General features: G+C 69.5%; 54 protein-coding genes and 1 pseudogene (1 of these 55 running past the window's edge). 25 read left to right on the top strand and 30 right to left on the bottom strand.

What is annotated here, in order from left to right:
• The 6 genes from ABD844_RS49875 to ABD844_RS49850 form a co-directional block, all read right to left on the bottom strand.
• Positions 1–805 carry the 5' portion of a sigma-70 family RNA polymerase sigma factor gene (locus ABD844_RS49875; protein ID WP_344896203.1) on the bottom strand. 98 nt of this gene lie to the left of the window's left edge, so only the first 805 of its 903 coding nucleotides appear in the window; its start codon is at positions 803–805; the stop codon falls past the left edge of the window.
• Between the two features lie 411 nt (positions 806–1216).
• A complete protein-coding gene (locus tag ABD844_RS49870; RefSeq protein ID WP_344896200.1) occupies positions 1217–1540 on the bottom strand; it encodes a hypothetical protein in 324 nt (107 codons plus the stop codon).
• A gap of 108 nt (positions 1541–1648) precedes the next feature.
• Positions 1649–2362 carry an SMP-30/gluconolactonase/LRE family protein gene (locus ABD844_RS49865; RefSeq protein WP_344896197.1) on the bottom strand — a complete coding sequence of 238 codons (714 nt, stop codon included), beginning with the start codon at positions 2360–2362 and terminating at the stop codon, positions 1649–1651.
• Positions 2359–2730, bottom strand: a complete 372-nt coding sequence (locus tag ABD844_RS49860; RefSeq protein WP_344896194.1) for a hypothetical protein — start codon at positions 2728–2730, stop codon at positions 2359–2361. The genes ABD844_RS49865 and ABD844_RS49860 overlap by 4 nt, the downstream gene beginning before the upstream one ends.
• A 150-nt stretch (positions 2731–2880) precedes the next feature.
• A complete protein-coding gene (locus ABD844_RS49855) occupies positions 2881–3528 on the bottom strand; it encodes a response regulator (RefSeq protein ID WP_344896191.1) in 648 nt (215 codons plus the stop codon).
• Positions 3519–5060, bottom strand: coding sequence for a sensor histidine kinase (locus ABD844_RS49850; RefSeq protein WP_344896188.1), 1542 nt, complete (start codon positions 5058–5060; stop codon positions 3519–3521). The genes ABD844_RS49855 and ABD844_RS49850 overlap by 10 nt, the downstream gene beginning before the upstream one ends.
• Positions 5061–5448: 388 nt before the next feature.
• On the opposite strand from ABD844_RS49850, the gene ABD844_RS49845 reads away from it, so the two are divergent.
• Both ABD844_RS49845 and ABD844_RS49840 read left to right on the top strand, forming a co-directional pair.
• Entirely contained in the window at positions 5449–5931 is a 483-nt protein-coding gene (locus tag ABD844_RS49845) for a SigE family RNA polymerase sigma factor (protein ID WP_344896185.1), read from the top strand.
• Entirely contained in the window at positions 5928–6944 is a 1017-nt protein-coding gene (locus tag ABD844_RS49840) for a hypothetical protein (RefSeq protein WP_344896182.1), read from the top strand. The genes ABD844_RS49845 and ABD844_RS49840 overlap by 4 nt, the downstream gene beginning before the upstream one ends.
• 24 nt (positions 6945–6968) lie before the next feature.
• On the opposite strand, the gene ABD844_RS49835 is transcribed toward ABD844_RS49840, so the two are convergent.
• Together ABD844_RS49835 and ABD844_RS49830 are read right to left on the bottom strand one after the other, a co-directional pair.
• Complete coding sequence (locus ABD844_RS49835) at positions 6969–8165, bottom strand: MFS transporter (RefSeq protein ID WP_344896179.1); 1197 nt, start codon at positions 8163–8165, stop codon at positions 6969–6971.
• Between the two features lie 639 nt (positions 8166–8804).
• Positions 8805–9965: an ROK family protein gene (locus ABD844_RS49830; protein ID WP_344896176.1), complete on the bottom strand. Its 1161-nt coding sequence runs from the start codon at positions 9963–9965 to the stop codon at positions 8805–8807.
• 222 nt (positions 9966–10187) lie between these two features.
• On the opposite strand from ABD844_RS49830, the gene ABD844_RS49825 reads away from it, so the two are divergent.
• Genes ABD844_RS49825 through ABD844_RS49800 form a run of 6 tightly spaced genes read left to right on the top strand, consistent with a single transcriptional unit; the run spans position 10188 to position 20262 of the window.
• On the top strand, positions 10188–11645 hold the full coding sequence (locus ABD844_RS49825) for a sugar ABC transporter ATP-binding protein (RefSeq protein ID WP_344896173.1): 1458 nt from the start codon (positions 10188–10190) through the stop codon (positions 11643–11645).
• A complete protein-coding gene (locus tag ABD844_RS49820) occupies positions 11642–12640 on the top strand; it encodes an ABC transporter permease (RefSeq protein ID WP_344896170.1) in 999 nt (332 codons plus the stop codon). Before ABD844_RS49825 ends, ABD844_RS49820 begins: the two co-directional genes overlap by 4 nt.
• Positions 12637–13575, top strand: a complete 939-nt coding sequence (locus ABD844_RS49815; protein WP_344896167.1) for an ABC transporter permease — start codon at positions 12637–12639, stop codon at positions 13573–13575. Before ABD844_RS49820 ends, ABD844_RS49815 begins: the two co-directional genes overlap by 4 nt.
• Positions 13565–14776 (top strand): ABC transporter substrate-binding protein, encoded by a 1212-nt coding sequence (locus tag ABD844_RS49810; protein ID WP_344896164.1) that lies wholly within the window; start codon positions 13565–13567, stop codon positions 14774–14776. Before ABD844_RS49815 ends, ABD844_RS49810 begins: the two co-directional genes overlap by 11 nt.
• A 2-nt stretch (positions 14777–14778) precedes the next feature.
• Positions 14779–15612: a sugar phosphate isomerase/epimerase family protein gene (locus ABD844_RS49805; protein WP_344896161.1), complete on the top strand. Its 834-nt coding sequence runs from the start codon at positions 14779–14781 to the stop codon at positions 15610–15612.
• A gap of 54 nt (positions 15613–15666) precedes the next feature.
• Positions 15667–20262 carry a ThuA domain-containing protein gene (locus ABD844_RS49800; protein ID WP_344896158.1) on the top strand — a complete coding sequence of 1532 codons (4596 nt, stop codon included), beginning with the start codon at positions 15667–15669 and terminating at the stop codon, positions 20260–20262.
• Between the two features lie 575 nt (positions 20263–20837).
• Here the strand turns inward: ABD844_RS49800 and ABD844_RS49795 are convergent.
• The 3 genes from ABD844_RS49795 to ABD844_RS49785 form a co-directional block, all read right to left on the bottom strand.
• Entirely contained in the window at positions 20838–21377 is a 540-nt protein-coding gene (locus ABD844_RS49795) for an NUDIX domain-containing protein (protein WP_344896155.1), read from the bottom strand.
• A 139-nt stretch (positions 21378–21516) separates the two neighbouring features.
• Positions 21517–22854 carry a methyltransferase family protein gene (locus tag ABD844_RS49790; RefSeq protein WP_344896152.1) on the bottom strand — a complete coding sequence of 446 codons (1338 nt, stop codon included), beginning with the start codon at positions 22852–22854 and terminating at the stop codon, positions 21517–21519.
• Complete coding sequence (locus ABD844_RS49785; protein WP_344896149.1) at positions 22851–23735, bottom strand: hypothetical protein; 885 nt, start codon at positions 23733–23735, stop codon at positions 22851–22853. Before ABD844_RS49785 ends, ABD844_RS49790 begins: the two co-directional genes overlap by 4 nt.
• Before the next feature lie 62 nt (positions 23736–23797).
• On the opposite strand from ABD844_RS49785, the gene ABD844_RS49780 reads away from it, so the two are divergent.
• On the top strand, positions 23798–24466 hold the full coding sequence (locus ABD844_RS49780) for a TetR/AcrR family transcriptional regulator (protein WP_344896249.1): 669 nt from the start codon (positions 23798–23800) through the stop codon (positions 24464–24466).
• A 23-nt stretch (positions 24467–24489) separates the two neighbouring features.
• Here ABD844_RS49780 and ABD844_RS49775 read toward each other — a convergent pair whose 3' ends face one another.
• Both ABD844_RS49775 and ABD844_RS53535 read right to left on the bottom strand, forming a co-directional pair.
• The gene (locus tag ABD844_RS49775; protein ID WP_344896146.1) at positions 24490–24699 is read right to left on the bottom strand and encodes a hypothetical protein; all 210 of its coding nucleotides are present in this window, start codon (positions 24697–24699) and stop codon (positions 24490–24492) included.
• Positions 24600–24923: a S8 family serine peptidase gene (locus tag ABD844_RS53535; RefSeq protein ID WP_425568796.1), complete on the bottom strand. Its 324-nt coding sequence runs from the start codon at positions 24921–24923 to the stop codon at positions 24600–24602. Before ABD844_RS53535 ends, ABD844_RS49775 begins: the two co-directional genes overlap by 100 nt.
• Before the next feature lie 132 nt (positions 24924–25055).
• On the opposite strand from ABD844_RS53535, the gene ABD844_RS49770 reads away from it, so the two are divergent.
• Entirely contained in the window at positions 25056–26060 is a 1005-nt protein-coding gene (locus tag ABD844_RS49770) for a WD40 repeat domain-containing protein (protein ID WP_344896143.1), read from the top strand.
• Positions 26061–26590: 530 nt separating this feature from the next.
• Here ABD844_RS49770 and ABD844_RS49765 read toward each other — a convergent pair.
• Positions 26591–27373, bottom strand: coding sequence for an SDR family oxidoreductase (locus ABD844_RS49765; protein ID WP_344896140.1), 783 nt, complete (start codon positions 27371–27373; stop codon positions 26591–26593).
• Between the two features lie 91 nt (positions 27374–27464).
• On the opposite strand from ABD844_RS49765, the gene ABD844_RS49760 reads away from it, so the two are divergent.
• The gene (locus tag ABD844_RS49760) at positions 27465–28052 is read left to right on the top strand and encodes a TetR/AcrR family transcriptional regulator (RefSeq protein ID WP_344896137.1); all 588 of its coding nucleotides are present in this window, start codon (positions 27465–27467) and stop codon (positions 28050–28052) included.
• A gap of 153 nt (positions 28053–28205) precedes the next feature.
• Positions 28206–29630, top strand: coding sequence for a leucine-rich repeat domain-containing protein (locus ABD844_RS49755; RefSeq protein WP_344896134.1), 1425 nt, complete (start codon positions 28206–28208; stop codon positions 29628–29630).
• Between the two features lie 77 nt (positions 29631–29707).
• On the opposite strand, the gene dmpG is transcribed toward ABD844_RS49755, so the two are convergent.
• From dmpG to ABD844_RS49740, 3 genes are read right to left on the bottom strand one after another with little or no spacing between them, the layout of a single operon-like run.
• Positions 29708–30709 carry a 4-hydroxy-2-oxovalerate aldolase gene (gene dmpG / locus ABD844_RS49750; RefSeq protein WP_344896131.1) on the bottom strand — a complete coding sequence of 334 codons (1002 nt, stop codon included), beginning with the start codon at positions 30707–30709 and terminating at the stop codon, positions 29708–29710.
• Positions 30706–31614: an acetaldehyde dehydrogenase (acetylating) gene (locus ABD844_RS49745; RefSeq protein WP_344896128.1), complete on the bottom strand. Its 909-nt coding sequence runs from the start codon at positions 31612–31614 to the stop codon at positions 30706–30708. Before ABD844_RS49745 ends, dmpG begins: the two co-directional genes overlap by 4 nt.
• A complete protein-coding gene (locus ABD844_RS49740) occupies positions 31611–32444 on the bottom strand; it encodes a 2-keto-4-pentenoate hydratase (protein WP_344896125.1) in 834 nt (277 codons plus the stop codon). The genes ABD844_RS49745 and ABD844_RS49740 overlap by 4 nt, the downstream gene beginning before the upstream one ends.
• A gap of 128 nt (positions 32445–32572) precedes the next feature.
• Between ABD844_RS49740 and ABD844_RS49735 the strand changes: the two genes are divergently transcribed.
• From ABD844_RS49735 to ABD844_RS49700, 8 genes are all read left to right on the top strand, one after another.
• Positions 32573–33322 (top strand): IclR family transcriptional regulator, encoded by a 750-nt coding sequence (locus tag ABD844_RS49735; RefSeq protein WP_344896122.1) that lies wholly within the window; start codon positions 32573–32575, stop codon positions 33320–33322.
• A 44-nt stretch (positions 33323–33366) separates the two neighbouring features.
• On the top strand, positions 33367–34113 hold the full coding sequence (locus tag ABD844_RS49730; protein WP_344896119.1) for an IclR family transcriptional regulator: 747 nt from the start codon (positions 33367–33369) through the stop codon (positions 34111–34113).
• 110 nt (positions 34114–34223) lie between these two features.
• Positions 34224–35090: an alpha/beta fold hydrolase gene (locus ABD844_RS49725; RefSeq protein ID WP_344896116.1), complete on the top strand. Its 867-nt coding sequence runs from the start codon at positions 34224–34226 to the stop codon at positions 35088–35090.
• Positions 35091–35173: 83 nt separating this feature from the next.
• Positions 35174–36514 carry an MFS transporter gene (locus ABD844_RS49720; protein ID WP_344896113.1) on the top strand — a complete coding sequence of 447 codons (1341 nt, stop codon included), beginning with the start codon at positions 35174–35176 and terminating at the stop codon, positions 36512–36514.
• 58 nt (positions 36515–36572) lie between these two features.
• Positions 36573–37796: an NAD(P)/FAD-dependent oxidoreductase gene (locus ABD844_RS49715; RefSeq protein ID WP_344896110.1), complete on the top strand. Its 1224-nt coding sequence runs from the start codon at positions 36573–36575 to the stop codon at positions 37794–37796.
• 19 nt (positions 37797–37815) lie between these two features.
• Complete coding sequence (mhpA, locus tag ABD844_RS49710) at positions 37816–39513, top strand: bifunctional 3-(3-hydroxy-phenyl)propionate/3-hydroxycinnamic acid hydroxylase MhpA (protein WP_344896107.1); 1698 nt, start codon at positions 37816–37818, stop codon at positions 39511–39513.
• Positions 39510–40460 (top strand): 3-carboxyethylcatechol 2,3-dioxygenase, encoded by a 951-nt coding sequence (locus tag ABD844_RS49705; protein ID WP_344896104.1) that lies wholly within the window; start codon positions 39510–39512, stop codon positions 40458–40460. The genes mhpA and ABD844_RS49705 overlap by 4 nt, the downstream gene beginning before the upstream one ends.
• A gap of 227 nt (positions 40461–40687) precedes the next feature.
• Positions 40688–40894 carry a hypothetical protein gene (locus ABD844_RS49700; RefSeq protein WP_344896101.1) on the top strand — a complete coding sequence of 69 codons (207 nt, stop codon included), beginning with the start codon at positions 40688–40690 and terminating at the stop codon, positions 40892–40894.
• A 16-nt stretch (positions 40895–40910) separates the two neighbouring features.
• On the opposite strand, the gene ABD844_RS49695 is transcribed toward ABD844_RS49700, so the two are convergent.
• Positions 40911–41804, bottom strand: coding sequence for a LysR family transcriptional regulator (locus ABD844_RS49695; protein ID WP_344896098.1), 894 nt, complete (start codon positions 41802–41804; stop codon positions 40911–40913).
• Between the two features lie 121 nt (positions 41805–41925).
• On the opposite strand from ABD844_RS49695, the gene ABD844_RS49690 reads away from it, so the two are divergent.
• Positions 41926–42327 (top strand): nuclear transport factor 2 family protein, encoded by a 402-nt coding sequence (locus ABD844_RS49690; protein WP_344896095.1) that lies wholly within the window; start codon positions 41926–41928, stop codon positions 42325–42327.
• Positions 42328–42355: 28 nt separating this feature from the next.
• Complete coding sequence (locus ABD844_RS49685; RefSeq protein WP_344896092.1) at positions 42356–43663, top strand: FAD-binding oxidoreductase; 1308 nt, start codon at positions 42356–42358, stop codon at positions 43661–43663.
• 186 nt (positions 43664–43849) lie between these two features.
• Here the strand turns inward: ABD844_RS49685 and ABD844_RS49680 are convergent.
• The 3 genes and pseudogenes from ABD844_RS49680 to ABD844_RS49670 all read right to left on the bottom strand — a co-directional run.
• Positions 43850–44369 (bottom strand): annotated as a pseudogene (locus ABD844_RS49680) (transposase); the annotation flags it as partial.
• Between the two features lie 401 nt (positions 44370–44770).
• A complete protein-coding gene (locus ABD844_RS49675; RefSeq protein WP_344896089.1) occupies positions 44771–45400 on the bottom strand; it encodes a Rid family hydrolase in 630 nt (209 codons plus the stop codon).
• A gap of 14 nt (positions 45401–45414) precedes the next feature.
• Positions 45415–46929, bottom strand: a complete 1515-nt coding sequence (locus tag ABD844_RS49670) for a flavin monoamine oxidase family protein (protein WP_344896086.1) — start codon at positions 46927–46929, stop codon at positions 45415–45417.
• 560 nt (positions 46930–47489) lie between these two features.
• Here ABD844_RS49670 and ABD844_RS49665 point away from each other — a divergent pair.
• A complete protein-coding gene (locus ABD844_RS49665; protein WP_344896084.1) occupies positions 47490–48218 on the top strand; it encodes a YncE family protein in 729 nt (242 codons plus the stop codon).
• Here ABD844_RS49665 and ABD844_RS49660 read toward each other — a convergent pair.
• The 6 genes from ABD844_RS49660 to ABD844_RS49635 form a co-directional block, all read right to left on the bottom strand.
• Positions 48141–48422 (bottom strand): DUF6223 family protein, encoded by a 282-nt coding sequence (locus ABD844_RS49660; RefSeq protein WP_344896081.1) that lies wholly within the window; start codon positions 48420–48422, stop codon positions 48141–48143. The genes ABD844_RS49665 and ABD844_RS49660 overlap by 78 nt on opposite strands.
• Before the next feature lie 311 nt (positions 48423–48733).
• Complete coding sequence (locus tag ABD844_RS49655) at positions 48734–49105, bottom strand: hypothetical protein (RefSeq protein WP_344896078.1); 372 nt, start codon at positions 49103–49105, stop codon at positions 48734–48736.
• A gap of 50 nt (positions 49106–49155) precedes the next feature.
• A complete protein-coding gene (locus tag ABD844_RS49650) occupies positions 49156–49668 on the bottom strand; it encodes an alanine racemase (protein ID WP_344896075.1) in 513 nt (170 codons plus the stop codon).
• 183 nt (positions 49669–49851) lie between these two features.
• Entirely contained in the window at positions 49852–49980 is a 129-nt protein-coding gene (locus ABD844_RS49645; protein WP_344896072.1) for a hypothetical protein, read from the bottom strand.
• A gap of 195 nt (positions 49981–50175) precedes the next feature.
• Positions 50176–51255, bottom strand: a complete 1080-nt coding sequence (locus ABD844_RS49640) for a Mur ligase family protein (RefSeq protein ID WP_344896070.1) — start codon at positions 51253–51255, stop codon at positions 50176–50178.
• Positions 51256–51439: 184 nt separating this feature from the next.
• The gene (locus ABD844_RS49635) at positions 51440–52924 is read right to left on the bottom strand and encodes a UDP-N-acetylmuramoyl-L-alanyl-D-glutamate--2,6-diaminopimelate ligase (RefSeq protein WP_344896068.1); all 1485 of its coding nucleotides are present in this window, start codon (positions 52922–52924) and stop codon (positions 51440–51442) included.
• Between the two features lie 825 nt (positions 52925–53749).
• Here ABD844_RS49635 and ABD844_RS49630 point away from each other — a divergent pair.
• Positions 53750–54460 carry a hypothetical protein gene (locus ABD844_RS49630; RefSeq protein WP_344896066.1) on the top strand — a complete coding sequence of 237 codons (711 nt, stop codon included), beginning with the start codon at positions 53750–53752 and terminating at the stop codon, positions 54458–54460.
• 506 nt (positions 54461–54966) lie between these two features.
• On the opposite strand, the gene ABD844_RS49625 is transcribed toward ABD844_RS49630, so the two are convergent.
• From ABD844_RS49625 to ABD844_RS49615, 3 genes are all read right to left on the bottom strand, one after another.
• Positions 54967–55725, bottom strand: a complete 759-nt coding sequence (locus ABD844_RS49625; protein ID WP_344896063.1) for a hypothetical protein — start codon at positions 55723–55725, stop codon at positions 54967–54969.
• Positions 55726–55977: 252 nt separating this feature from the next.
• The gene (locus ABD844_RS49620; protein WP_344896060.1) at positions 55978–56373 is read right to left on the bottom strand and encodes a peptidase inhibitor family I36 protein; all 396 of its coding nucleotides are present in this window, start codon (positions 56371–56373) and stop codon (positions 55978–55980) included.
• 113 nt (positions 56374–56486) lie between these two features.
• On the bottom strand, positions 56487–56948 hold the full coding sequence (locus ABD844_RS49615) for a recombinase family protein (protein ID WP_344896057.1): 462 nt from the start codon (positions 56946–56948) through the stop codon (positions 56487–56489).
• A gap of 337 nt (positions 56949–57285) precedes the next feature.
• Here ABD844_RS49615 and ABD844_RS53530 point away from each other — a divergent pair.
• On the top strand, positions 57286–57671 hold a 386-nt coding region (locus ABD844_RS53530; protein ID WP_425568795.1), incomplete at its 3' end, for a DUF6247 family protein.

The following is a 57671-nucleotide window of genomic DNA, read 5'->3' as shown; positions in this document are numbered from 1 at the left end:
TGGCGACGATGCGGTTGCCCGCGACGGTGAATACCAGCACAGCGAACGGCTGGTCGTCGACGGTGACCAACGCGCCGACCGCGCCGTTGACCAGCACAGGTTGCAGCCGCCCGCCGTGCGGGCCGCGGGTTTGCCTGGCCACGGCCGCCGCGCCGCGGACGACGACACGCTGCCCGTCGGCGCCGAAGTCGGAGGTCAGGACGACGTCGGGATCGAGGATCTGGACGAGGGCGTCGAAGTCACTGGCCCGTGAGGCCGCGTAGAAGGCGTCGACCACCTGCCGCTGCCGCACCAGATCCGGGTCGGGCGACGGGAACTCGGCGCCGTTCACCCGGCGCCGTGCCCGGCTGGCCAACTGCCGCGCGGCGGCCGGCGTGCGGCCCACGATCCCGGCGATCTCGTCGAACGGCAGCTCGAACATGTCGTGCAGCACGAACGCCAACCGCTCGGCCGGACTGAGCCGGTCGAGCACCACGAGCAGGGCCAGCCCCACCGAGTCGGCCAGCAACGCCTCCTGCTCGGGGTCAAGATCGCTGTCCAGGATCACGACCGGCTCGGACAGGCGCGACTCCTCCCGCCGCTGCCGCCGGGAACGCAGCGTGTGCAGGCATTCCCGGGCCACAACGGTGGTCAGCCAGCCGCCGAGGTTGTCGATCTGGTCCGCGTCGGACCGGCAGAGCCGCAGCCAGGCGTCCTGGACGGCGTCATCGGCCTCGGCCATCGAACCCAGCATCCGGTAGGCCGCCGCCCGCAACCGGGGCCGGTGCTGCTCGAAACGCTCGGCCAGCCACTCGGTCTCCTCCATCGGTCGCATCATCCCCTCGTCAAGGCTCAAAGACATGAACCCGCGAAGGCACCGAATGTGACAGCAAGCCGGCCCAGGACCATCGAACAAGCCACTGAGGTCGCCCGACCTGGTGCACATGTCTCCGTACTCGGTGGAGCACGAACGATCTTGACGCGACACGAGCCGCGGCAATCGTCGCAGCGTCGAGGAAGAGCCCCGACAACCAGCCAGGAGCCCTCACCATGACCCCGCTTGTACGCACCCTCGCCAAACCCCTCACGGAGATCGTCATCGGGCTGAAGAGTCACCGTGACCCTGGCGGCGGCCCTTGATCCCGGCAAGACCCGTTCTGTCGGACCCACCTGTCAGGATCGCCCGTATGAGCACGCGACCCCCCACGTCCGCCAGAGCGGACGTGCACGTGCTCGCTCACCCGTCGGATCCCCGGAGAGGTGCGGGCATGATCCGCGCCTGGGTGCCGTTCAGGGTGCCGAGTAGCCACTGGTCCCGCCAGGGGACGACGTTCGTGGGGGCCTCGGTGAAGCCGACGAACTGCCGTTGCACCTCGCCGCCGATGGACAGGACGAGGATGGAGCCGTTCCGTACCGCGTCGGGGTCCTGTAGGAGGGTGGCGGGAAGGCGCGCGACGGTGTGGCGGGCCCACAGGTGGGGCAAGACGTAGCGGTCCAGTACTGCCACGCGGTCGTACATCGGCACCAAGAGGCGGTCGGCGTCGAGCGTGAGGCCGTCCATGATGCCGGGAACGTCGTCGGCGAACGGCTCCGCGCTCCCCGCCTTCTCCCCGGCGAGCCAGAGTCTGGTGATCCGGTACCGCGTCGATTCCGCGATCAGCAGGCTCCGCTAGTCAGGGGTGACGACGATGCCATTGGGGAAGTACAGGCCGGACAGCAGTTCGGTCGCGATGCGCGTGGCGGGGTCGTAACGGATGACCCTTCCGTGGGCACGGCCCTCCAGGAAGTCGAACAGGGAGAAGGAGGTCCGATCCCCCATGGTCGAGCTGTTGTACTTGGCGGTGGAGTCGGACAGGTAAACGGCGCCGTCACGGCCGATCGCGAGATCGTTCGCCGAGCGGATCGGCTTACCGGCTGCGGAGTCGGCGAGCACGGTGACGGCGCCCGCAGGTGAGACGGACTGGAGCCCGACCCCGTGGTTGGCCACGATGAGGTGGTCGCGGGCGTCGAACGCGAGCCCGAGCGGTCGCCCGCCGACCTCGGCGAACGGCTCGGCGCCTGCCGTGCCCGGCCGGATGCGCAGGATCTGGCCCGTCTTCGTGCCGACGAAGATCTCGCCGCCGCTGTTCACCGCGATGTCCTCGGGGGCGTCCGCGGGTGCGATCGCCCGTACGGAGGTCGCGGCGGTGCGGTCCACCCGGCCGGGAGGGACGGCGGTCCCCGGGCCGGGTCGCCAGGCGACCGGTTCGAACGGTCGGGCCGGGGGTTCGGCCAGGAGGAAGAAGGCCGCACCTGCGGCGACGGTCAGGGCGAGCGCCGAGCCGACGATCCGGGTGACCCGTCGGCGCGGGAATCTGGGCGTACCGGTGCGCGGCCTGCTCACAGGCCCGCCTTGGACGCGTCCCGTCCGGAGGCGGCCGGGACGGGGATCGCCGGCGACCTGCTGAGCAGGGCCGCCATGAGCACGGCGACCACCACCAGGGCCAGGTTCGGCCAGGCGAAGGCGCCGCGTACCACGTAACTGAAGATCGAGACCGTGATGACCCCTGCCGCCCAGCCGAAAGCGAAGATCATCCCGGTGCGGGCGTGCCGGCTCGGCAGGACGCCGGACCCCGCGAGGAGCACGGCCACGGCCACATCGGGCCACAGGAACATGTTGGCCGGCCGGTGTGCTCCGTCGAGGGCCAGGTACACAACCATGATCAGGCTCATGATGGCGGCGACGTATCGGGCGACGGTGACGACGTACACGGGAGGCTCACTCTCATTCGGTCGGCCGCCATCGGCAGGGCGACCACGCTCACCGGATGAGTGTGTCGGCGGACTCTCGCGGCGAGAAGCGAGCCTGCCCGCACCCACGGGCGTGCCACCCGTCTCCCCGTGGTGCGGTTACCCGCACCTTCAGGCGTTCAGGTAGCGCAGCACGGCCAGCACACGCCGGTGGTCGTCGGGCCGCGCGGGGAGGCCGAGCTTGGCGAAGATGCCGGTGCAGTGCTTTTCCACGGTTCGTTCCGCGATGACGAGGCGCTCGGCGATGGCCTGGTTGGTACGGCCCTCCGCCATCAGGGCGAGGACGGCGCGCTCCCGGTCCGTCAGGCTGTGCAGGGGATCGTCTCCGCTCGCGTGCCGCCGCACGAGCTGCTCCACGACGATCGGGTCGAACGCCGATCCGCCCCTGCCCACCTGCCGGACCGCCGCGGCGAACTCGGCCAGGTCCGACACCCGGTCCTTGAGCAGGTAGCCGAGCCCGCGGGCGCCGCCGGCCAGCAATTCCACCGTGTAGCTGACGCGCACGTACTGCGACAGGACGAGGACGCCCGTGGCCGGGTAGGCTCGCCGGATCTCCTGGGCGGCGCGCAACCCCTCGTCGGTCCGCGTGGGCGGCAGGCGGATGTCGACGACGGCCACGTCGGGCCGCCGCGCCGCCACCTCCGCCAGCAGTGCCGATCCGTCCTCCACTGTCGCGATGACGTCGAACCCCGCCTCGCTGAGCAGCCGTGCGACGCCTTCGCGCAGCAGTGTGTTGTCCTCCGCGATGACTACGCGCACGGCAGCATCGCCTCGATCCGGGTGCCTTGACCGGGAGGGCTGTGCACGTGCAGGCTCCCGCCGTTCGTCTCGACCCGGCCGGTGAGCCCGCGCAGGCCCGACCCCCGTTCGGGGTCCGCTGCTCCGCGCCCGTTGTCGCTGATCTCCACCGACAGCCAGCCGCTCGCCCGGCTGATGCTGACCGACGCCCGGTCGGCCGCGGCGTGCTTGGCGAGGTTCGCCAAGGCTTCGGCCACCACGTAGTAGGCGGTGGTCTCCACCTCCGCCGGCAGGTCGCCGGAGACGTCGGACGAGACGGCCACCGGGACGGGCGCCACGGCGGCCAGCTCGCACACCGCGCCCACCAGGCCCCGCTCGGTGAGGATCGGCGGGTGGATGCCCTGGGCGAGCGCGCGTACCTCGTCCAGGGCGGCGAGGGCGGTGTCCCTGGCTTCGCCGATCAGCGGGCCCACCCGTTCTGGACGCGACGCCAGCGCGGCTTCGGCCAGGCTGAGCGTCAGCGGGATGGCCAGCAGCCGCTGCTGGACGCCGTCGTGCAGATCACGCTCGAGCCGGCGGCGCTCGGCTTCGGCGGCGCGTACCAGATGGGCCCTGGAGTCGGCGAGCTGGCGCAGCCTGGCCCGCAGGTCAGCGGTCAGGCGCTCGTTCTCCAGGGCGAGCGACGCGGCGGCGCACGCCGCCTGGATCAGCTCCGGGTCCTCCAGCAGGGCGGGGTCATGAGCGAGTACGGCGAGCGGGCCGTCCCTGTCCACCTTGGTCACCACCTGATCAGGCCCTGCGCACAGCGGGCTTCCCTCGACGTCGAGGTACCCCTTCGACTCCTGCACCCAATAGCCCACGCGCAGGGTCGGGTCATGCAGCGTCTCGGCCAGCGCGGTCTGGAGGGTCGCCGGGTGGGGTTCGCTGTTCAGCCGCACCACCAGGCCGGCGACACCGCCCCGGTCCATCCGGCGGCGCAACAGGCTCCAGAGGATGGCCAGCGGAACTGCGGCGAAGGCGGCCCGAGCGGACAGGGCGAGCACCGGGGCCGAACCACCCGTGACCATCAGGGGTTTCCACACCACGAACAGAGCCGTGGCGACGACCGCGGCCACGAGTACCGGCGTGAGCATGCGACGCCGGGCCACGCTGCTGTTGCGCAGCCGCAGCACCTGCATGGCGATCACGGCCGCGCCGACGAGCACGAGCGCCGGCGTTCCCACGTCGCCGATCACCTCGGCGGCCTCCCGCCCGGCGACGTGTCGCACGCCCATGACGACGACACACACATAGCCCTGGGCGACCACGACCCGGGGCATCCGGCTCCCCAGCGTGCCCGTGGGAAAGGCCATGACGAGGTGTGCCAGCAGCGCCGGCCAGGCTCCCACCGTCACGGCGAGGACCTCGCGGGGAACGGGGAGCGGAAGCTGGTAAAGCGTCCACAGCACGCCCTCGGCGACCAGCAGCGGCCCGAGCCGACGGCCGGATCTCGACCGCCACGCCACGACACCCGCGACGAGGAAGGCGGCTGCGGCGAGGGCCGACACCAGCACGGCGGCCGGCGATAAGGCGTCGACGTTCAGGGTCAGGGCGTCGATCGGGGATCGTCCTTTCTCGCTGCTCCCATCCGCCCGGAGGAGAAGGGGCGAGCGTCTGCCCCAAGAATACGCGTGAGGCCCGACGATCTCTGGGATCAGACGCGCTGCGACACCGTCGGCTCACCACGTCGATAACGGCTTGTCCGGCCCTTGGCACCCGAGAAGGGTCGGGGTCGGCGCCGGCGAGAGTTGCTTCAGGAACGAATACGAGAGGCTCTGAGCTGGGCCAACGGTCTTTTCCCCGCCCGCCACCGATTTTCCCTGGATTGCAGCCCACCATCGGGCAACCCACCGCCGCGGCCGATGCGTCTGTACCGTCAGCAGACCGACGGAAGGCAACTAGGTGGCCGACAGGGCAATATTTCAGGACTTCGTGGTGGCGCGGTCCGACCGGCTCCTGCGCTTCGCGTACCTCCTCACCCACGACTGGGCCACTGCCGAGGACCTCCTGCAGGAATCCTTGGCCAAGGCGTGGTTCGCCTGGCCGGGCATCGACGAGCCGGAGGCGTACGTGCGGCGCGTGCTCATCACGACCTACACCTCGTGGTGGCGCCGGAGGTGGCGCCGGGAGCTGCCCAGCGACGGCCTGCCGGATCAGCCGGTGCACGACCAGGTGGCGGACGAGCGGGCGGCGCTCTGGCAGGCGGTGGGCCGACTGCCCGCCCGGCAGCGCGCGGTGATCGTACTGCGGTTCTACGAGGACCTTCCGGTGGCCGAGGTGGCCCAGCTCATCGGCTGCAACCCCGGGACGGTCAAGAGCCAGACCGCCAAGGCGCTGGCCAAGCTGAGAATCGACGAGTCGGTGGTTAAGGAGCTGCAGAGGTGACCATAGAGAATCTCCGCGACGTACTGCGCGAGCACGCCGACCTGCTGCCGCCGCCGAACCCGTCGCGCGACGAGCAGGTACGCGACCGCGTGCGAAGGACCCGGGTGCGCAGGCGGATCGCGGTGGGCGCGATGGGCGCGGCCGTCGTGGCGGCGGCGGTGGCGCTGGCCGTGCCGCTCCTGCCCGCCACGACGCAGCCCGAGACCACTACGACGGTCTCGGGCGGGCCCATGCCTGTGCTGCCGGAGCAGTTCACCTCGGCGGACGGCACAGGTTACCGGCTCGTGGGCAGGACCGCGATCGAGAAGACGGGCGATGCCAAGGTCACGCTCAAGGTCCCCTACACCGGCAAGCCGCTGGACGTCGGCGGCATGTGCGTGGGGCCGGACAACACACCGCCGCGAGTCGAGGTCGAGGGGTCTCGGCTGCGCCGGCCGGTCTCGTTCACGAACTGTGATCGGGAGCTGCGGCTGCACCCGCTAGATGTCCCCGAGGGCGCCACGGAGGTGACGGTCACTTTCAACACGGTGACCTCAGGCTGGGGCTGCGTTCAGGAGGACCCGGGTGGTCCGTGCGTCACCCAGACGCCTGCGCATGGTTCGTGGGCGCTGGGCGTGTACGAGTGGACGCCGCCCACACAACCAGTCGCCCCCGAACCACTGCGAAACATCCCCGACCGGCTAGGCGAGTGGCAGCTCACCGAAACCAGAAGCGGCCTCTGGCCGCAGGACACCACGGCCACTTTCGAGGTCGGCGGCCAGGCGGGCAGGGTCGCCCTCGACAAGCTCTGCTCGGGCGAGCTGGCCACGCGGCTGCAGTTCAGCTTCAAGGTGAACGGCCAGAGCGGGGGTGTTACCAGCGCTTGCGGTGTCTGGACCTCAGGCGAGTTCCCGATGGCGATGGACGAGCTCGACCTGACCGAGCCCACCACCATCACCGTGGAGCTGTCCATGGCCGGTCAGTCCACCAACCGCCCGGTCCGGTGGTCGGTCGGCCTGTTCGAACGATCGTAGGAACAGGTCCGCCACGCCGCTTCGCTACGTCACCGGAGTGGAGGACGTCTCGCGGTTGAGTTCTGTGGCGCGGGTCATCTCGGCGTCGATCACGGCAGTCTGTGGCCAGGTTCGTACGGCGACCGCCATCACGAGCAGGCCGCAGACGCCCCACACCCCCACCACGACCGGCACGGTGAAGCTCTCCGCCAGCGCGCCCGCGACGAGCACGGCGACGGCGAACGAGAGTTGAATGCCTCCCTGCATGACGCCGAACGCGCGGGCGCGGAAGCCGTCCGGAAGCACGCTCACGAACAGGCCGTTGAGCGGCACGATCACCGTGGCGGTGACCCCGGTGCACACCCCCAGCAGGAACACGACGATCGCCGGAGGATCCGCCAGTGCGGGCACCAGGAACACCGGGCTGATCAGCAGCACCGGCTTGATCAGCTTCAGCCGCCGCGACGGCGCCATCCCACGCACGACGAAGGCGCCGATGACGGTGCCGATCGGCATCGCGGCCATCAACAGGCCCGCGGTGCGCGAGTCTCCGCCGAGTTCGGCGGCCCAGGCGGCGGCCAGTCCTTCCGGCACGATCTGGATCGCGACCATGCTGAACACCACCAGGGCGATCGGCCGCATGACCCGATGCCCGAACACCACCCTGATGCCGTCGCCGGTCTCCTTCAGCAGCGACCGGCCAGGCGTCGCGGCCACTGCCACGGGGCGGGACCGCACACCGCGCCACAACAGCAGGGCCGAAACCCCGAACGTCGCCGCGTTGATCAGCAGCGCGACGCGCCCGTCGACGGCGGCGGTCACCCCTCCGAGCGCGTACCCGGCCACCTGGGCCGCCTGGCCCGCCATGTTCTGCACCGAAAGACCCACGACGTAGCGGTCCCCGGTCAGGATCTGCGCCACCATGGCCGAGCGGGCCGCCTCGAACGGAGGCGTGAGCAGCGAGGAGACGAGCAACAGGAGCAGCAGCACCGCCAGCGGCAGCCCGGGCAGGACCATGAACGCGACCAGAACGAGCCGGACCACATCACACAGGATCATGACCCGCCGATACGGATACCGCTCGGCGAGCGCGGCCAGCACCGGCCCTCCCGCCACCCAGGGCAGATAGCCGACGGCGAAACCCGCCGCGGACAACAGCACCGAGCCCGTGTCACTGAAGATCAGAACGGCTACGGCCACCTTGGCGAAGTAGTCGCCGATCCAGGACAACACCGCTGCCATGAACAGACAGCGATACTCCGAGACCCCGAAGACCTCACGAAACGTGGCAGGCCGATCCGCCGGCACCGGCTTCCCTCGACGACCATCGACCTCGGGCTCGTCCACGAGCGCTCATGCCCCCTCATGACACGAAAGCAGGAAACGTGTGGCCCGGCATGCGCCGGGCCACACCCTCATCTGATGTCAGCCCCAGCTGGAGTCACGACGCATCACAATCACCCCGATCCGCTGATCGTTGGCCATGTCCGACAAAGTATTATGATCATAGTTAAATAGCACTTTGCGCAAGCCCTTCTGATCAAGCACACGACCGCGCTGCGGCCGCGCCGCTTCACCCACGGTGGTCCCAATCACCCCACGTGCCGTGCCATCGAGGCACTCGGCGATGCCGAGGCCAGGCCGTCCAGGTGTTGGCCACGATCAGCTCGCGCCTCTGCCGGCGCTGGTCACGTTCGCCGTGGTGTCAGGTATCGCCTTGCTCGGGCTCAGGTCCGCCAGGCCGGCCGAGCGCAGGCTGGATCGGAAGGAGTGGCCCAGAGCGGCCTTCGGTTTCTGCTTATGGCTCTTGCTCTGGTGTTGCGGCTCAGATGAGGGAGCACATTCGGTTCGGCCCAGCTCTTGGGCAGGCAGCACGCGCTGTCAGACGCCCACCGTCTGGTCGACGGACTCGGGTGCCAGAACGTGCTCGATGACCATCACGGCGGCGCCGGCCACCCCCGCGCGATCTCCCAGGCTGCTGGTACGGATGTCGAGGCGCTGTGTGGCCAGGGGCAGCGAGCGGCCGTAGATCACCTCGCGGACGCCCGCGATCAGATGGTCACCGGCCTCGGCCAGGTCTCCGCCGATCACGATCTGCGCCGGGTTGAAGAAGTTCACGATCGAGGCCAGCACGTGGCCGATGTCGCGGCCGCTCTGCCGGACGAGCCGGATCGCTCGGGCGTTGCCGGCCCGTACGAGCCGTACGACGTCGCGGCTCCCGGCGGCGTCGAGCCCGTCCTCGCGCAGCCGCGCGGCCAGAGCGCCGCCGCCGGCCACCGCCTCCAGGCAGCCGAGGTTGCCGCAGAGGCACGGGACGTGCTCGGAGCCCGACACCTGAATGTGGCCGATGTCGCCGGCCGCGCCCCTGGAGCCGCGGTGCAGGCGGCCTTCGGAGATGATGCCGCAACCGATGCCGGTCCCGACCTTGGTGAAGATCAGGTGCTCGATGTCCGGGCTGGCGGCCCAGTGCTCGCCCAGCGCCATGATGTTCACGTCGTTGTCGACGAACACCGGGGCGTCGATACGGGAGCCCAGCCAGTCGGGCACGGGAAAGCCGTCCCAGCCGGGCATCAGCGGCGGGTTCACGGGCCGTCCGCTGTCATGCTCGACCGGTCCCGGCAGGCCGACGCCGATCCCGCAGACGTCGGCCATGCCGTTGCCCGACTCGGCGAGCAGCTCGATGCAGGTCTCGAACAGCCAGGCCAGGCAGGGTTCCGGGCCCTGGTCGATGGACAGGTCGGCGGTCCGCTCCGCGAGCACCGCGCCGCCGAGGTCGGTGATGGCGACCTGCGCGTGCGTGACGCCCAGGTCGGCGGCGAGCACGGTCCGCGCGCGGGGGTTGAAGGCGAACGCCGTGGACGGCCTGCCCCGGGACGGGACGGCGTCTCCCGCGGGCACGATCCAGCGCTGGTCGAGCAGGGCGTCGAGCCGCTGGGTGAGCGTGGATCTGGCCAGGCCGGTCAGCTCTACCAGCTCGGCGCGGGTGCGCGCCTGACCGTCGCGCAGGATCGACAGCAGCGCTCCCGGTGTGGCCTGTGCCAACTCCGCTCCCCTTTGATGCTCACTCTTTCGCTTTATGTCGTATTCTAGCTGACTTTTGCTTGACCATCGCCATAATACGAGTTTAGCATCCGGAAATATGGAGGACATTGGCCGCAAATCGGCCGATAACCAACGGACAGGCCGCACCAGTTCTGCCCGCCACACCCCTCACCTCCACCGGTGTCCCGCCCTCAGTCCCCCGATCACAGGGGGGTGGGCGGGATGCTGACCATGACCGGCATCGGCAAGAGCTTCCTCGGTGTACGGGTGCTGGGTGGCGTGGATCTGACGGCCTCGGCCGGTGAGGTGCACGCGGTGGTGGGCGAGAACGGCGCCGGCAAGTCCACGCTCATGAAGATCCTGGCCGGGGTGCACGCCCCCGACGAGGGCACGATAGAGATCGACGGCCGCCGCGTCTCGTTCGGGCATCCTCTGGAGGCCCAGCGTGCCGGGGTGGCGATCATCTACCAGGAGTTCAACCTGCTGCCCGAGCGCAGCGTGGCCGAGAACGTCTTCCTCGGCCGCGAGCCGGTGCGGCGGGGCCTGGTCGACCGCGCGGCGATGGACGCGGCCACCGCCAAGCTGCTGAGCGAGCTGGGCGAGGACTCCTTCGGCCCCCGAGAGCCCGTCAAGCGCCTGTCGGTCGCCCAGCAGCAGGTCGTCGAGATCGTCAAGGCGCTGTCGCTGGAGGCCAGGATCGTCGTGATGGACGAGCCGACGGCCGCGCTCGCCGAGCACGAGGTCGAGTTGCTGTACCGGCTGGTGAGGCGATTACAGCAGCGCGGCATCGCGCTGCTGTACATCTCGCACCGATTACGTGAGGTGTTCGACCTGGCCGACCGGGTCACCGTGCTCAAGGACGGCGCGCTGGTCGCCACCGTCCAGACTGCCGAGGTGACCTCCGACGCGCTGGTCAGGCTCATGGTCGGGCGCGACCTCGGCACCTACTTCCCACCCCGCGCCGACCCAGTGGCCGACCCGGTGGGAGAGACGCGGCTGCGGGTCAGCGGCGCGGGCAACGACCGGCTGCACGACATCGACCTGGAGCTGAGGGCGGGCGAGATCGTCGGTGTCGCCGGGCTGCAGGGCTCCGGACGTTCCGAGCTGGCCAAGGCGCTGTTCGGCGCCGAGCCGTTCACCCGCGGCGAGATGACGCCGGTGCGCCCGCGCTCGGTGCGCGAGGGCGTGGCCGCGGGCATCGGGCTGGTGACCGAGGACCGCAAGGCCGAGGGCCTGGCCCTGCGCCAGTCGGTACGCGACAACGCGCTGCTGGCGGCCCGCGCGGGCGGCCACCGCGGCGGCCGCGACGGGATACGTGAGCTGCTGGAACGAGTACGGCTCAGGCCGCCGCGCCAGGAGCAGGAGGTCCGCTTCCTGTCCGGCGGCAACCAGCAGAAGGTCGTCCTGGCCAAGTGGATGACCCTCGCCCCGAAGGTGCTGCTGTTCGACGAGCCGACCCGCGGCGTCGACGTGGGGGCGAAGGCGGCCATCCACGACCTGATGCGCGAGCTGGCCCGCGAGGGCACCGCGATCATGATGATCTCCTCCGAACTGCCCGAGCTGATCGGCATGAGCGACCGCATCGTGGTCCTGCGGGAGGGCCGCGTCGCCGGGACGCTCCCGGCCGGTCCGTCCGAGGAGGCCATCATGCGCCTGGCCGCCGGCGAGGTGGTCGCATGAGCCCCAGCGCGTTCGCCGTGCGCAGGGCCAGGCTGGCGGCGCTGTCCACCCCGACACGGGTGGTCTTCCTGGCCCTGGCCGGGTTGATCCTGACCGGATGGGCGCTGGTCGCCGCGGACGGCGGGCAGTTCCTCACGCTGGAGAACGTCGTCGGCGTGCAGCAGCGCTCGGCGGCACTGGGGATCGTGGCGGTCGGGCAGACGCTGGCCATCCTGGCAGGCTCGCTGGACCTGTCGGTCGCCTACCTGATCAGCCTCACCTCGCTGGTCGCCGCGGAGACCATGGCGGGCCAGGACGGCGGCATCGTACCGGCGCTGGCCGCCGTCGCCGGGGTCAGCGTGCTCGTCGGGCTGGTCAACGGCCTGGTGATCACCAAGCTGAAGGTGCACGCGTTCATCGCCACCCTCGGCGTCGCGCTGATCATCAAGGGCATCGTGGACCACCTGTACGACGGACCGGCAGGACGGGTGCCCGAATCCTTCCAGCACCTCGGCTACGACCGGATCGGTCCCGTGCCGGTCTCGGCGCTGCTGTGGGCCGGGGTCGCGCTGGTGGCCTGGTTCCTGCTCAGCAGGACCAGGTACGGCTACCGCGTCTACGCCGTCGGCGGCGACGTGGAGGTGGCCCGGCTGTCCGGGGTGCGCACCGACCGCGTGGTGATCGTCACCCACATCCTGTGCTCGCTCTGCGCCGGGATCGCCGGCCTGCTGCTGGCCGCCAGGCTCGGCGCAGGAGCCCCGACCGTCGGCACCGACGGCGGCTACGACCTGGAGTCGATCGCCGCGGTCGTCCTCGGGGGCACCGCGCTGGCCGGCGGCAGGGGCGGGGTGGCCGGGACGGTCGGCGGCGTGCTGCTGCTGGCCGTGCTCGACAGCGTCTTCAACCAGCTAGAGGTCAACTCCTTCGTCAAGGACGTGGTCCGCGGCGTGGTCATCGTGGCCGCGGTGGCCGTCTACGCCCGCCGCAGCGGCCTGCTCGGAAGGAGACGGTCATGAGACGCGCGCTGCCGATCCTCGCGGTGCTGCTGGTGCTGCTGGCCGCGATCGCCGTCGCCAACCCGTACTTCCTGGAGCCGGGCGGGTTCCTGGCCTTCGTCAGGCGGGCGGCGCCGCTGGTCATTCTGGCCGCCGGGCAGTACTTCGTGATCGTCTCCGGCGAGTTCGACCTGTCGGTCGGCTCGCTGGTGACCGCCGAGGTGGTCGTCGCCGCCCGGCTCATCGACGGTGACGAGGCGGCGACCTGGCCGGTGCTCACCCTGCTGATCGTCCTCGGCCTGCTCGTCGGGCTCGTCAACGGGGCGGTGACGACACTGCTGCGCGTGCCGTCGTTCATCACCACGTTGGGCATGATGCTGATCCTGTCCGGCGCGGTCTTCCTGTGGACGGGCGGCGCGCCGCGCGGCGCCCTGTCGCAGGGCTTCCGGATCTTCGGCAGGGAGGCCGGCTGGGCCGTGCTGATCCTGCTGGTCTTGGCCGTGGCGGCGATCCTGCTCACCCGCTCCGACTTCGGCAGGACCCTCATCGCGACCGGCGACAACGAGCGGGCCGCCGCGCTGTCCGGCGTGCGCGTGCACCGGGTGCGGATCCTCGCCTTCGTCCTGTCCGGCGTGGCCGCGGCCGTGGCGGGCATCCTGCTCGGCGGTTTCGCCGGGGTCTCGGCCCAGACCGGCCAGGGGCTGGAGTTCCAGGCCATCACGGCGGTCGTCCTCGGTGGCGTCGCGCTGGGCGGCGGGCGGGGCTCCGTCGTCGCCGCGATGGCCGGCGCCCTGACCCTCGAGGCGCTGTTCACCCTGCTCAACCTGTACGGGATCTCGGGGGCCCTGGAGTTCACCGTGCAGGGCGTCATCATCATCGCCGCCGTGGCGGCGGGAGCGGTACGGCTGCCGTTCCTTCACCTCCGGAGATCCAAAGGAGACGCACATGCGACCTAGGTCCCTCGTCCTCGCCGGTGCGGCGCTGGCGATGCTCGCCTCCGGCTGCACCACCGACAAGCCCACGGCCACCTCGGCCACCACGGGGCCGGCCGCGTCCGCTTCCTCGGCGGCGCCCGCCGCCGGCACGGGTGAGCAGTCGAAGTTCTTCGTCCAGGCCGACTACGACGCCCAGCTCGCCATGCGCTCGCAGACCGCGCAAGGACCGCAGGACAAGCCCTGGGAGCAGGCCATCTCCCCGCAGATGGCCGACACGGCCAAGCACAAGAAGACCGGGCCGTACGAGATCTGCTTCTCCAACGCCGCGGTCAACAACCCCTGGCGACAGGTGGGCTGGAAGTCCATGCAGGCCGAGGCGGCTCAGCACAAGGAGATCTCCAAGCTCACCGCGCTGGACGCCGAGGGCAAGGACGACAAGCAGATCTCCGACATCTCCGAGCTGTCGGCCAAGGGCTGCGACGTGCTGATCATCTCCCCCAACACCACGGCCACGCTCACCCCGGCGGTGAAGGCCGCCTGCGCCAAGGTCCCGGTCATCGTCTTCGACCGCGGAGTGGAGACCGACTGCCCGGTGACGTTCATCAAGCCGATCGGCGGCTACGCCTTCGGCGCCGACGCCGCCGAGTTCCTGGTGGAGAAGGTGCCGGCGGGCGGGAAGGTCCTCGCGCTGCGCATCAGCCCCGGGGTGGACGTGTTGGAGACCCGCTGGTCGGCGGCGAAGGTGGCCTTCGACGCCAGCGAGCTGGAGGTCGTCGGCGTGGAGTTCACCGACGGCGACGCCGCCAAGGCCAAGAGCATCGTCAGCGACTACATCCAGCGCCACGGCAAGATCGACGGCGTGTGGATGGACTCGGGCGCGACCTCGGTGGCCGTGGCCGAGGCGTTCGAGGACGCGGGCCTGCCCGTTCCGCCGATGACCGGCGAGGACCAGCAGGACTTCCTGCGCAAATGGAAGGATGACGGGCTGACCGCCATCGCCCCCACCTACCCCACCTACCAGTGGCGCACGCCGATCATCGCGGCACTGAAGATCCTGGCGGGCGAGGAGGTCCCGAAGGCGTGGAACCTTCCCCAGCCCAAGATCACCGCCGCGAACCTCGACACCTACCTGCAGCCCAACATGCCGCCGCTGCACTACGCCCTGTGCGGCTGCGAGAACCTGCCCGGCTTCCCGGAGACCTGGGGCGGGACGAAGGGGTGAGCATGTTCCCGGCAGGAGTGAACACCTGGGTGTGGGTCTCGCCGCTGACCGACGACGACCTGGCCCGGCTCGTACCGCAGGTGGCCGCGTGGGGGTTCGACGTCATCGAGCTGCCCGTCGAGCGGCCCGGCGACTGGGACCCCCACCTGGCGGCCGACCTGCTCGCCCGGCACGGCCTGGCCGCGTCGGTGGTGCTGGTCATGCCGCCGGGCCGCGAGCTGGTCGCGGCGTCGGCCGAGACCGTCCGCGAGACCCAGGACTACCTGCGCCACTGCGTGGACGTGGCGGTGACGGTCGGCTCGCCGGTGATCGGCGGTCCCGCCTACGCCTCGGTCGGGCGTACCTGGCGGATGTCGGCCGGCGAGCGGCGCGGCGCCTACGCCGAGTTGCGCCGCAACCTCCTGCCGGTCGCCGGGTACGCCCGCGAACGCGGCGTGTGGATCGCGGTCGAGCCGCTCAACCGCTACGAGACCAGCCTGATCAACACCGTCGAGCAGGCGCTCGACGCGCTGCCGGAGGAGTGTGACCTGGCCCTTGACGTCTACCATCTGAACATCGAGGAGAAGAACCCGGCGCTGGCGGTGCGGGCCGCCGCCGGCCGGGTGGCGCACGTGCAGGTCTGCGGCACCGACCGCGGCACGCCGGGCGCCGACCTGTTCGACTGGCCCGCCTTCACCCAGGCTCTGAGCGCCATCGGGTACGCGGGACCGCTCGTCATCGAGTCGTTCACCGCGCACAACCAGACCATCGCCACCGCGGCCTCCATCTGGCGGCCGCTCGCGCCCAGCCAGGACGCCCTCGCCACCGAGGGACTGGCCTTCCTCAAGTCACTCTGACCACCGTCACGAACTCCCACCCCCTGGAGCCCTCGCTCGCCATGGAGTTGCGACATGCGTCGATTGTTCGCTGCCCTCATTCTCCCGTTCCTGCTGTTAACCTCCTTCACCGGTACGGCGCGCGCTGACGCCGTCCACCACGAGCCCTTCCGTGCGCTGCTGTTCACCAAGGCCGTCGGATACGTCCACGGCTCGATCCCGGCCGGTATCCAGATGGTCAACGAGATGGCCACCGAGCACGGGTTCGAGGTCGTGCAGACCGACGACTCCAGCGCCTTCAACGACGCCGACCTGGCCACGTTCGACGTGCTGATCATGCTGCAGAACTCCGGCATGGTCTGGGAGAACGACGCCCAGCGCCAGGCCCTGCAGAAGTACGTGCGCTCGGGCAAGGGCGTGGTCGCCCTGCACAACGCCCTCGACATGGGCATCGAGAACGAGTTCCCCTGGTGGGACGACCTCGTCAACGGCGGCGCCCACATGCCCGCCCACTCCCCCGGCACGCTGCAGGGCACGGCCAAGGTCGCCGACCGCGTGCACCCCTCCACCAAGAACCTGCCGCCGCGCTGGGAGCGCCCCGAGGAGTGGTACAACTTCGCGCCCAACCCGCGCGGCAACGTCCACGTCCTGGTGACCGCGGACGAGACCACCTACAACCCGGGCGGCTCGGCGATGGGCGCCGACCACCCGATCTCCTGGTGCCGCAACGCCGAGGGCGGCAGGGTCTGGGCCACCGCCATGGGGCATGAGACCTCCGCCTACAGCGAGCCGCTGTTCCGCGAGCACGTGCTCGGCGGCATCGGCTGGGCGGCCGGCGTCGAAGCCGGTGACTGCGGCGGCACGGTGAACAGCAGCTTCGAGAAGATCACCCTCGACGACAACACCGCCGACCCGATGGAGCTGGACGTCGCCCCCGACGGCCGCGTCTTCTACGTCCAGCGCCGCGGCGAGATCAAGATCTTCAAGCCGGACACCCACACCACCGTCACCGCCGCCACCCTGAACGCCTACACCGGCGGCGAGGACGGCCTGGTGGGCATGGAGCTCGACCCGAAGTTCGCCGACAACGGCTGGATCTACCTCTACTGGGCGCCCGCCGACAGCACCGAGGACGTCAACAGGCTCTCGCGCTTCACCGTGAACGGTGACAGCATCGACCCGGCCACGGAGAAGAAGCTGCTGGAGGTGCCCGCCTACCGGGCCAGGACCTACCCCGAGCCGGGCCACACCGGCGGCGCCGTGGAGTTCGGCCCCGACGGGGCCCTCTACCTGAGCACGGGTGACGACGTCCCGCCGAACCTCTCGCCCGACTGGCAGGGCTACGCGCCCATCGACTGGCGACCCGGCCAGCACATGCTGGACGCCGCCCGCACCGCGGGCAACACCAACGACCTGCGCGGCAAGATCCTGCGGATCAAGCCCAAGGCGGACGGCGGCTACGACATCCCCGAGGGCAACCTGTTCCCGCCGGGCACCGCCAAGACCAAGCCCGAGATCTACGCGATGGGCTTCCGCAACCCGTTCAGGTTCACCGTGGACCAGAAGACCGGGTACCTGCACGTGGCCGACTACGGCCCCGACCGCGGCGGCCCGACCACCGACCGCGGGCCCGAAGGGCTGGTGGAGTACAACGTCATCAAGAAGGCCGGCAACATGGGCTGGCCGTTCTGCCACGGCGACAACCAGGCGTACGCGCCCTACAACCCCGACACCAAGGTCGTCGGCCCCAAGTTCGACTGCGCCAACCCGGTCAACGACTCGCCCAACAACACCGGGCTCACCGAGCTGCCGCCGATCGAGTCGCCCATCATGTGGTACGGCTACGGCACCTCGCCCGTCTTCCCCGAGCTGGGCTCCGGCGGCGCGGCCCCGATGAGCGGGCCGGTCTACCGCTACGACCCGGACAACCCGTCCACGACCAAGTTCCCCGCCTACTTCGACGGCGTCGGCTTCTTCTACGAGTGGGCGCGTGACTACGTCAAGGAGGTGCACCGCGACGCCGACGACAAGGTCCTGAAGATCAACAGCTTCCTGAGCAACCAGCAGTTCAACAAGCCGATGGACATGACTTTCGGCCGCGACGGCGCGCTGTACCTGCTGGAGTGGGGCAGCTCCTTCGGCGGCGGCAACAACGACTCCGGGCTCTACCGGATCGACTACTCCGCCGGCGCCCGCGCCCCGGTCGCGAAGATCACCTCTTCGCGGACCGACGGCCCCGCGCCGCTGACGGTGGAGTTCGACGGCTCGGGCAGCTTCGACCCCGACGGCGACCCGATCGACTTCGCCTGGGACTTCGACGGTGACGGCACCTTCGACTCCACCGAGGCCAAGGTCTCCCACACCTACCAGCAGGCCGGGCAGTTCAACGCCCAGTTGAAGGTGAAGGACACCACCGGCAAGGAGGGCTTCTCCAACGTTCAGGTGACGGTGGGCAACACCAAGCCGACGGTCACGCTGGAGCTGCCGGTCAACGGCTCGCTCATCGAGTTCGGCCAGAACGTGCCGTACAAGATCAAGGTCACCGACGCCGAGGACGGCGAGATCGACTGCCAGAAGGTGTTCGTGACCCCGGCCCTCGGGCACGACGACCACGAGCACGAGACCTCCGAGATCCCCGGCTGCGAGGGCACCATCCCCACCAGCAACCTCGGCGGCCACCCGGCGGGCGCCAACCTCTACTACGTCATCAACGCCCGCTACACCGACCAGGGCGAGCACCCGCTCACCGGGTACGCCAAGGTGATCCTGCAGCCCAAGCACAAGCAGGCCGAGTACTTCACGGCCGGCTCCGGCGTGCGGGTGATCGACGAGCCCGGGGCGGAGAGCGGCAAGCGCATCGGGGACATCAGCAACAACGACTGGATCGCCTTCACCCCGATGGACCTCAACGGGATCACCGCGGTCAGCTACCGGATGTCCAGCCCGTACGGCGTCGGCACCATCGAACTGCGCGCGGACTCGCCGACCGGCACGCTGCTGGCCACCACCGCCGTCATCAACACCGGGGACTGGAACAACTACCAGATGACGCCGTCCGTCCCGGTCAAGTCCGACGTCCGCACCTCGACGCTGTACGTGGTGTTCAAGAACAGCCAGAACAACGCCTTCGACCTGGACGCCGTCCAGTTCGTGGCCGGGGACGCCCCCGGCGGCCCCGAGGCCGGCCTCTACACGCTGACCGCGCAGCACAGCGGCAAGAACGTCACCGTCAAGGACGCCTCGACGGCCGACAACGCGGTCATCGTCCAGATGGGCGCGACCCAGGGCGCCGAGCAGCAGTGGGAGGCGATCCCGGTCAACGGGGGCGGCTACCAGCTCAAGAACGTCAAGAGCGGTAAGTGCCTGGACGTGCCCGGCGGCTCGACCGCACCGGACACCCAGCTCGTGCAGTGGAGCTGCCATCCCTCGTCCCACGCCCACCAGGTCAACCAGCGCTTCAACCCGGTGAAGTCGGGCGAGACCTACCAGATCACCTCCGCGGTGAGCGGCCTGTGCGTCGACGTCGCCGGCGTCTCCCAGGCCGACGGCGCGGCTGTGGTCCAGTGGACCTGCTCCAACGCCGACAACCAGAAGTTCAGGTTCACCCCGGTCGCCGGCGCCGACAACACACCACCGGTGACGACCGCCGAGCCGAACGCGCCCGACGGCGAGGACGGCTGGTACAAGACCGGGCCGATCGAGATCACGCTGTCGGCCACGGACGAGGGCTCCGGCGTGGCGGCCACCGAGTACCGCCTCGACGGTGGCGCCTGGACCCCGTACACCGAGACGGTCCTGGTCAGCGGGGACGGCACGCGCAAGCTGGAGTACCGCTCCCGTGACGGCGGCGGCAACGTCGAGGAGCCCGGCTCGCTCACGCTGAGGCTCGACACCACCACGCCGCAGACCACCGCCTCGTTCGCCGCGCCCAACGACGCGGGCTGGAACAACGGCGACGTGCCGGTGCTCCTGGCCGCGCACGACGCGGGCTCGGGCGTGACCCGGATCGAGTACTCGCTCGACGCCGGGCCGTGGACGGCCTACACCGACAGGCCGGTGGTCGTCAGCGGCGACGGCGACCACGAGCTGCGCTACCGTGCCCGCGACGCCGCCGGCACGACCGAGCAGGACAAGGCCGCCGTCCTGAAGATCGACGGCACCAGGCCCACCCTGATGGTCTCGGGCGTGTCCGAGGGCGAGGTGTACGGCGACGCCCAGGACCTGCGCATCAACTGGCAGGCCGCGGACACCACCTCTGGGGTGCGTACCGCGTCGGGCACCCTGGACGGGGGCGCCCTGACGGCCGACTCCGTCGTACCGCTCTTCACCCAGAGCCTGGCGGCCCACACCGTGGCGGTGACCGCGACCGACAACGCGGGCAACGCCGTGACCACCAACGTCGGGTTCACCGTCACGACCTCGACGCGGGACATGCAGAACCTCCTGGACCGCTTCCGCGCCACGAGCTGGCTGTCCGACCGGGCGCACGCCGCCCTGACCAAGGAGCTGACCAACGCCCGCAAGGCGGAGGCCAAGGGCAACGACACCAGAGCGGCGCGCCACCTGACCGCCTTCCAGGCCCTGGTCGCCAACCAGCGGCTGGTGACCCGCGCAGACGTCCGCCAGACCCTCACCCGTGACGCCGACAAGGTGATCGCCGACTTCGACTGACCACCACCAAGGAGCCCCGGGACCGCCATCAGGTGGCCCCGGGCCTCCTGCCGCCGTGACGCCCTCCAGGCCCGGACCATCGTCTTGATAGCGATCGACGGCGACACACGCGATCGCCTACAGAAGCGGATGGGACGGTGGAGGCGGCTTCTCCTGGCCAGGAAACCTCTCCTCGGACAGTTCGTCCGTTGGGGGGTGGACCAGCTTGAGCAGCGCCTCAGCGAGCTTGTCGAAGCGCGCTTCGCCCAGGTCGACGGCAAGCTCGACCGACTTCTGACAGCTCTGCCGCAACCGCCTGGCGAGCTGAGGCCGAGCAGACGCCCGCCGGCTGCAGGATTCGTTGGTGGGGGTCCGCTGCCTGGGCCGTGCCTGAGCGCTCCGCTTGTATGACCTGCAGGTCGCCAAAAAGGGGAGGGGCGACAGTAATGGCCGCCGATCACGGGAGGATGTGCATCGCCGCCCTGCTTCAAGCGGCGCACGACGATCGCGATGCCGTGGTGTGAAGCTCACCCACGAGTTCCAACCGCGAGCTGATGTCCACGCTCAACAGCCGCCGACGGTGACCGGGGAACTTCTCAAACCCAGCGATACGTCTCGTCGGTCAAGGCCGGCAGCAGGACGTTACCGGCTGGCGCGTCCGGGCCGGGCAGGGCTGCCAGTGCGTTCCCGAGCGCGGGATACAGCTGCAGACTGCTGACCGATCGATAGTCCACCCAGACGAACTCGCCCTCCTCTACATCGCCGTCCGGCAGCTCGTCATGTTCCACCGTCGCCAGCTCCGACCGCACCCGCGCCTCGATGTGGATGCGGAAGAGGAAGTGAAGCTTGCGCGGGGGTGCGGTCGGACCGGGCCGGCTGACCATCTGGTCCTGCACCCAGCACAGCTGGGGCCAGGTCGCACGGTCAAGGTCAAGCTTGAGCTCTTCCCGAAGCTCTCTGCGCAGGGCGTCAATGAGGTCTTCTCCGTGGCCGACATTGCCGCCGGGGACCGAGTAATGGTCACCGCTCGGACGTGTTCGCCGAATGAGGACCACTTCGTCCTTACAGAAGACCAAGCATCCGACCCTGATCTTCGTCCGGGAGAACGGCATTTCCCGGCCAACGCCCTGGTTCATGCACACGCCCCCTGCCGGCCACGCCACCGATATTCCCGCACCACCGGCTCGCCGAACTGTCGCGACACGGTCGACGTTCCTCGGCGTCGGGTACACGAGAGAGCCGGCCGGTCTTTGGTGCGGTGTTGGAGGTGGGGCGTCAACCTTGGCGGTCCGAGGCGGACGAGTCCAGTTCGTCTGCTCGGCGGAGGTCCTTGGGGTGGCCTATGGCGCGACGCACCTGGATCGGGTCCTTTCTGGAGGGGTAGTGAACTTCCCGGCCAACCGGACCGGCGCCGAAGGCGTCGGCGCACAACTGCGCGAACCACCCCACTCCCGGCAGCAGGAGGAACCAGCCGAGGACGGCCCAGCCCAGGTGCAGGTGCTGGGCCACGTGGGCGAAGGCCGCCACTCCCTGGGCCCGCAGCCCGTCCGCCCGCTCGTAGGTCATCCGGCGCAGACCGGCGGGATGGTTCTCAGCGGGCAGGATCCGCAGCGACACCGGGCGGCGGCGGCCGACCCATCGGCCGAGCTGGTCACACCGCTCACAGGTCGCGGCCACGTAGACGTCGGCGTGTGGCAGGCCGGCGTAGGGACGGACGCGAGGGAGCCAGGCACGTACGTGCGCCCGGTACGTCGTCCAGTCGGCGCCGTACCGGGCGAGCAGTTGTGTCCCCTCGTGCCAGGAAGCCAGCCCTGCGCCGTAGGCGACGCAGACGACCGCGGCGGCGGCGAACCGGACGTCGAGAACCGCGAGCGGCAGGTAGGCGCCGACCATGGCGGACTGCATGGGATTGCGCAGGTAGGCGTACGGCCCGCTGGTGACGAGGCGTTTGGGCGGGTCGTAGGGCACCGGTGTGCCCCGTCCCGAGACGGCGAACTCGCGGACGGCGGCGACCCCGAACATCAGCGGCACGGCGAGCACCTGCGCCAGCAGCCCGAGCACCCACGTGGGCTGCCGCCACACGCCGGTGAGCGCGATCGGGACGCCGAGCATGAGCCCGCCCACGAGGAGCACCTGTGCCGACACCCGCCACGGCAGACGGCGGTCCGCGGCGGTCCACCGGGCGAGGAGCAGGCCAGGCAGCAGGGCGAGCCCGATCGCGGCGGCCTCGCCGTACAGCCAGTCCTTTCCGAGCACCACCACCGGCTCGGCCAGCGGCATCACCGCCAGGTCCAGCCAGGCGAGCACGGCGACGACCAGCGCGAGCGGCAGGGTCCGCGCGACGCAGGCGGGCAGCGCGCCCCAGAGCAGCGCCCAGCCCAGCAGGAGGTCGGCGGGGACACCGGCCACGAGCGCGCCCTTTGCGCCGAACGTCCACCATCCCGCCCCTACGGCAACGACGTTCACCACCGCGAGAGCGAGCAGGTTCCACGCCGAGGCGACGATCATCGCGGCGATGTCGCGCTGCCCGGGCCGCCGTAGCGCGGCCGTGATCCACACGGCGGCCGTCGGCACGAAAAGCGCGACGCCCCGGATCAGCGCCGGGTCGTTCATGAGGTGAACGTCCTGGCCAGGTAACCGGCCGCCTCAGAGACCGCGTAACGCTGAAGCGGGCCGAAGTACCAGCCGGGGTCGAAGGTGCGGCGATAGGCGATGGTGACCGTCAGGCGGTCCGCACGCCAGTCGAACGTCGCCTGGCGCAGGTCCATCCAGCGGGCCACGGTGGTGTCCTCCACCACGGCGAACACGACGTGCCCTGGAGCGCGCTCGCTCACCCGCAGAGTCAGCGACCGGGGTTCCAGCGGGGCGCCGATGCCCAGTGAGCGGCGGGGAGTGAAGGTGATCGTACGGGTGTCGCCGACGGCCAGACCGGTGCCTTCGGACCGGATCGGGCGGGGGAAGCCGAGGCGCAGGAAGGGTGACTCCACGGGCCCGAACCGCGGTTGCGCGGCCAGTACTCGTTCGACGTCCGTGCCTGCCGCGCTCACGGTGACGCTCACCTCGTCGGCACGCGGCATCGAGGCTACGGTGCCCTCCAGCGCGGCGGCCATGACGAGCGGCATGAGGAGCAGTCCCATCCGCCCCTTGCCTGTGCGGCGCCGCACCTCGTCGATGAGCACCCCGACCAGTCCGCCGACCAGGTAGAACAGCGGCGCGGCCAGCACCAGGCAGACGATCCCCTCACCGAGCAGCGGCCCGGCGAGGGCCAGGGCGACGGTGATGGAGGCCATGACCATGCCGACCGTGCTGCGCGGCCGCGCGGTCAGAGCGACGGTGACGGCGATCACGGCCGGTATGCCGACGTAGAACAACGCCGTCTGCTCCAGATGGCCCTCGTGCAGGACTCGATAGAGCAGCATCGCCGCGAACAGGGCGGCCAGGACTCCGGCGAGTAATCGTCTCGCCTTCTGCTGAGGTTGCCGGTCGGGCTCCACAAGAACTCCTTAATCATACGGTTTAACCGACTGATTAAACCGTATGATGCGGGCATAGCAATCTGTCAAGAGGGGGCGCGGTGACCGGAAAGCAGCAGCCAGGGGCGGAGACGCGGGACCGCCTGATCGAGGCCGCTGCCGAGACAGTGCGCAGTCACGGGTACGCGGGCACCAGCGCGCGGGCCATCGCCACGACCGCGGGGGTCAACTCGGCGCTGGTCTTCTACCACTTCGGCGGCGTCGACGCGCTGCTCCTCGCCGCGCTGGACCGGTCGTCACAGCAGCGCATGACGGCCTACCGGCAGGCGGTGGACAAGTGCCGGACGCTGGAGCAACTCGTCGAGACCGCGAATGAGATCTACCACGCCGACATCGAGGGCGGGCACATCACGTTCTTCGCCGAAATGGTCGGCGCGAGCATCGCCCGCGCCGAACTGCGCAAGGAGATCACCGCGCGCGCCGAGCCGTGGATCGACTTCGTCGAAGAGGCTCTCGAGCGGGTCATCGGCGGATCGCCGCTGGCCAGGCTCCTGCCGCCACGCGAGCTCGCCTATGCGGCGATCACCTTCTATCTCGGAGTCAACCTCTTCACTCACCTGGACGCCGACCGTACCCGGACCCAGGCGCTGTTCGGCCTGGCCGAACGGACGGCGCCACGCGCGCGGCTGCTCACCATGCGTCTGCCCGGCCGCCGCCGCACCGACAAGCCTCCTGCACCGGACGAGCCCTGACCTACGTCGCGCCCCTTGGCTTATCAGAACGGGATTCCTCGGTGGGTGGGTCGGTCCAAAGCCGGGAACGTCCACACCGACTCGACCGAGGTCGACAACGCCGCGTACGGCACCTGCCTGCGCATCTCCGCACTCAGCGTGTACGTGCCCCGCCCGGCGGGCAGGTCGGCGCGCAGCTCGCACCCGTCCGGCCGGTAGAACTGGCAGTCGGCCAGGCCGGCCTCGGCGAGCACCCGCCCGCCCTTGCTGATGGCGGCGGGGCCTCCGGCGCCACCCCTCGGTACTTCTCGCCCCGGCCCGCCACGGTTGAGGCGACATGTGTGCCGTGGCCGAAGTTGTCGCGGATGTCGGGCTCGTCGCTGAAGTTCCGCTCCACCGCCACGGCGTCCTTCAGATCCGGGTGGCCGGGGTCGTAGCCCGAGTCGAGCACCGCGATGGTGACGTCCTGGCCCTTCAACCCCTGCTCCCACGCCTGCGGAGCGGCGATCTGGTTGACGCCCTGAGCTGCGACGTTGACGTTCGTGTGCCGGGCGTTCGCTGTCTGATGGAAACGCCTACAGAAGAAGATCTTGGACGATAGCTTCGTGACATGCGTGCGCAATCAGCGGTGTTGAGCAGCGAAGTGCCCTCCTCGTCCCGGATCGCGGGTTTCACGTTGGTCGAGACCGCGGCTGGGCCGCTTGTGGTCTGCGCCGATTCCGGATACGGAGGTGTGTGGACCTGGGATCCGTTGCGAGATGTGTGGCAGGAGCGGCCGCTGGCCTTCGCCTGCGCCGGGGATCCGCTGGCCGCCCAGTATCCCCATGCTGAGAACGACATTCATGCGGTAGCCGCGGTCGTGTCCGGCGGCCGCGTGGTCCTGGCTGCGGGAGGCGATGAACAGGGGGTTGCCTTCTGGGACCTGGAGAGCGGCGCACTGATCCGGGGAGCGCGGTTCGAGGACCCCTATCTTGCGGCCGTCACCGAGGTGCGGGGCGAGGGAGCGCCGCTGTTCGTGACCGCCACGCAGTACGCGGAGGAGGTCCTGGTGTGGGGGCCGTCCGCGGAGGCGCCGGTAAAGCTGGTCAACGAAGTCGGCCACATCGCCTGCCTCACGGCCTCACACGCCCTTGGCTTCTCCCTGGCGGCGGCGGGCGGGATGGACGAGGGAGTGGCTGTGTGGGATCTTCCGGCGGGCGGGGAAGTGGCGTCGTTCGACACCGACGAGAAACGCGTGCTGGCCGTCTCGCTGGCGGGGCTCGCGGGTGACCCGATCCTGGTGGCGGGGGTCGAGGATGAGATCTATGTGTGGGGCCTGGCCGACGAGCACGGGGATGATCCCCTCCGTGACCCGCTGACCGGCCACGAGGACGCCGTCGTCGCTGTGGACACGGCCGTGATCGGCGAGTGTACGCTGGCGGTGAGCGGGGGCGAGGACGCGACGGTGCGCCTTTGGGACCTGGTGACCGGCACGCAGCTCGGCGATCCGCTGATCGGCCATGGGGGAAGTGTCGAAACGGTTCAAACCGCCATCCTCAACGGGCGCCATGTCGCCCTGAGTGCGGGCCGCGACAGCAGAATCAATATCTGGGACCTGCAAGCCATCGCGCGGTAGAGGGGCTCAGGTGGATCTGCGGTCAGGCTGTTCGGCGGCCTGGTGGGCGTGGGTCTGGCGAGGCGGTAGGAGTGGGGGCCGGTCTCGATGATGGCGTTGTAATTTAGTCGGTCGGCGATGGCGGCGGTCCTGTGTAAGTGTCTGAGCTGCGCTTTTGTGGTCATGACTGTTGATCGGGGTGCAGGCGTGTAAGGCGGTTCGTTGCTGGAGGAGTTGGCGCGGCGGGAGGCTATGCTCCGGCGGCGGATCGAGGAGGTCCGGGAGCAGATCGCGGTGGCGATGGGGTTGCCGGATGAGGCGGCCAAAGCGGGAGGGGCTGCGGTCCAAGCTCAAGCGGCTGGTGGAACGCGATTGGGCGCGCCGTTGCGGCGGGAGGCGAGCCGGCCCGCGCGTTGAGGGCCGGTCGCATTCCCGTGGTGCGATTATCCGCACCTTCACGCCGTGCGGGGCCGGTGCCGGAGGCGAACGCCCGCGCACTTTTGCCAGGGACGTCGAGGCGAGATCGCCGCCAAGGGCCGGTCGGAAGGACATCACATCAGGCTCTGCCCGCCGTCGACGGTGATCACCGTGCCGGTCACGAAGTTGTTCGCCATCACGAACACCGCGGCCGAGGCCGCCTCCTCGGCCGTCCCGAACCGTCCCAGCGGAGCCGTCCGCCCCGCCTCGGCCACGGCGGCGTCGTCGGCCCATCCCATTGAGGTACGCGAGAGTGGCGTGTCCACCACCCCGTACCGGATCGCGTTGACGCGCAGCCGGCGCGGCGCCAGCTCCACCGCCAGTGCCCTGGTCAGCCCTTCGACGGCGCCGATGCCGGCGATGGCCGCCGAGGCGCCGGGGATGGGGCGCGTCAGGTAGACGCCGGAGCTGAAGGTGATCGAACCGCCGGCGGGCAGGCGGCGCACGGCGGCGCGGGCAGTGCCGTACGCGCCCCAGATCCGCCCTTCGACGGCATCGCCGACCTGCTCGCGCGGCGTGTCCAGCAGCGCTCCGACGGCCAGCGCGCCCGCCGTCACCAGGACGTGGTCCACCGCGCCCGCCCGGTCGAACGCCCGCTCGAGGTCGGCCTCGTCGGTCCCGTCGGCGGTGATCCCGGCCACGGTGGCGCCGGGCGTCGCGCGTACACGGTCCACCGCGGCGGCAAGCCGGCGGGTGTCACGGGCCACGAGGGTGACACGCGCCCCGATCGAGGCGAGCAGCGTGCCGGCGGCCAGGCCGATGCCCGAGCTGCCCCCGACGATCACCACGGAACGACCCTCCAGCCCGGCGGGCATGGGGGAGCTGACGGGCACGGGGGCGAGTGTGATCACGGACATATGTGCTTCCTTTCACGAATAAACCATCTGGTTGGTTTAGACCATGGCGCGCCGCGGCCAGAAAGTCAACTGAATGGTTTATTCTGTGGGTATGACGTACGACGCGGGGGCCACCCGGCAGCGGATCTTCCAGGCCGCCACCGCCGAGTTCGCCGAGCACGGCCTCGCCGGTGCCAGGATCGACCGCATCGCCGCCGCCGCCCAGGCCAACAAGCAGGCCATCTACCTGTACTTCGGCGGCAAGGAGAAGCTGTTCGGCGCGGTCGTACGGGCCAAGCTGGACGAGATCTGCCACGCCGTCAGCCTGGACCCCCGCGCGCTGCCCGAAGGGGTGGGCCGGCTGTTCGACTGGTACCACGAGCACCCCGAGCTGATCCGCCTGCTGCTGTGGGAGGCCCTGGAAGTGGGAGAAGGGCAGGTCGAGGGCGAGCAGGAGCGCAAGGAGTCCTACCGCGGGCACGTGGACGGCCTGACGGCCGCCAGCCTGCCCGAGCGGGCGACGGCCCAGGACTGGCTGTTCACCATCCTGGGCCTGGTGGCGTGGAACTTCTCGGTGCCGCAGCTACGGCGCCTCATCCTCGACGAGCCCGACCCGGAGCGGGCCCTCGCGCGCCGCCGCGCGGCCGTGATGGACCTGGCCAGAGTGCTGGCCGAGCAGGCGATCGGGGCACGCGCTTGACGGGGTGGGAGCAGACCCCGGATTCCTTCGCGGCGCCGCCTCGCTCAGGCCGGCCGCGGAAGCCGAGCCAGAAACCGCCGCCGAGCTGATCAACTGCCAGGCACGGCCCCAGCATCGTCCGTCCCGTCCGTCGACGTGGATATCGTGATCGCCATGGCATCCCGAACCGGCGAATCACCTCAACTGGCCGCACTCCGCAGTCTGCTGGGCGAAGAGAAGCCGCCCTCACCGTCCCGCGCCTGGCGGGCGATCCGGGAGCTGGTCGTCATGGATCACGGCGTCGGCGCCACCGCCGCGGCCGAACTCGCCGCCGACTTCGCCGTGATAGCGCAACCGCCGACGAACAGGCTGCTCAAACTGTGGCCGGCAGTCACCGACCGCGGCGAGTTCGCTCGCCTCCTCCTCGCTCCCGCCTTCGCCCGCGAGAACCGCACCGAGCTCGACCTCGGCAGGAAACACACCTTGGAGGGTGTGGGCCACCTGACGACGCTCCGCCACCTGCGGATCTCGCGCCGCAAGGACATCGCGGCCCTGGACGAGCTCGCCGCCCTCGACAACCTCGTCCACCTCGAGCTCGACCAGTGCCCTGAGATCTCCGACTTGGCCCCGATCGTCGGCCTCACCAAGCTGACCACGCTCAACCTGGGCGGCTGCCGCGCGGTCACCGACCTTGCCCCGCTCAAGGCGCTCACCGGCCTCGAAAGGCTCGATCTGTCCAGGACCGGCATCAGTCATCTCGCCGACCTCACGGAACTCGCCGCTCTCACCGAGCTGAACGTCTCCCGCTGCGTCCTTCTCCAAGACCTCGAAGGGCTCGAAGACAAACCTGCCCTGACCACCCTGAACATCGAGGGATGCGCCCGGCTCACGTCCCTGCGGGGCCTCGGCACGATTCCCGGGATCACCCGCCTCAGCCTGAGCGGCTGCGACAAGCTGACCGACCTACGAGGGCTCACCGGCCTCACCGGGCTGGAAGGGCTCGCGATCCTCGGGTGCACCGGCCTCGCTTCGCTCGATGGCGTCGAACAACTGTCGTCACTCCAGTGGGTCTCGATCGTCGACAGCCCCGAGGTGCGCGATCTCTCGCCTCTGTCCGCCTTGCCCGCGCTGCGCAAGCTCCTCCTGTCCGGGCAGCCTGTCACCGACGCCTCCGCACTCCCCCGCTCGGCATCGCTGAACGAGCTCACCATCCGCCGCTGCGACACCCTGGACAACCTCGACGGGCTCGGCGGCCTGCCCGCACTGTCCGATCTGTGGCTGGACGGATGCGGCGGGCTGCGCACGCCGGGAACCGGCCACGATCTCCCCTCGCTGCGCCAACTCACCCTGTGGGACAGCCCCGCGCTGGAAGACCTCGGCGGCATAGCCGACCTCCCGGCACTCACCAAGCTGTCGTTATCGAGACTCCCGGACGAACTCGACCCCGCAGGACTGCGCGGCCGAGCCCCGTTCAAGAAGATCCGCACCCATCGCGACCACGATCCCCGATGGCAGGCCGCCATCTCCCAGGCGCTCGGCAAGAAGGTGCGGATGGTCGACGGCTGGCTCGAAGTCCTGGACGAACCGCTGGACGCCTGACGCCGACCGGCCCTCACATGGCAGGGCGGCGGAGGGTGAGGACGAGGCCTGACGGCACGAGCCGCGACGGACAGTCTTCAGGCGTTGAGCAGGTCGAGGGCGATGTCGACGATCATGTCCTCCTGGCCGCCGACGAGGCGGCGTCGGCCGACTTCGAGCAGGAGGGTGCGTACGTCGATGCCGTATTGGCGGGAGGCGGTTTCGGCGTGGCGCAGGAAGCTGGAGTAGGCGCCGGCGTAGCCGAGGGTGAGGGTTTCGCGGTCGACCTGGACGGGACGGTCCTGGAGGGGGCGGACGATGTCGTCGGCGGCGTCTTGCAGGGCGAACAGGTCGCAGCCGTGTTTCCATTCGTTGAGGTTGGCCACGGCGATGAACGGTTCGATGGGGCAGTTGCCGGCGCCTGCGCCGTGGCCGGCCAGGGAGGCGTCCACGCGGGTGACGCCCTCCTCGACGGCGACGACGCTGTTGGCCACGGCCAGGGAGAGGTTCTGGTGGGCGTGGATGCCGAGTTGGGTGCCGGGGTCGAGGACGTCGCGGTAGGCGCGGACGCGCTCGCGGACGCCGTCCATGGTGAGGCGGCCGCCGGAGTCGGTGACGTAGACGCAGTGGGCGCCGTAGGACTCCATGAGCTTGGCCTGCCGGGCCAGCTCGGCGGGGGGTGCCATGTGGCTGAGCATGAGGAAGCCGGCCACGTCCATGCCGATCTCGCGGGCGGTGGCGATGTGCTGGGCGGCGACGTCGGCCTCGGTGCAGTGGGTGGCGATGCGGATCGAGCGGACGCCCAGGGAGTAGGCGTGCTTGAGTTCGGCGATGGTGCCGATGCCGGGTAGCAGGAGGGTGGTGAGTTTGGCCCGGTTGATGTTGGCGGCGGCGGCCTCGATCCACTCCCAGTCGGTGTTGCTGCCGGGGCCGTAGTTGACGGACGCGCCGGCCAGGCCGTCGCCGTGGGCGACCTCGATGGCGTCCACGCCGGCGGCGTCGAGGGCGGCGGTGGTGCGGCCGACGTCGTGGGGGGTGATGCGGTGGCGGACGGCGTGCATGCCGTCCCGCAGGGTGACGTCCTGGATGTAGAGGTTCACGCTGCCGCTCCTGCGATGGCGAGGCGTTCGGCGACGCGCAGGGCGGCCGAGGTCATGATGTCGAGGTTGCCGGCGTAGGCGGGCAGGTAGTGGGCGGCGCCCTCCACCTCCAGGAACACCGACACGCGGGTGGTGACCGGCTCGGGGGTGAGCGTGGTGACCGGCTCGTCGACCGGAGTGAACTGCACGTCCTGCTTGAGACGGTAACCGGGGACGTACTTGGCGACCTCGGCCACCATCTCCTCCACCGAGGCGCGGACGGCGTCGTGGTCGGCGTCGCCGGTCAGGCAGAAGACGGTGTCACGCATGATGAGCGGCGGATCGGCCGGGTTCAGCACGATGATCGCCTTGCCGCGGGCCGCGCCTCCGACCTGCTCGATGGCGCGCGCAGTGGTCTCGGTGAACTCGTCGATGTTCGCCCTGGTGCCCGGTCCTGCCGATTTCGAGGCGATCGACGCCACGATCTCGGCGTAGTGCACCGCAGTCTGCGACGACACCGCGGCCACGACAGGGATGGTGGCTTGTCCGCCGCAGGTCACCATGTTCATGTTGGGCGCCTCTATGTGCTGGCCGAGATTGACCGCCGGGACCACGAAGGGGCCGAGAGCCGCCGGGGTCAGGTCGATGATCCGCTTGCCGTAGTGCTGGACGGTGGTGGCGTTGTGCCGGTGGGCTCCGGCCGAGGTGGCGTCGATGACGATGTCCACGTGCTCGAACTCGCTCAGCCGCACCAGGCCGTCGACGCCCTCCGCGGTCACGGCGAGTCCACGCCTGCGTGCCCTGGCCAGGCCATCTGAGTCAGGGGCGATGCCCGCCATGGCCACCACCTCGACCTTCTTTGACAACAGGGCCTTGAACATGAGGTCGGTTCCGATGTTCCCCGATCCGATGATCGCTATTTTCACTGGTCACTCACCGTTCCTCGCTCACTCTTGGTTCCTTCTTCGAAGACCGCGGTGCAGGAGCCGAGCCCCTCGATGCGCGCCTCGAACACGTCTCCCGGTCCGACAGGCACCATCGGCCCGAGCGCGCCGGTCAGCACGATGTCACCGGCTCGCAGCGGGAAATCCGTCCGGGCGAGGGTGTCGGCCAGCCAGACCGCCGCGTTGAGGGGGTGGCCCAGGCAGTCGGCTCCCGTTCCGGTGGAGACCTCTTGGCCGTTCCTGACCAGGCTCATCACCGCTGTCCGCAGGTCCAGCCCCACCAGGTTCACCGGAGTGCTCCCCAGGACGAATCCTCCGCTGGAGGCGTTGTCCGCGATCGTGTCGGCCAGCGTGACGTCCCAGCCTTCGATTCTGGAGTCCACGATCTCGATGGCAGGAACGGCGTACTCGACCGCACGGATGAGATCATCCGTCGTGAACGGCCCGCCGCAGAGGTCCGCACCGAGAACGAACGCGATCTCCGCCTCGACCTTGGGCTGAAGAAACGCGTGATGGGGAATGGGCAGCCCGTCGAAGTACCACATGTCGGCGAACAGCATGCCGAAGTCGGGCTGGTCGATACCGAACTGGCGTTGCACCGCTGCGCTGGTGATGCCGATCTTCCGTCCGACGAGCCTTCTCCCTGTGGCGATGGCGCGGTGAGTGTTGATCTCCTGCACCGAATAGCCGTCGGCCGCGGTGGCTATCAAATCCCTGACCGGGGGGCACGGTCGGCCGGATGTGGCGGCGGCCAGGAGCCGGTCGGCCGCCTGGCTGTGGACCGACGCGGGCGCAGACCGGTGGTCGTTCATGGGGAGCTCCTGCTCGATGGGGTAGCCGCGGAGAGCATGCGGGGACGGCCGCCGATCGTGCGGCCTGTCGCGCGTTTCCGCTGGTCCATGGATACAGGTGCACCTGGCGGTGTACAACAATAAGTTCCATGACACGGAACGGCGACCGTCATTCGATGCTGGAGAGAGTGTGGCTGGTGCTGGACGCGTTTCGTCCGTCGGGCGGCCCGTTGCGCCTGGTCGACGTCGCGGAGCGCTGTCACCTGCCCAAGTCCACCGCGTTGCGGTTGCTGACCGATCTCGGCGAACTGGGTGTGGTCGTTCGCAAGGAAAATCGCTACTACCTCGGCAGGCGGTTGTTCGAGCTCGGCAGCATCGTCCCTCTCGAACGCGATCTGCGGCACGCCGCGTTGCCGTTCATGCATGACCTCTACGAGGCCACCGGCGCGACGACCCACCTCGCCGTGCGCGATGGGCTCGACGTGGTTTACGTGGAGAAGATTCAGCGACACGATTCACCTTCACTTCCCTCCGCTGTCGGCGGGCGACTGCCCCTGACCTGCACCGGCGTCGGGAAGGCGCTGCTGGCCCACGCGGAGGCGGAGCTGCTCGAGGAAGTGCTCCGCCGTCCCCTGCGCAGGCTCACCCCGCATTCGATCGTGGACGCCGCGCGGCTCAAGGACGAGATCCGGCGGATCCGAACGGCCGGCCTCGCATATGAACGTGAGGAGGCGCAACTCGGGAACGCCTGCATCGCCGCGCCGATCTTCAGAGGCGACGCGGTCGTGGCGGCCCTGTCGATATCGGCGCCGGCAGCCCGGTTCCACCCGGCCCGGCTGGCGGCCGCGGTGAAGACTGCAGCGCTGGGTGTGTCACGCCACTGCTCAAGTCCGATCTGAGGGCGTAGCCGGTAGCAACAGGCGAGGCCGCAGGCCGTCCGATCATGATGACCGAGGTGTGTGCGCCCTTGCTCTACCATGATTTCATGGCCACACGAGCGGAGGATTCGTCGAGCTCGTCGCGCAACGTCGGGTCCCAGACCCTTGCGCGTGGCCTGCGGGTGTTGGAGATCGTGGCGACGAGCGAGCAGGGCGTCACCACTCAGGAGATCGCCGACCACCTCGGAGTTCACCGCACGATCGCCTACCGGATCCTGGCCACCCTTTCCGATTTCCGGTTGGTCCTGCGTTCGGCCGACGGCCGTTACCGCGGCGGCGCCGGGCTCGCCGTGCTGGGCCAGGGCATTCACAGCACACTGCGGGGAGTCGCCGAATCCCACCTTCGCGAGCTGGCCCGCGAAGTGCAGTCGACGGTCGCGTTGATCGTTGAAGAGGACGACGAGGCGGTGGCCCTCGCGGTCGTCGAGCCGCCCAACGCCGCCTATCACCTGTCCTTTCATGTCGGCAGCCGCCATCCCCTCGACCGAGGTGCGGCGGGTGTGGCGCTGCTCAGCGCGCGGCGCCCACGGTCGCGCGACTCCGCAGCCGTGCGCGAGGCCCGCGAGCGGGGCTACGCGAAGACGTTCGGCGAGGTCGAGCCGGGCGCCTACGGGGTCGCCGCGACGCTCGCGCCCGTCGAGGGAGCTCCCGCGGCTTGCGTCAACCTCATCACGTACCGGGCGGACGTGGCCGAGCGCGCGGTGCCTGCGGTGCTGGAAGCCGTGCGGCGCATCGACGACGCGCTGAGCTGACCCCGCAGCCTCCCTTCCGCACCTCCTTGACAGAGCGTTCCAGGGCGTGATGCTATGCGTTCAGTTGCAATTAACGCTCCTATATGTGCGTTATGTGAAACGAGGTAGTCATGACGCGAGAGTTCACCAGCGTCTGGTCAGATCTGAGCCAGCTCGAATTCAGTCAGGGCTTTCTCCAGGCGGGCCGCTGGAGGACGCGATACCTGCACGCCGGCGACGACTCCAAGCCGCTGCTGCTGCTCCTGCACGGGATCACCGGCCACGCTGAGGCGTACGTGCGTAACCTGCAGGCTCACGGCGAGCACTTCAACACCTACGCCATCGACTTCATCGGGCATGGCTACTCCAGCAAGCCCGCACACCTGCTGGAGATTCCGCACTACATCGACCAGGTCCACGCCGTGCTCGACGTCCTGGGCGCTCGGACGGCATCCTTGTCCGGCGAGTCGCTCGGCGGCTGGGTGGCCGCGCGTTTTGCCCAGCTTCATCCAGATCGTGCGGACCGGGTCGCGCTCAACACCATGGGAGGCACCATGGCGAATCCGCAGGTGATGACGCGTATCAAGGAGCTGTCCCTGGCGGCGGCGGAGGATCCGAGCTGGGAGCGCGTTCGTGCCCGGCTGGAATGGCTGATGGCCGACCCCGCCGCCGTCACCGACGACCTCATCAAGACCCGGCAGCAGATCTTCCAGCAGGCCGACTGGAGGATGGCTTGCCGGATGAACATGGCACTGCAAGACCCGCAGATCCGTCAGCGCAACATGCTCTCCGACGACGACCTGCGCGCCATCAAGGCCGAGGCGCTGGTCATCTGGACGACCAAGGACCCCTCGGGGCCGGTCGACGAGGGACGCAGGATCGCCGAACTGATCCCCGACGGCCGGCTCGCGGTGATCGAGAACGCCGGGCATTGGCCGCAGTACGAGCAGGCCGAAGTGTTCAACCGTATTCATCTCGATTTCCTGCTCGGCCGCTGACCCCCGTCCCAGCGTCGCCGTTCGCTCACCATCGGGGAACGCCGCCCCGTACCCCCCTTTCCGGTGCAAGGAGTTCCAGCGCCATGCCCCTCTTCAAAATCTCCGCCGATGCGAATGCCGGGGTAACCCCGCAAGACCCGGCCCGGACCTCCCAGGTGCGAACGGTCGCTCTGTCGGGATATCTGGGAAGCACCATCGAGTTCTACGACTTCCTGCTCTACGGCACCAGCGCCGCACTCGTGTTCGACGTCCTGTTCTTCCCTGATCTCGACCCCGTGGCGGGAAACCTCGCCGCCCTGGGCACATTCGCCGCCGGATATCTCGCCCGCCCCCTCGGTGGCGTGATCTTCGGCCACTTCGGCGACAAACTGGGCCGCAAATCCATGCTTCTGCTCACCATGGGCATCATGGGCACGGCGAGCTTCCTGATCGGAGTCCTGCCGACCTATTCGCAGATCGGAATCTGGGCGCCGGCCCTGCTGGTTCTGCTCCGCCTGGCCCAAGGGGTGGCGATCGGCGGGGAATGGGGTGGCGCCGCACTGATGACCGCCGAACACTCCCAACCGCTACGCCGAGGTTTCTGGGCCAGCCTCACGCAAATGGGTGGCGCCTCGGGCACGTTGCTCTCCAGCGGGGCGATCGCAGTCTTCTCCAGCCTGCCTGAGGACCAATTCCTGTCCTGGGGCTGGCGCGTACCGTTCCTGCTGAGCATTGCCCTTCTCGGGGTGGGGCTGCTCGTACGGTTGAAGGTTGCGGAAAGCCCCGTTTTCGCGCGGGCGAAACGCGCCGGCGACATCGCTCGCAGCCCTGTCGCGGAGGTGTTGCGGCGGCATCCGCTGAACCTGCTGCGCGCCCTGTCGATCGGGTTCGGCGCCTTCGTCGCCAACACGCTTCTCACCGCATTCGTCACCAGCTACGGAAAGAGCATCGGCTACTCGGCCACGGAGACGCTGACGGCAGTGGCCACCGCCGCCGGTCTCTCACTGATCACCATCCCGGCCTTCGCGGCGCTGTCGGATCGAGTCGGGAGACGGCCGGTCATTCTCGGAGGAGCCGTGGGAATGGTCGTCGCCGCGTTTCCCCTGTTCTGGCTGATCAACGCGAATGATGCCGGCCTGCTGACCCTCGCGGTCATCTTGGGCAACACGCTGCTCTTCCCGGCCATGTACGCGCCGCTCGCCGCGTGCTTCGCCGAGATGTTCGGCACGGGCGCCAGGTATACCGGCGCTTCGCTCGGCTACCAACTCGCATCCACGCTCGGCGCGGGATTCGCTCCGCTCATCGCAGGCAGTCTGCTGTCCGGTGGCGGAGGCGGAGAGAACACGACCTGGGTCTCGATCTTCCTGGCAGGTGCCGCCGCGATAACCGCAGTGGCGATGTGGGCCACCCCCGAGACCCGCGGGCACGATCTGCACACCATGTGACCGCGCAGGACTGTCCCGCGTTCCCCAACGCCATCCCTTTCACGTAGGAGATAAGGAAATGTCAAGGATTCTGATCATCGGTGGAGGCTTCGCCGGTGTCTGGAGCGCCGCCGCGGCAGCCCGGCTGAGACGGGAAGCGGGCGCGAGCGACACGGATCTGTCGATCACGGTCATCAGCCCTGGCGACGACCTCGTCATCCGACCGCGACTGTACGAGCGCGACCCCGACAGGAAGCGCCTGCCGCTGGACCGGATTCTCGGCCCCATCGGAGTCGACCGGCTCGCCGCCACGGTGACCGGCATCGACACCGGACGCCAGACGGTGACCGCGGTCCAGCGCGACGGGCAGACGGCCGACCTGCCCTACGACCGGCTCGTGCTCGCTTCGGGCAGCGCACTCGTGCGACCGCGCATCCCCGGAGCCGAGCACCTCCACAACGTCGACACCCTTCCCGCGGCCGCTGCCCTGGAGTCACACCTGCAACGCCTGCCGGAACGGCCGGTGAGCGAGGGGCGGTACACGGCCGTCGTGGTCGGTGCGGGCTTCACCGGCCTGGAAATCGCCACCGAGCTGGTCGGCCGGCTCACGGAAGTCGCGGCACCGCACGGCTTCGCGGACCGGGTGCGTGTCATCCTGGTCGAGCGCGAGTCGGTCGTGGGCCCCGATCTCGGGGCGGGACCGAGAGGCGACATCCTCGCCGCGTTGGCGCACCTGCGGGTGGACCAGCGTCTCGGGACCAGCGTGCAGGCTGTGGGCCCGTCCGAGGTCGTCCTGACCGACGGCACCACAGTGGCCGCGGCGACCACGGTGTGGACGGCCGGGATGAAAGCAAGCCACCTGGCGGAGAACATCCCCGGACATCGCGATCAGCTCGGTCGTCTCGCCGTCAACGGCCATCTCCAGGTGCAAGGCGTCGAGGGAGTCTACGCGGCCGGAGACATCGCTGCGGCCAGAGCCGACGCCGAACGTTACGTGATGCAAAGTTGCCAGCACGCGAGCCCCCAGGGCAAGTACGCCGGCCACAACGTCGCGGCCGACCTCCTCGGCCTGCCCCTGGAAGAGTTCAATCCGGGCCCGTACATCACCTGCCTCGACCTGGGCGGCGCAGGAGCGGTCTACACGACGGGATGGGAACGCACTGTCTCGCTCACCGGGCCTGAAGGCAAGGAGCGCAAGCGCCTGATCACCCACCAGTGGCTCAACCCGCCCGTCGACGACGCCGAGGCGATTCTCGCGCGGGCCGACTTCCGCTCCTCGGTTCACAGTGTTCTCAGCCGCTGACCACGGGACGGAGAAGAGCATGCAGTCCGCTGTGGACACGGACGTCCTCATCGTCGGCGCCGGACCCGTCGGCCTGATGCTGGCCAACCTGCTGGGCCTGTACGGACGGCGCGTCACGGTCATCGAGGCACGTGCCGAGCTGATCGACTACCCGCGCGGCGTCGGCATGGACGACGAGTCCTTCCGTACGATCCAGACCGCGCAACTGGTCGAGCAGGTGGCCCAGCACACCGTCCCGCACCACATCGTGCGGTTGGTCAACGGCAAGGGCCAGGTCCTGATGGTCAACGACCCGGCCACTGACGAGTTCGGCTGGCCCCGCAAGCATGGTTTCGTGCAACCGCTGGTGGATCGTGAGCTGCTGGCGGGGCTGCGCCGCTATCCCTCGGCGGACGTGCGCTTCTCTCACGAACTGGTCGGCCTGCACGAGGAGCCCGATCACGTACGGGCCGACGTCAGCCTCGGCGGGCCGGAGGGTTCCGTCAGCCAGATCCGTGCTCGCTACCTCGTGGGTTGCGAAGGCGGCCGGTCGTTCACCCGGCGGTGGATGGACGTGGGGTTCGAGGGTGTGTCTCCGTCGACCAGGTGGCTGGTGATCGACGTGGACAACGATCCGCTCGGCACGCCGAACGTGTACCTGGGGGCCGATCCCCGACGCCCGTACGTGTCGATCGGTTTGCCGCACGGTATCCGCCGCTGGGAATTCATGCTCTTCGATGATGAGCCTGCCGAACTCGCCGAGGATCGGACGTTCCTCGCGAAGTTGCTGACCGGGCACGTCCCCGACCCGCACGCCCTCGAGGTGATCGGCCAGCGGGTGTTCTCCCATCACGGCCGGATCGCCACCAGATTCAGGAAGAACCGGGTGCTTCTGGCCGGCGATGCTGCGCACCTGATGCCGGTGTGGCTCGGACAAGGCTGGAACTCCGGTATCCGCGACGCCACCAACCTGGCGTGGAAACTCGCCTCGGTGCTCCGCGGGCTCTGTGACGACGCGCTGCTGGACACCTACGATCTTGAACGACGCGAGCACGCCAAGGCCATGATCGACCTCAACATGACCGCGGGGTCGATCATGAAGGCCGATCGGAGATTGGCAACGGTACGTGACACCGTCGCCGGAGCGCTGAGTCTGGTTCCCGCCATGAAGAGTTACCTGACCGACATGCGGTTCAAACCGATGCCGCGCTACCGGCGTGGCGTGGTGGTCGACCCCAGCCGGCAGACGGCGGGATCAGCCGCCGACACGATACGGCCCCGGCTCGTCCCCGTGGTCGACGCGCCCGACCGCACGTCTCCCGTCGGTCTGCAGTTCATCCAGCCGCGGGTACGGACCGCCGCAGCCGGCGACGCCCTCTTCGACGATGTCATCGGCAACTGGTGGGCCATCGTCGCCTGGGGCAACGACCCCAGCAGGCTGCTCACCCCCGATGATCTGGACCGGGTCCGCGACCTGGGGATCGGGCTGGTCTGCGTCGTCCCCGAGCAGCAACGGCAGTGGGCCGAGCGAGCGTACGGCGGTGCGGCCGTGCCGGTCACTGTCGTGGGAGACCTGCAGGGCCGAATCAAGCGATGGTTCGACGAGCGGCCACTCGGCGTGGTGTTCCTCCGCCCGGACCGGTTCGTCGCCGCCGCCTGCCTGGCCCAGCAGACCAGCGCCACCCTGCGCGCCGTACTGCAAGCGATGTCGTATGTGAAAAGAGAGCCCAAGGGATGAGTGCCGCTTCCGTGTGCATGTCACACAGCCCTCTGCTCGAGCACGTTGAGCCGCCCGCAGACGTACGGGCGGCGGTCGACGCGGCGTTCGCGCGGGCGCGCGCGTTCGTGCGGGAGTTCGACCCCACCTTGATCGTGATCTTCGCGCCCGATCACTACAACGGCTTCTTCTACGACCTCATGCCGCCCTTCTGCGTGGGGTACGAGGCGTATGCCGTGGGCGACTACGGCTCCTCGCAGGGCTGGCTGGATGTGCCCTCCGAGCTGGCCGCCGATCTCGCGCAGCACGTCCTCGACTGCGACATCGACATGGCGATATCGCGCCGCATGGAGATCGATCACGGCGCGGTCCAGCCGCTCGACATTCTGTTCGGCGACATCGCCGCCAAACCGACCATTCCGATCTTCGTCAACTCCGTCGCCAAACCCTTCGTCACGATGCGGCGAGTCCGGCTGATGGCCGAGGCCGTCGGGAAATACCTGCAGAAGCTGGACGAGCGGGTTTTGGTGGTCGGCTCTGGAGGACTCTCCCACGACCCGCCGGTCCCGCAGTGGTCGACCGCCACCGAAGAACAAAGGAGGCTCCTGCTCGACGGCCGGCATCCGACAGCAGCCGCGCGAGCCGCGCGCCAGCAGCGGGTCATCGACGCCGCACGAAGCTTCGCCGCCGGCCAATCCGACATGCTGGACCTCAACCCCGAGTGGGACGAACGTTTCATGGACCTGTGTGCCACGGGCCGGCTCGAAGACACTGACGCGTGGACTCCCGACAGCATGGCCGCGGCGGCCGGCAATTCGGCCCATGAGGTACGCACCTGGCTGGCGGCTCACAGCGCGCTGCGGGCCGCCACGAACACGCCGACCATGGACGCCCCAGCCGTTCATTACCGGTTCTACCGGGCGATCCCGGAGTTCATCGCGGGATTCGGCGTGATGGTCTGCCACTGAACTGCTGCGGGTGGCCAGGGCTCCAGGAATCGGCGGCGCAGCAGGCGGGCCTGTTGAGAAGCCGAAGCGCCGACGACCAGGACGCTCGCCGGGCTGTTCACGTGTCGTCGTCCAGGTGGATGGCGGCACCTGGGCACACCTGCGCGGCCTCGCGGACCGCGGCGTGCAGAGGTTCTGTCGGCCTCGGGTGGGGCTACCACGTGACGGGCAGTGCGTGGACGCCGTAGATGGCTGAGAAAGATCATCCGCTCGGGATGCGCCAAGGTGAAGTCGATGACCCGGCGAAGCCGGGCCAGGAAACGGTTCAGGCCACGTTCCTGTCGCGGTTCAGGCTCGGCCCGCATTCCGGCGAGGACCATCTTCTGCGCGTAGACGAGGGCCGCTTCGATCGAGGGGAAGTATTTGTAGAACGTCTTGCGGCTCATGCCGTCTGAACGTGGATACCGCCGTTCAGGAGGAGCTGACCAGGTCGTGCGCGGCCTCGGCGAAGGCGCGGACCCGAGCGGTGGCGCCGTCGGTCCGCCACAGCAGGCCCCATCGCAGTGGCGGGGCGTCGCTGATGGGGATGTAGGCGACGTCGGGGCGTGCGTAGTAGCGCCTGGCCTGGGCGCCGACGGGGAATGCGCCGTGGCCGGCGCCGATGAGGGTGAGCATCTCGTTGAACGTTGAGGCTGAAGGCCCGGGCTCGATCAGCCGTCCCGCAGGAGTGGTGCGCGGAGTGCGGTCCTCTCGCAGCGAGACCGGCAGGGTGTCCGGTAGCTGAAGGAGCTTCACCCTGGCGAGATCGTCGAGCGAGACCGACGTACGACGGGCGAACGGATGCTGGGACGGCACGGCGAGCATGCGCATCTCGGACACCAGCACCGGACCGGTGGTGATGCCCGGCTCGTCGATGGGGAACGTGCCCAGTGCAAGATCGACCTGGCCATCGCGCAGCCAGGGCATCAGATCGACCATCTGCGCTTCGCGGAGCCGGACATCGCAGTCCGGCAGGCGACGGCGGACCAGCTCGGCGGCCCCGGCGAGCAGCTGCCCGCCCGCCGCGCCCACGAAGGCCACCCGCAGGGTGCCGGTGAGGCCGCGCCCGGAGTCGATCGCCCGCGCGAACGCCGCGGCGATCTGGTCCCAGGCGGGCCGGACCTCTTCGTACATCTGCCGGCCGACCGCGGTCAGCTCCACTCGGCGGCTGCTGCGGGTGAACAACGGCACGCCGGTTCGGCGCTCCAGCTTGGCGATCGTTTGGCTGATTCGGGCGGTGGACACTCGCAAGCGCTCGGCGGTGCGGCCGAAGTGCAGTTCCTCGGCCAGGGTCAAGAACGCCTCCAGCTCATGGCGCTCCAGCATGACACCCCCAGATCGTTAACTTCAGCTTCACGATTCTTGCACAGGGCCACATTGATCCGCCCGTCACTCCCGAACGAGAGTGGATCGACCAATCGTCACTGTGACCTGCACAGGAGCAAGCATGTACGTCACCGCGGAGCACGCCCTGTCCGCTCTGGACACCGACGCGGACGCAGCCGTCCAGGAACTACCGGACCGCGCCGAGATCCTCGACGCGCTGCACCGGTTCGACCCGGGCCAGGATCTGAAGGACAAGGCCCTGTCCGCCTCGGCCTTCGCCGCCGACATGGACACCACCCACCGGGTCACCAACCCCCGCATCACCGTGGACGGCGACTCCGCACGGCTGACAGCTCTGGTGGAGGCCCGGCATCTGCTGACCGCCGAACACGCCGCCTTCGCCCTGCTGAAGAACCTCAACGACGTCGAACCGGTTCGCGACGGCCTGCGCCGGGTCTTCCGCCGCCTGCGCATCGACAACGACTGGTACACCGGCGCCGCCACCACGATCTTCGGCAACTGACGACCCCCAACCCAAGATCGGAAGACAGATGACCAGCCACATCAACGACCTGCGCACCCTCGTCCGCGGACGGGTCCTGCTTCCCGGAGACGACGGCTTCGACCAGGCCCGCCGCCCCTGGAACCTCGCCGTCGAACAAACCGTTCCCGCCGTGGTCGAAGCGGCCGACGCCGCCGACGTCGCGGCCGTGGTCCGCTTCGCCCGCGCCCGCGACATGGCCGTCTCAGCCCAGCCCAACGGCCATGGCGCCACCACCAACCTGGACGGCGCCATTCTGCTGCGCACCCGCCGACTGGATTCCCTCCAGATCGACCCGGCCGCCCGACGCGCCCGCGTCGGCGCGGGCGTGTCCTCGGGCAGCCTCCAGGCCGCCGCAGCGCCGTACGGCCTGACCGGTCTGCCCGGCAGTTCGCCGGTCGTCAGCGTCACCGGTGTCGCCCTCGGCGGCGGGCTGAGCTGGTTCGGCCGCATGTACGGCTGGATCGCCGACAGCGTCACCGCCTTCGACATCGTGGACGCCGAGGGGCGGCAGCGGCGCATCACCGCCGACACCGACCCCGACCTGTTCTGGGCCATGCGCGGCGGTGGCGGCTCCTTCGCGATCGTCACCGCCCTGGAACTCTCCCTCCACCGCGCGCCTCATCTGTACGGCGGCCGGCTGCTGTGGCCCACCAAGCACGCCCCGGACGTGATGGACGCCTACCGCCAGATCACCGCCACCGCCCCCGACGACCTGACTCTCTGGCTGGACCTGCTGCACTTTCCCGGCTCTGACCCCATGGTCGCCGTCGATGCCACCTACCTCGGCCAGGCCGCCGCGGCCCGCGGCCTGCTCAGCCCTCTGGACCGCCTGCCCCACCCCCTCACCGACAGCAGACGGACCATGACGGTCGCCGAACTCGGCACCATCACCGCCGAACCGACCGACCCCAGCGCGGGCTCCTCACGCGCCGAGCTGCTCACCCACCTGGACGACACCGCGGCCAAGACCCTGCTGGCCGACCCGATCGCCCCGCTGATGAGTGTGCAGATACGCCACCTGGGCGGCGCGTTCACCCGCCCGTCCGACAGCCCTCACGGCCCGCTGGCCGAGCCCCACGCGCTCTACCTGTTCGGCGTGCCTGCCGACCCGGCAACCACCGAGGCCATTACCGCCAAACAACGCGCACTCACCGACGCACTCCCGGTGAGCGGACGCAAACCCTTCACCTTTCTCAGCCCCGGCGAGTCAGTGGCCAGCGCCTTCCCTCCCGCTGCGCTCCGTCGCCTTCGCGACCTCGAACGCCACCACAACCCGCACAACATCTTCCGTGCCAATTTTCCCATCTCCGACTGAAGGGCTGAATGCATCCCCAAACGGTCTTCCGCTCTGGCCGGGACTGTACGATCACTGGCTCTGGCCCGCTTTCGGTGGTGACGGAACGTGATAACTCGTGTCGGTCCACGGCTATCTCGTCGTGCTGTGCCAGCGTGACGCCGGTGTGACGTAGAGGATCTTGCAGGACTGGTATTCCCGCAGCGGGCCGACCTGGTCATGGGCAGTGTTCAGGCCGAGGATCTCGCGCCGGCCGTCGGCGTTGACGCCGGTGGCGACCAGGGCGTGCACGGTCACCGTCCGGCCACTGCTCGACCATCGCGTCGAGTTCGGCGGCCATCGCCGAGACCTGCGATTCGGACAATGAAGTGATGCCCATCGCCTCGGCCGGCTTCTTCACCCGCCGCGTCGACACCCCGAGCAGGTAGCTGGTGGCCACCACCGAGGTGAGCGCCCGCTCGGCCCGGCGTCGCTCGTCCAGCAGGAAGTCCGAGATGTAGGAGCCCTGCCGTAGCCGGGGCACGGCCAGTTCAATGCTCCCGGCGCGGGTGTCCCATGGGCGGGTGCGGTAGCCGTTGCGGGTGTTGACCCGCTCGCTGCTGACCTCGCCGTAGCCGGCGCCGCACAACTGCTCGACCTCGGCGTCCATCATCCGCTGGGCGAACTCGCGGATCATCGTCCGGAGCAGGTCCGGGCTCGCCGCGGCAAGGGTGACTTCCACGCGAATCGAAGGATTACGGAGTGGCCGTCTCGTGTCACATGGATCTCACCCGTACCAGTCCAAGGGCTCGACCCGGAGCTCACCCGCGACCGGCTACACCTCAACGGGCCGGGCTACCGGGTCTGGGCGCAGGTACTCAGACCCCTTGTCACGCCGTTCGCCGGGCCCACGAACTCCTGATCGCCTGCCCAGTTGCGAAGCGATCGAAGCGGAGCATGAGGTGGCGGTGCCGCGGCGCCAGGTCGCCCGGCCGAAGCCGGACCGGGCCCATCGGGCTCATGGACCTTGGGCGGCGGACAGGCTCGTTCCTGTTCCTGACCCACGACGGCGAGCGGGCATCGTCAGGACGGCTTGATTTCGGCCAGGCGTGTCCGGGCCACGGACACGCCTGGCACCCGGCGTGGCGGTCAGTGCCTGTAGGCGGCGACGACCTCCACTTCGACCAGCCAGCCCGCGACCGGGAGGTTGGCGATCTCGATCGTCACGCGGGCCGGACGGGCCGGGTTCACCTCCATGGGCGGGGCGGGCGGGGCGGTGCCGAGCGGGACGGGTACGGGCCGGCCGGTGGCCAGGTCCGTGTTGGCGAAGAACTGGCGGTAGGCGCGGTTCCAGCCGGTGAAGTCGGCCGCATCTGCTCCGGGCGGCTTCTCCAGGTAGGCGCGCATGGAGACGACGTCGGCAAGGCCGAGCCCGGCCGCGGCGAGGTTGGCCTTGATGCGCTTGAGCACGTTGAGGGCCTGGGCCTCGGTGATGGTGACGCCCGGGGGCGGGGTGCCGCCGGGGAAGTCGACGTAGCGTTCGGGAGAGTCGGCGGGGGCCGCGGGGTTGGCCGCCGCCGGGCCGAGGCCGCTGGCGGTGTACGAGGCCACCTGCTTTCCGAGCGCCACTCCGTCGGCGATCGAGGGGTTGGTGGTGCCCGCCGGGAGGAAGGGCTTGACCTCCTGCGGCCGGGGCGACCAGGTGGGGCCGGCGGCGGCCGTTCCGGTGCCGAGGACGAGTACGACGGCCGCGGAGAGGGCGACAGTGCGGATCTTCATGCGGGAGTGTCCTCTCAAGAGGTGCTCAGGACGCGCTGGTGCAACTCGGTGACGACCTTGCGGGCGGACTCCAGGGCTCCCGACTGCCAGGCGATCATGTAGCTCAGCCAGTCCCCCGCGAAGTACACGTGACCGGCCGGTTTGTTGAGGAGCTGGTACGCGCCCTGCCGGGACGGCCAGCCCACCCATGCGCCCTCGATGTGCGGCTGAAGTTTCCAGGCGACGGACACCGACGACACCAGCGCGTCCCTGTAGTTCGCGCCGTGGATCTTCATCCCCTGCTCGATCGCGCGGCGCTCGCGGTCGGCGTGCTTCAGCGCGGCGTAGGCGTCGGCCTGCGGGCCGAAGTTGTAGTAGCCGACGACCATGCCACGCGCCGTGCCGTACCCGTAGGAGGGGTACCAGATCGTAGCCAGGTCGAGGTCGGTGGCGGTGATGCCGCCGTAGATGTCCTCGTCGGTCTCCCACCAGCGGCGGCGGTACTCCAGGCCGATCTTGCCCGCGTTCGTGACGGTCGGGGTGGCGAGCGCGGCCTGGACCTCCGGGCCGAGGTTGTGCGCGGTCTTGGCCAGGATGTTCGGGGGCATTGCCGCGACGCACATGTCCGCCGTGATCTTCTGGGTACGGCCGTGGCGGTCCTGGTACTCCACCTCCACTCCGTCCCGCAGATCGGTGATCTTCGTGACCTTGGCCCGCAGCCGGATCCGCTGCCGCCCGATCTTGCTCGCGAAGGCGCGCGGGATGGCGTCCATGCCGCCCACCGGCTGGAACATCAGCATCGCCTGGTCATAGCCGAACTCGAACGCGAACCGCTGCCCGACGCCGCTCGCCAGCACCTCCGACAGTGACGGCACCGGCCCGAGAGGCGTGCCCGCCTGCTCTCCCGCGCCCGGGTTCACGCTGTGGCCTCGGCGGGTGGTTCCGGAGTACCGGAATCCGCTCGCCTTGTCCCCCACCGCGCCGAAGCTCGACAGGAAGGCGATCAGCCGCTCCTTGTCCTGCGCGGTGAGCGCCGTGTCCAGCGCGCCCGCATCGGTCGCCCGCGACAGCAGCTCCGCGACGTACCCGTACACGTCGGCCTTGGCGGCACGCCAGCGGACGGGGGCCGGCATGTTCTGATGGTAGATGTACGCCTGGGCGTTGGCGTTGGTGAAGACCTCCAGGTCCACGCCGAGCTCGCGGCAGTAGTCCATGGTGACCATCCACTGCGCCAGCCGGGCCGGACCCGCGTTGAGATAGACGCCGTCGCCGAACCGCGCGACCTGTGTGGAGCCGTTCAGCTCGGTCACGCGGTCGCCGCCGCGGATGGTCCAGTTGCGGCCGCCCACCCGGTCGAGCGCCTCCAGTATCGTGCAGTCGTAGCCCGCCTTGCCCAGCTCGTACGCGGTGGCGAGGCCCGCTATCCCCGCGCCGAGGATCACCACTTTCTTCGCGGAACGCCCAGTGAGCGAGAAGTCGGACTGCTGCGGTGGGTCGAAGGTTCCCTTCGCGGACGCCTCTGCGGACGGCGCGAGCCCCAGGGCCCCCATGGTCGCGAAAAGCGCGCCTGCGCCACCGGAAACACCGACGGCGGACAGGAAATCGCGTCTGCTGTACCCCAACACGTACCTCCAAGATTTTGCTGGAGGCGAGTCTTGGGAGGTTTTGTTGCCGATTATCCGGCTCTGTGTTGTTTGTACGTTTCAAGCTAATCATCGTGTTTGTGGTGGATTGTTAGCTTCCCTGAGCACAAGCCCTGTTTTCCGCATGTCAAGTTGGCTGAAGATCGCCGGGTTGCCGCAGTGATCGCCATCGCGGCATGACCAGGCCGCCGAGACAGCGTGCACAGACGGGCATGGCCGGTGTTCGAAAAGATGCTCGGAGCGTTGCCGGTCATCGCGCGTGTCACAGGGCCCGGACGAACCCCTGTCAAATGTGCGGTCGACTCGAAGCGCGGCGCCGGTGTTGCCACTGGCCCGTTTCTCCGAGCCGCCATCCCGAACCCGCCGTGCCGTGGCTGAGCGAAGGACCCCTTCCGCAAGAGAGGGCCCTGCCTCCTCACTGTCGCGGCCCCGCCGCCTCGGCGGCCGACACCACGACCGACCTCGGGGTGACCTTCGACTCCTACACCGCCGACCTGGCCGTCGGCGGCGGCCGGGTGTTCGTCCCCGCCGACGACCGGATCATCGTGGCCGACACCGGCGCAAACCTCACCGGCAGCGTCGTCACAGGTCTCTCCGGCGTCCGCGAGCTGGCCATGAACGCGGACGACACCCGCCTGTACGCGGCGCTCACCGGCTCGAACGAGGTGGCCGAGATCGACACCGCGAGCCTCGCCGTCATCCGGCGGATCGACCTGTCGGCCCACCCGTGCCCGTCCACCCTGGTATTGCTGGGCGAGCGGCTGTGGGTGGGGCACGGGTGCGACAACGGCCCTGGCGGCGTCGTCGGCCTGGATCTGAGCGCGGCCACACCGGCGCCGGTGACGGTCGGGGGCGAGCACCTGCGCGCTCCCGTGCTCGCGGCCGCCGGCGACACGCTCGTGGTCGGCCGGACCAGCCTGCACCACGCCGACATGCTGGTCTACGACGTCGGCGGCGGCACCCCGGAGCTGCGCGGCACGATCGACGGCGAGGAGTGGCGCATGGACTTGCCCACCGGATACAGGGACGGAACCTTCGTCAGTCCCAGCTCCCGCAGGTGCACGACTTCCCGGATCTACGCGACGGCGACCTCGATCGCACGCTGGTGTTCGCTGTGGTCAGCCGCTCGGCTCGGTGCGGTGGGAGCGGGTCAGAGCCAGCCCGCCGAGGGCCGCACCGACCAGTCCAAGCACTAGGGCCACGGCTCCCCCGAATACTCCGTTGCCGGTGCCGAGACCACCGTCGGCGACAGCCAGGTTCACGGCGCCGTTGAGCCCGCCGGTCAGTCCCACCGCCAGGGCCACGATGCCTCCCCTCCTCCCGCCGTTGCCGATACGACGGACGAAGCGCAGCGCCAGCCAGCCGATGACCACGCCGCCCAGCGCCACCAGTGCGGCCACACTGGCCCAGATTCGCCGCGGGGTCCCGAGGAAGGTATCGACACCCTGGCCCGCGCATTCTGCCGGTGTCGTACAGACTGGCGAGGCCGCCTGTGCGGCAAGCGCAGATAGGACGGACATGAGGTTCTCCTCCGCTTCCTGCGACTGGACGCCACAACTATGTCCGCTGAACCCGCCGCCGGTCATCCTGCAGACGCAGACACCTCTGACTGCCGCAGACGCGGCACGAGAGCCGCGCCTACTGCGTCCGCGGTAGGCGCGGTCCCGTGCCAGCAGTCGCGTGCCGGCGCCAGAGTTTCGAAGGCGCGCTACTACCTCGATGGACCGGACCTGGCCGACCTCGACGATAATCTGCAGGCCAGTTCCTGCTCCAGTGCAGCCTGCGCGTCGGCGATGCTGACGTTGCAGGCCTGGGCGATGTCGGTCCACGACGTTCTCTCGTCGCGAAGGGTCTGCACGGCAAGGCGCAAGGCTGCGTCATGGCGTTGACGCGCCTCGGCGAGCGCGTCGAGTTCGGCCGATTGCGGGCGTAGCTGCACGGGCGGGGCTGTTGGGGTATCCAACCGCAGGGCCAGCGCCTGTTGCGCGCTGGCCTGGAGTTCACGCAGCGTGCGGCCGTGGACGAGGACACCCTGCGGGTTGGCCGGGGTGATCCACCTGCGATGCAGCCAACGAGCCGGCACAACGATGGCGCTCCCCTCCGCCGGCAGTTCGGGTGTGGGCTCGATGGCGGTCAGCAGGGGGCCAGCCCGTACAGCAGGGCGCCGGGGCGGACGAGCTGCGTGGTGGCGGGGTGGCGCAGCTGGGCGGCCAGCGCCGAACTGGCCAGCGCGTGCCGCCGGGGACGGCGCCCGAGCGCGGCCGCCACCTTGGCGTAACCCTGCTCGAACAACGCGAGCTGGGCGGCCAGTTCGGCGCGGCTGGTGCCGCTCAGGTGGGTGTAGACGCTCGCCACGGTGAGGCCGTCCAACGCGGCCAGTTGCTGGAGCTGATCCAGACCGGCGGGGGTGAGCGGCCAGCCGTAGCGGCCGAGCCCGGTGTCGAGCTCGACGTGGGCGAGCACTGGGCCGGGCAGGTCACGGGCGGCGCGGCGCAGATCACGAGCAGCCGCCAGACACGACAGCGAGGGACGCAGCCGGCGCGAGGCCACCTCGCGGGCGGCGGCAGACGGGATCGGCGACAGGACCGAGACGGGCACCCGGAGTCCGGCATCGCGCAGCAGGCACGCCTCCTGCACGGTGGCCACGGGGCCAACTGGCGGACGCCGTGACGGGTCAGCAGCGTCGAGGCCGCCGTCAGGCCGTGCCCGAAGGCGTTGGCCTTGACCACTGCGATGATCGTCGTCGCCGGTGAGGTCGGCGACGCACGGCGGTCACGTTGGCGCGCACCGCCGCTTCATCGAGCCAGATCTGAAGACGCTCCACCGTTGTCACCGGCCTGCGGGGCGTAGCTGGCGGTCGCGGGCCAGCAGGTCGTGCACCTGCTGCTTGAACAGCGATCCGCGAGTGCGGTGGTCGGGGAACATGTCCTTGCTGTTGGCGCCCGGTGAGAACAGCACCACATCGCCGGACAGGGCGACCTGGTGGGCCTGGTCGACCGCCTCGGCCAGGCCGGCGGCCTCGGTGCACCGGTCAGACCGTGACGGCGGGCCGCCTCGGCGGTGCGCCGCCCCGTCTCCCCCATGGTGATGAGGTGCTGGACCCGGCCCGGCAGCGCTGCGGCCAGCGCGGCGAGGTCGGCGTTCTTGTCGTCCTTACCGCCGGTGATCAGCACCACGGGCCGGCCGGCGAAACTGTCCAGGGCGTGCAGCGATGGACCACGGATTGGTGGCCTTGGAGTCGTTGACGTAGTCCACCGCGGCGACGGTGGCGACGTGCTCGATGACATGCTCGCGTCCCGTATACGCGACGGCGACGTCGCGGATCACCGCCGCCGCGATGCCGTCGGCCAGACCGGCCGCCGCCATGGCCAGGAGGTTGGGCAGGGCACCGGGCACCCGCAGTTCTTCTCGCGCCCACAGGACGATCCGGGCGTCGTCGTGGTGGGCCACCGCATCGGAACCGTCGACGAACACCCCGTCGGTGTCGTCCGGCAACGGCCCGAGAGCGCTGAAGAACACCGTCCGGCCAGGGCTCCGCTCGGCGATCTGCCGACACCACTCGTCGTCGAAGTTGGCGACCGTGATGTCGGCCGGCGTGTGGTTGCGGACGATCTTCGACTTGGCGGCGACGTACTCATCCCAGGTGTAGCGGTCCATGTGCTCGGGGCGGACGTTGGTCAGCACCGCGATGTGCGGCTTGAAGGCGTGGCAGTCCTCCAGTTGACCCGCTGACACCTCCACCACGGCGACGGCGTCGGCGTCGCCGTCGGTGGGCATGCCGGTGAAAGCGGCGGTGAGCGGGTAGCCGATGTTTCCGGCGACGTACGCGGTGTGGTCTGCGGCCCGCATCAACTCGCCGATCAGGGCGGTCGTGGTGGACTTGCTGTTGGTGCCGGTGACAGCGGTGATCGGGTGCGGGCACAGGATCGCGCCGAACTCGATCTCGCTCCACACCGGCACCCCCCGCCGGTGGGCCTCGACGAGGACGGGCAGGTCGCAGGGAACCCCCGGGCTGCGCACCAGCAGCGTGAAGCCGTCCAGGCCGGGCGGGGGCGAGCCGAGATGGTAGGAGATCGGCAGAGGTGCGGGCCGCGCCAGCGCCGGGGCCAGATCGTCGCGGCTGCGGGTGTCGGTGACGGTCACCGGCGCGTTGCGGGAGGCGCCCAGGACGGCCGCGGCCTCGCCGCTGACGCCCAGCCCGAGGATCAGCATGCGGGCATGGTCAAGGAGCATGACGACTCCAAGAGGGGAGGAAATGAAGGGAGAAGAGGGGCGGTGGCGGCACAGGCCGGCCAGCCCGGTAAAAGAAGGGGCCGCGCGCAAGGGGTGCGATGGCGCGGCAGACGCGGCGAGTCGTGATCGTCGCGTGGGCGCCCGCCAAGGACGTCGGTGATCGGCAGGCACTCCTTGTGCTGTGCTACACGGTTGTCGAGGTCGCGTCACCCAGCTCGCGGATGACCTGCATGTCGTTGAAGGGCAGCTTGCGCTCGCCGACGATCTGGTACGGCTCGGCGCCCTTGCCGGCGACGAGCACGATGTCGCCGGGGTCGGCCACCTGCAGGGCCCGCGCGATGGCGTGGCTCCGATCGTTGATCCGCTCCACCGTCGCGGACGTGGCCTTCAGACCGGGCATGATCTCGTCCAAGATCGCCTCAGGGTCTTCCGTACGCGGGTTGTCGCTGGTGGCCACCACGACGTCGGAGTAATGACCGGCGATCTCCCCCATCGGCGCGCGTTTGCTGGGGTCGCGGTCGCCGCCGCACCCGAAGACCGTGACCACCTTGCGCTCGGCGAACCCGCGGATCGTGGTGAGGACCTGCGCCAGCGAGTCGGCGGAGTGGGCGTAGTCCACGATCACCGACACCCCGGCCGGGGTCTGATACGTCTCGAAACGGCCCGGGATCGACGGCAGCTCCTCCAGCGCGCCGCTCAGCACGTCCACGTCGTGGCCCAGCAGATGGCCGGAGGCGAGCGCGGCCAGAGCGTTGGAGACGGCGAACCGGCCCGGGAACGGCACACGCGAGGTGTGACGGCGACCGGCATGGTGGAGCACGAAGGAGGTGCCGGTCGCGTCCGCCCGCAGATCGCAGGCCCGGAAGTCAGCCGGATTGTCCAAGCCGTAGGTCGTCGTCGCGCCCGGCATCAGCGCGGCGATGTCGGCGCTGACCGGGTCGTCGGCGTTGGCCACCGCCCACCTGCACATGCCGCCGAACAGCAGCAGCTTGGCCTGCTTGTACGCCTCCATCGAGCCGTGATCGTCGAGGTGGTCGGGAGTCAGGTTGCTGAACACACCCACGTCGATGTCGGTGTGATCGACCCGGCGCAGCTCCAGCGCTCTCGAGGATGCTTCCATCACGACGGCGCCAGCCCCCCGGTCCCGCATCGCGCGCAGGATGTGATGGAGCTCCACCGCCTCCGGGGTGGTGGGGGTGGACTTCTCAATCCTGATCGGCTCGTCGCCGACACGACAGCCATCGGTACCGATGACACCGACCCGAGCCTGCGCTCCGACCCGCAGCAGCGCCTCCACCATGTAGGAGATGCTGGTTTTCCCGTTGGTGCCGGTGACCGCCACCACCTGCAGCTCCCGGGACGGATGCAGGAAGTAGCGCGCGGCGACCAGCGAGGCGGTCGCTCGTGTGTCCGCCACCTGCACGGCACAGGCATGCGACGGCAGGGGCTCGACGAGCGGGCGCTCGACCAGGACCGCGACCGCTCCACGCTCCACGGCGTCGGCCACGAAGTCGTGCCCGTCCACATGTCTGCCACGCATGGCGATGTAGAGACTGCCCGTGGTCATGCGCCGCGAGTCGTAGGCGATGCCGGCGCGGACGTCGGCCTGGCCCGGATCGCCAGAAAGTACCTGGTAGTGATACCCGTCCAGCAGCTCACGCAGGTTCATACTGCTCCCTCTCCCTCTCTCGTTGAGGCCAGCTTGCCGTGATCGCAGGGACTGGCGGAGGAGATACGCCGTCGGCGTGGTCGGCGTGCTGACACTGTCCCCCTCTGGCGGCATGGCATCAATGTCACGCAGCGCATGCACATTGCCGCCGCGGCAATGTGCCCCGGCGGAGCCGGACGTTACGCTGAGCCAAAGGCGTAGGAGGATCAAGCGCCGGAGGTGACGCCGTGGTCGCGATGAGCCGAGCGAAGCGAGCAGACCTCGCCCGCCGGGCTCGCCGTATCCGCCAGGAATGTGAGCGTCAAGGCGTGGGGACCGCACAGGTGGCCGCGGCTATCGTCGAGCAGTTGCCGGACATCCTGCCGCTGGAGGCGTGGCGGCTGGCGCGCGGCTGGTCCCGGCCACAGGCGCTAGCCAGGCTCCTAGCCACCCTGTACAAGGCCGATGGACGGGTCGCGCCTGGGGTCAACACCGAGATGCTCTGCCGGTGGGAGCACGGTGCCGTGGCCATCTCCGCGGACTACGCGTACATGTTGTGCCGCCTCTACGAGGCGTCGCCGGACGCGTTACGCCCCAACGCCGCACCAGCCCCGGCGCCCATCGAAACGCTCCCAGACTCGAAATCTGTTACGCACCGTCGCCGCGTGATTACAGTACTTGATGGGAGTCGCGACGACGAGGGGACCGAACCCATGCGCGGCGTCGCACAGTACTCGCGGCCGGGTTGGACATTCCGCTGGCAGCCCTCCAACGCGTCGACGACGCCCTGGCTGTCCCCCCACGGGCGGACTCCGTCGAGCCGACACCCCGGCGGGATGGGGGCTCGTGGCGGCGAGCTACCGCCTGGCCACCGACACCCTTAACGAGGTCGGCATCAAGCCGACGGCCCGCCCCACCGCCGACCGTGCGGTCCTGTACGCCGCCCGATCTGATGACGCGGTGGCCATCGCCGCTTCGGCGAAAGCGCTCGGCATGATGCTGCGCGTCGAGGGGCGTACTGACCTTGCCGCCGCGGTGATGACGAGGGGCGTCGACCGTCTGGCATCGACTGGGCTGCACACCACGGCCCAGGCGTCGCAGTACCTGCGACTGCTGTGCGCGAGGGCGTACACCTACGCCTGGGCCGGAGACAGGGCGCGCGCCCTGGAGGGGATCGTCGAGGCCGAGCACGCCGCCGGCCACATTCCGGCCATGAAACCAACCAGTTGGCCGTTCGCTCGGCTTTATCGCCTCAACATCCACTACGTCCTCGGTGATGCCGGCACGGCACTGCACGTTGCCCGAGACCTGCGGGTGGGCATGTATCCGACGCCTGAACGGCGCGGACGGTATTACACCGACCTGGCACGTTCCTGGTGGCGGTGGGGCAAACCGGAGCAGACCACGACAGCTCTACTGGAGGCGTTGGAGCAGGTGCCGGGAGAAGTACGCGACAGACCATCCATCCGGATGATCGCGACCGAATTGGTCGACCGGCATCCACGAGTCGCTGGTGTGCGTCAGCCCGCCAAGGCGATCAGCCGCCCTGCGGGCTGACGACGTGGAGGGCACCGCTCGGGCGAGCGGTTGCAGAGCGCGCGTCCCTCGCAAGCACGGAGCGCTGCGCGGGGCGTTGTCGTGCTCGAGGTCGGGCGGCCTTGGGGGGTGCGACGCAACATGCCCGCCTGGTAGATCGCCTCGACCACGGCGCGAGGACCTCAGCCTGCGCGACATCGCCGCCCGGCTGGTCATCACCAGCGGCGCCGCCGCCGAACAGAAACTCCAGGCCATGAGAGAAGCAGCCACACGCGCCACCACCGTCAGCCTCGGTATGCCCGACACTCGCCGATCCGTTGGACGCTCAAGCGGACGCGGGACATGACGAGCCCGTCACCACCAGGCCGGCCAAGCATTCCGCCTACACACGGGGTGTGGCCAAGAGACGACCAGAAGCCACACTGATGATTTTGAACGTGGCCTTGACCTGACGCCAGCCCGTTCCGCACAGGCACCCATGCGCGACGCGGGCGTCGCCGTCTCCGAGCGATGCTCCGGAGCAGGCGCTATCCGTTCCCGATGACCTGCTCGGCTGCGCGTAGTTCGGCGTCGCGGGCCTGACGGAACCTGTCGAAGTCCGCGCGGTGGGTGGCGATGGCGTCGAGCTGGACGTGTGAGTCAGCGGTGGACCAGGCGGCGACCAGGCCGGTAGTCCGCTTGCAACCGACGTCGGCCTTGGCGACGGCGATCTCCCGGGGCGAGGGCTGGGCGGACCTGGCCCAGGCCGGATCGGCGGCGGCGTCGAGGGGCATGCCGTAGGCGAAGCCCTTGGCTTTCATGCACCTGCTCCACGCGCCGAACACCGCGACGACGGCGGGAACCCGCTGGGACGCCTCGAAGGTGTCGCCGATGAAGCCGTTGAGCCGCTGCTGGTCGAGCTTGGGGACGCCCTCAGCCAGCCGCGTGCGCGCGGTGTTCCGGCAGCCGCCCTGCCCGTCGTGCCCGTACGCGGCGCGCCGCTCGGCGGGGGGCAGCGCGTCTCGCCGTCGCCATACCTGCTCGCGCGCCTGCTGGTCAGGGGCCAGGGGCGGCAGGTGGTAGCCGTAGCGCCCGGCCACCTCGGGCTCGATCACGCCGTACCGCCTGCGGTGCAACGGGTCGGTGTCGGTGCGCGCCGGCGGCGGCAGCATCTCCCAGTCGAAGCCGGAGCCGCGCATGCATGCGCGGGTGAGCAGGTCTTCTGCGTACTCGATCGTCTGGATGTCGAGGCGGGAAAGGATGAAGTCGTCGAGGGGGACGCTGAGGCCGCTAGCCTCCGCGCTCACCTCGGGGGGCTTCTCAGCCGGTGCGATGTCCTCCGGCGTTCGCGCACACCCGGCGAGGACCACCAGGGCGGCGAGGAGAACCAGAGCCGCCCTGTGGAGCGGACGGGTGCCGGGGGCGGGGCGGCGGCGAGTGACGCGGGAGGGATGCGCCGATGGGAAGTGGCCGGCGCGCCGGGGGATCGCCATGGTGTCCCTCCTCGTGTCGTCTCGCGGGATGCCGCCCCGCCGCCTGCTGAATTCTTCGGGATCCTGCTAGATCACGAAGCGGACCGAGCTGGCCACGTTGTCGAAGTTGGAGGGGTTGTTGCTGTTGTGGGTGAGGTCGCTGTCGGAGGAGTGGGCGAGCGCGGAGTAGGCGGCACCGGTGTAGTTCGCATTGGCGTACATCACCGCGCGCTGGTCGCCCGAGTTCCTGAACGAGCTGATGTTGTCGTTGATGCTCGCCCCGCTGCCGCCGGACCAGTAGTTGTTGATGAAGTTGGCGTCGTTGCCGCTGAGGTGGGCCGAGCGGCCCTTGTAGTCGTCGTGCTCGTACACGCTGAGCGAGCGGGGCGCCTGCGCTTCCGCGTTCGCCGGGGATCCGGCCGCGAGCAGCCCGGAGATCCCCAGCACCGCGGCACCGACAGCCGTACCGAACCTGTGCTTCATACGCACTCCCTGGGTAGGGCGCCTGCCAGGCGCCGCAATGGTTGACTCTGCGCGACGGGAGAGGACATGGATGACCCTGCCCACTCCATCGCTCTGAGTATTATCAAGATAACTTAAAGTAGCCAGTCATGTTGGTGACGCGAGTGGGCGATATGTGGCGGCCCACTGGCGGAAACGGGCCGCGGGTTGAGGTAGCTGCTGGTCAGCGGCCTGCGAGTGCGGTGCAAGCGGTAGATCTGCCGATCTTGAAGGTGCGGGCGGCTTCGGTGACAGAGACGCCGTCGTCGACCAAGCGGCACAGGGGGCCAGTTCGGCAGGGCCAATGACGGTGGGTCGGCCCCCGTCCTCTTCTTGCCGGGCAGCATGACACCGTCGGCTTCACGGCGCTTGGCGGCTTCGATCCCCTCGGCCTGGCGTTCGGCGCGCAGTTCGAGTTCGTACTCGGACGCGGCGGCCAAGACCGTGAACATGAACCGGCCTTCTATGGTGTCGAAGTCGAAGTTCTCGGTGAGGCTGATGATCTTCACGCCGCGGTCGCGGAGCTCGCGAGCGGCCGACCGTCGTCGTACAGCCAACGGTGCGAGCTGAACTGGAGCCAGGAAGCTGATTTCGCAGTTCAGGGCCTATATGGCGGCTGGTGCCACGTTGGCTGGTGCACGGCACCCAGCGGGTTGTGGATCAGTAAGGGCACCATGTCAGGCAAGTATTTCGACCTGGCGCCGCCTCTGCGACCGTCAAAGGGGAGGCGTGGTTGTCGTAGGGCGCTGATAGCGTCGGCCTCCGCTCGTGGGTTGAGGAACCTGCCATGCCGATCATCGCGCCCGAGCCCCGCCCGGATAGGACGTTGCCCGCGATCCGAGAGGCCTTGAGTCGTCCCCGCGATCGAGAAGGCCTCGACTGGGGCTGCCCGCCGTGGTGGAGGAGGCACGCGCGGCCGGCGACTGGAAGCCGGTGGAGGACTTCGCTCATAGGTGGTGGATCATCGCCTGTGACAGCATGCAGCATCCCGAAGGCCGCCGGCAGATGTGGGAGACCGTCGACGACATCCAAGCCAGGATCGATCGCGGCGAGCCGCTCCCGGGCGGCCGTTCGATGAGGTCATCGCCGAGATCGCCGCCAAGCGCGGGATTGTCCCGGCGTCCCCGTCACGCGTTGAGCAACTCTGCGTCGGTGTCCGGGTCCAGGGCGGTGCCCTGTTCGAATTCGGTTTCGAAGCCTGCTTCTCCCAGTGCTGCCTGCAGTGCCGCGGTGATCCGGTTCACGTCTCCGCTCTCGGCCGCCGGCAGCGGGGCGCCTGC

Origin of the sequence: Nonomuraea antimicrobica, from assembly GCF_039536965.1 — a bacterium.
Classification (GTDB): Bacteria; Actinomycetota; Actinomycetes; order Streptosporangiales; family Streptosporangiaceae; genus Nonomuraea; species Nonomuraea antimicrobica.
This window is presented reverse-complemented; position numbering and strand designations above follow the sequence as displayed.

Coding starts and splice junctions, on each gene's coding strand:
- ABD844_RS49700 (WP_344896101.1), top strand. CDS start 40,688: ATGGCTGAGAAAGATCATCCGCTCGGGATGCGCCAAGGTGAAGTCGAT.
- ABD844_RS49805 (WP_344896161.1), top strand. CDS start 14,779: ATGTTCCCGGCAGGAGTGAACACCTGGGTGTGGGTCTCGCCGCTGACC.
- ABD844_RS49735 (WP_344896122.1), top strand. CDS start 32,573: ATGACACGGAACGGCGACCGTCATTCGATGCTGGAGAGAGTGTGGCTG.
- ABD844_RS49760 (WP_344896137.1), top strand. CDS start 27,465: ATGACGTACGACGCGGGGGCCACCCGGCAGCGGATCTTCCAGGCCGCC.
- ABD844_RS49730 (WP_344896119.1), top strand. CDS start 33,367: ATGATGACCGAGGTGTGTGCGCCCTTGCTCTACCATGATTTCATGGCC.
- ABD844_RS49765 (WP_344896140.1), bottom strand. CDS start 27,373: ATGTCCGTGATCACACTCGCCCCCGTGCCCGTCAGCTCCCCCATGCCC.
- ABD844_RS49720 (WP_344896113.1), top strand. CDS start 35,174: ATGCCCCTCTTCAAAATCTCCGCCGATGCGAATGCCGGGGTAACCCCG.
- ABD844_RS49820 (WP_344896170.1), top strand. CDS start 11,642: ATGAGCCCCAGCGCGTTCGCCGTGCGCAGGGCCAGGCTGGCGGCGCTG.
- ABD844_RS49800 (WP_344896158.1), top strand. CDS start 15,667: ATGCGTCGATTGTTCGCTGCCCTCATTCTCCCGTTCCTGCTGTTAACC.
- ABD844_RS49620 (WP_344896060.1), bottom strand. CDS start 56,373: ATGAAGCACAGGTTCGGTACGGCTGTCGGTGCCGCGGTGCTGGGGATC.
- ABD844_RS49640 (WP_344896070.1), bottom strand. CDS start 51,255: ATGCTCCTTGACCATGCCCGCATGCTGATCCTCGGGCTGGGCGTCAGC.
- ABD844_RS49810 (WP_344896164.1), top strand. CDS start 13,565: ATGCGACCTAGGTCCCTCGTCCTCGCCGGTGCGGCGCTGGCGATGCTC.
- ABD844_RS49690 (WP_344896095.1), top strand. CDS start 41,926: ATGTACGTCACCGCGGAGCACGCCCTGTCCGCTCTGGACACCGACGCG.
- ABD844_RS49715 (WP_344896110.1), top strand. CDS start 36,573: ATGTCAAGGATTCTGATCATCGGTGGAGGCTTCGCCGGTGTCTGGAGC.
- ABD844_RS49635 (WP_344896068.1), bottom strand. CDS start 52,924: ATGAACCTGCGTGAGCTGCTGGACGGGTATCACTACCAGGTACTTTCT.
- ABD844_RS49670 (WP_344896086.1), bottom strand. CDS start 46,929: ATGGGGGCCCTGGGGCTCGCGCCGTCCGCAGAGGCGTCCGCGAAGGGA.
- ABD844_RS49725 (WP_344896116.1), top strand. CDS start 34,224: ATGACGCGAGAGTTCACCAGCGTCTGGTCAGATCTGAGCCAGCTCGAA.
- ABD844_RS49790 (WP_344896152.1), bottom strand. CDS start 22,854: ATGAACGACCCGGCGCTGATCCGGGGCGTCGCGCTTTTCGTGCCGACG.
- ABD844_RS49870 (WP_344896200.1), bottom strand. CDS start 1,540: ATGGACGGCCTCACGCTCGACGCCGACCGCCTCTTGGTGCCGATGTAC.
- ABD844_RS49815 (WP_344896167.1), top strand. CDS start 12,637: ATGAGACGCGCGCTGCCGATCCTCGCGGTGCTGCTGGTGCTGCTGGCC.
- ABD844_RS49685 (WP_344896092.1), top strand. CDS start 42,356: ATGACCAGCCACATCAACGACCTGCGCACCCTCGTCCGCGGACGGGTC.
- ABD844_RS49770 (WP_344896143.1), top strand. CDS start 25,056: ATGCGTGCGCAATCAGCGGTGTTGAGCAGCGAAGTGCCCTCCTCGTCC.
- ABD844_RS49795 (WP_344896155.1), bottom strand. CDS start 21,377: ATGAACCAGGGCGTTGGCCGGGAAATGCCGTTCTCCCGGACGAAGATC.
- ABD844_RS49675 (WP_344896089.1), bottom strand. CDS start 45,400: ATGAAGATCCGCACTGTCGCCCTCTCCGCGGCCGTCGTACTCGTCCTC.
- ABD844_RS49755 (WP_344896134.1), top strand. CDS start 28,206: ATGGCATCCCGAACCGGCGAATCACCTCAACTGGCCGCACTCCGCAGT.
- ABD844_RS49835 (WP_344896179.1), bottom strand. CDS start 8,165: ATGGCAGCGGTGTTGTCCTGGATCGGCGACTACTTCGCCAAGGTGGCC.
- mhpA (WP_344896107.1), top strand. CDS start 37,816: ATGCAGTCCGCTGTGGACACGGACGTCCTCATCGTCGGCGCCGGACCC.
- ABD844_RS49740 (WP_344896125.1), bottom strand. CDS start 32,444: ATGAACGACCACCGGTCTGCGCCCGCGTCGGTCCACAGCCAGGCGGCC.
- ABD844_RS49695 (WP_344896098.1), bottom strand. CDS start 41,804: ATGCTGGAGCGCCATGAGCTGGAGGCGTTCTTGACCCTGGCCGAGGAA.
- ABD844_RS49705 (WP_344896104.1), top strand. CDS start 39,510: ATGAGTGCCGCTTCCGTGTGCATGTCACACAGCCCTCTGCTCGAGCAC.
- ABD844_RS49825 (WP_344896173.1), top strand. CDS start 10,188: ATGCTGACCATGACCGGCATCGGCAAGAGCTTCCTCGGTGTACGGGTG.